This is a genomic window from Streptomyces sp. NPDC003943, assembly GCF_053605265.1.
The window spans coordinates 1-53,601 of record NZ_JBSGIW010000036.1 but is presented as its reverse complement, the minus strand read 5'-3'; the positions used below and the strand labels follow the sequence as shown (position 1 = coordinate 53,601).

Genomic DNA, 53,601 nt, shown 5'->3' with positions numbered 1-53,601 from the left:
CTCAAGGCTCGATCAGGGCCTGCTCAGGACCTCATCAGGCAGAAGGGGTGACCGGCCGGGTCGGCGTAGATCCGCCAGGGCCGGTCCTCCCCGGCCGCCTCGTCGAGCCGCCAGGCGCCGAGCGCGAGCACCGCCTCGTGCGCGGCGTCCAGGTCGTCGACGCGCACGTCGATGTGGAACTGCTGCTCGGGCGCACCCCACACCGCCGGCCGGTGGTCGGCCACGCCCTGGAAGGCGATCACCGGAGCGGCTCCGGACGCGTCGTGCAGAGTGGCCCAGGCGTCGCCGACGGCCCACCGGGGATCGGGGCGGTTGATCTCGCCGCCCAGCAACCGCTGGTAGAAGCTGGCCAGTTCCCAGACGTCGGGGCAGTCCAGGACGACACACTGCAGGGTGCCGATCGGGGTGGGACTAGTGGTGCCGGGGGATGTCATGCCCCCACTTTGCCGCTCCTTGGTAACGGCTCGGTATCCGTACGGGTACTCAGCCGTCCCAGCCGTCTCAGCTTTCCCGGCCTTCCCCGCCGTCCCGGACGTCACCCGGCCCGCGCGCTCATTCCGCCGCGAGTGCCTCGGCGAGCGCCCGGCGGCAGAGCGCGTCCGCGTGCCGGGTGGTCTCCGGCAGGCGGAAGCGGGGACTCAGGTGCAGGGTGTGCGCGCAGGCCCGGTCGAGGGACACCCGGTGCCCGACGGACACGAAGACCGGCTTGACGCCGGCCCGGGTGCGCAGGGCCCGCCCGACGGTCTCGCCCTCGGCGACGAGCTCGCTGAACTCGCCTCGCTCCGGCCCGGGTTGTCCGTACGTGAAGGTGAACGGGTTCTTGGCGACCCCGGTCGACGGCAGCCCGGTGAGCACCCCGAGGTGGCTCGCGAGCCCGAAGCGCCGCGGATGCGCGACCCCGTACCCGTCGCACACGAGCAGCCCCGGATCGGCGCCGAGCCGCCCGAGCGCGGCCAGCACCGTGGGAATCTCCCGGAACGCCAACAGCCCCGGCACATAAGGAAACGACACCCGACCCACGGCCGTCGCCTCCTCCACGACCTCCAGGGTCCGCCCGTCGAGCACGACGGCCGCGGCGGCGACGAGATCCCGCTCGTCGTCGTACGCGACGTCGACCCCGGTCACGTTCCCCTCACCGACCCGGGGCCCCTCCTCGTCCAGGACGAGCCGCTGCCGCAGCTCCTCCTGCACGGCAAGGGCCGTGTCCTCGTCGGTGGGCCACCCGTCGGGAATCTCGATGATCGTCATGGTGGGGACCCTATGCCGGACGCGGCGGACGCCCGCCGATAGCCTGGCACTCATGTTCGTACTGGAGTTGTCCTACACCGCGCCCCTCGACCGAGTCGACGCCCTGCTCCCGGCGCACGTCGAGTGGCTGAACGCGCAGTACGCCGCCGGGGTGTTCCTGGCGTCAGGCCGGAAGGAGCCCCGGGAGGGCGGCGTGATCCTGGCCGGCGGGGTCGGTCGCGCGGAGATCGAGGGGATCGTGGCGACCGACCCGTTCGTCGTGGCGGGGGTGTGCGCGTACCGGATCGTGGAGTTCTACGGGACGAAGACCGTGGACGGACTCGCGGCGTTCCGGGACGAGTTGCCCGCCTGACGCCTCAGCCCAGATCCATCCGGGCGACACGGCCCTTCTCGCCGGAGGCCCAGCAGGCGCCGTCGGCGGTGCAGGTGACCGTGTCGTACGAGCCGGGGTCCACCGTGCGCCAGGTGCGGCCGCCGTCCGTCGTGAGGTCGGTGCCGGTGGGGCCGACGGCCAGGGCGGCGGACCTGGTGTGCGGGAGCCAGGCGACGCCCGAGCGGTAGGCGGGCGGCGGGGTGGCGGACGCGGTCCAGGTGCGGCCGGCGTCGCCGGTGACGGCGGCGGCCCGGGGCGAGGGCTGGTCCTTGCGGTAGTCGCCGCCGACCGCGATGCCGTGCCGGCGGTCACGGAAGGCGAGGCCGAAGACGCCCTTGGCGCCCTCGCCCGCCGGGACCGTGGTCTCGGTCGCGGTCCAGGTCAGCCCCCGGTCCGCCGAGTGCAGCACCCTCCCGGTCGCCCCGCCGCCCGTCGCCAGCCACACGTCGCGCGGCCCGGCCGACACCAGGCACTGGCCGCTCGCCGCGAAGCCGGCCTCGCCGGGCTGCGCGGCCGGCATGCCGTCGCTCGGCAGGACCTGCCAGGAGCGGCCGCCGTCCCGCGTGGACAGGATGCGGTACCTGCCGTCCACCGGGTCGCTCATCGCGAGCCCGTGCCGCCGGTCGAAGAAGGTCATGCAGTCGTAGAAGGCCCGCGGGTCGGTGTTGCGGAAGGACTCCGTCCAGGTCTTCCCGCCGTCCTCCGTCCGGAAGACCCGCGACGCCTCGCCCTCTCCGATCGCGAGGACCACGGCCCGCCGGGCGTCGAACGCCTCCACGTCGCGGAACTCCAGCTCGCCGGCCCCGGCCGGAGAGACGTTTCGCCAGCTCTTCCCGCCGTCGGTGGTCCGCAGCACCGTCCCCTTGGACCCGGCGGCCCAGGCGACCGACCGGTTCACCGCGGCCAGGCCCCGGAAGCGCGCGTCCGTCCCGGTCTCGGTCAGCCGCCACTCCCCCGGCGTCCCCTTCGCCCGCGTCTGCTCCCCCGGCGTCCGCTCGTGCGCGGCGGCCGGGCCGGTCAGGGTCATGGCGAGCGCCGCCCCCACCAGTCCCGCGGCCACTCCCGCGGACATCACTCGTCTCGTCTTCCCCATGGACGTCATGGCGCCGGAAGCTAGCCCACGAGGGTGATCCCGTCCAGAGTGCGTACCGGCCCCGCCCTTCCTAGGCTGTTCCCATGACGGACCGCACGACCGAGCCCGTCCCGGGTGAGAAGCCGAAGCTCAAGGAGTACAACGGCGAGGGCATCACCGTCACCTTCGAGCCGCGCCGCTGTCTGCACGCCGCCGAATGCGTCCGTGGCCTGCCGGGCGTCTTCGACCTCGAGCAGCGCCCCTGGGTGCGGCCCGACCAGGCCGACCCCGCACTGGTCGCCGAGGTGATCCGGCGCTGCCCGTCCGGCGCGCTCCAGTACCGTCCGGCCGAGTCCTCCACCGAGCCGGACGAGACCGGGGACGTGCCCACCACCGTGCTCCGGATGCCCGACGGCCGGCTCGTGATGCGCGGCGACCTCCTCGTACGGAGGGAGGCGGGCGAGCGGCACGAGACGCGGGCGGTGCTGTGCGGCTGCGGGTCCTCCGGCAACCAGCCGTACTGCGACCACTCGGGGCCCTGCGCGGGCGGAGACTTCGACCGGGCCGAGACCCGCTGAACCGGGTTCGACCCGCGCCGACCGGGATTCGACCGCCGCTGCTCGGCGTTCGCGCCCCCGCTGACCAGCCTCGACGGGCTCCGGCGCCGCGCGGTGACACAGCTCACGTACCCCTCCGGTGCACGAACCGGCCCCGCGGTTCGTCTCTCCCTGTGTCAGGGAGACGCAGGAGAACGCAGCCGCGCGACAGGAGGACGCCCCCATGCCCACCGTGATCGAACAGGCCGTGCAGGCCCGTCTGGTGGCGTCCGCGCCCCGCATGGAGTCGGTCGCCGCCACCCTTCGGTACGACCGCGAGGACCCGTACGCCGTGAGCATGGCGTTCCCGCCCCCGGCCACCCTGGAGGGCGTCGAGGTGTCCTGGGCCTTCGCGCGCGAGCTGCTCGCGGAGGGCGTCGAGGGCCCGGCGGGCGTCGGGGACGTGCGGCTGCGGCCGTACGGGTACGACCGCACGGTGGTCGAGTTCCACGCGCCCGAGGGCGTGGCCATGGTGCACGTCCGGACCTCCGAGCTGCGCAGTTTCCTGGAGCGCTCGCAGCATCTGGTGCCGCGCGGCCGTGAGCACCAGTACCTGGACTGGGACGGGAACCTGGCGCAGCTGCTCGAAGAGCACCCGTAGTCCGCGTAGTCCCCGCGGCCCCTGGAGCCCCGGAGCCCCTGGAGCCCCCGAAGCCCCGCAGCCTCGAAACCCCAGAGCCCCCTGAAGGCCCTGGAGCGGGTCTCGCCCAAAATCGTTTGCGGCCCCCGTCCCCCGCTCCGTAACGTTCTCCGTGGCCCTGTTGTCGCCCGATCGGAGAAGGCCGTTGCTCGTCTGAGGTTCGAGACACCGTGCCGCGCGTGCCGCCCCGCCGCCGCGTGTGCCGTCCTCGACCTCGGCGTACGAGCGCCGCTCCGATCCGCAGCCGCCCCGGGTTGATCCCCTCGGCCGCTCCGCTTCAGGATTGCCGCCCGCGTCCCGGTGTCTCACGCGTTGCCCTGTTCCACGCTTCGCAACCGGGAGGCCCCTTATGGCGACTCGCCCCACTTTCATCACCTGCACGAACCTGTCCTTCTCCTGGCCGGACGGCACCGCCGTGTTCGACGACTTCCGGCTGGCCGTCGGCCCCGGCCGGACCGGTCTGGTCGGCCTGAACGGCTCCGGGAAGTCGACCCTGCTCAAGCTGATCGCCGGCGAGCTCACCCCGGCCGAGGGCTCGGTCCGCGTCGCCGGTGAACTCGGCCATCTCCCGCAGAACCTGGTGCTGCGCACCGGCCTGCCGGTCGACCGGGTCCTCGGCATCGAGGCGACGCGGGCGGCGCTGCACGCCATCGAGTCCGGCGACGCCTCGGAGGAGCACTTCGCGGCCGTCGGCGACGACTGGGACGTGGAGGAGCGGGCGCTCGCCGTGCTCGACCAGCTCGGGCTCGGGCACATCGGCCTGGACCGCACGATCGGCGAGATCTCCGGCGGCGAGTCCGTGCTGCTGCGGCTCGCCGCGCTGCTGCTCGCCCGGCCGGACGTGCTGCTGCTCGACGAACCGACGAACAACCTCGACCTGGTCGCGCGGCGACGGCTGTACGAGGCGGTGGACGCCTGGTCCGGAGTGCTCGTCGTGGTCAGCCACGACCGCGAACTCCTGGAGCGGGTCGACCAGATCGCCGATCTGCGGGACGGCGAGGTCGCCTGGTACGGCGGCGCCTGGTCGGACTACCAGGAGGCGCTCGCGGCCGAACAGGAGGCCGCCGAGCGGATGGTGCGGGTCGCCGAGGCCGACGTACAGCGCCAGAAGCGCGAACTCGTCGACGCCCAGGTGAAGTTGGCCCGGCGCAAGCGCTACGGGCAGAAGAGCTACGAGAACAAGGTCGTGCCGAAGATCGTGGCCAACAACCGCAAGGCCGCCGCCGAGGTGTCCTCGGCCAAGCACCGCGCGCTGCACGTCGACCGGCTGGCCGACGCGCGGTCGCGGCTCGACGCGGCGGTGGAGGCGGTGCGGGACGACGACGAGATCCGCATCGAGCTCCCGCGCACGGTGGTCCATCCGGGGCGGGGCGTGCTGCTCCTCCGTGACCTGGAGCTGCCCTACGGGGCGCGGGTCGACGGGGAGTTCGAGCTGCGGGGTCCGGAGCGGGTGGCGCTGGTCGGCCGGAACGGGGCCGGCAAGACGACGCTGCTGCGGACGATCGCGGGCGAACTGGCCCCGGTGGCGGGCGAGGCGTCGGTGCGGGTTCCGCTGCGCTTCCTGCCGCAGCGGCTCGACGTCCTCGACGACGAGCTGAGCGTGGTGCAGAACGTGGCGCGGTTCGCGCCGGCGGCGACGGCCAACGAGATCCGGGCGCGCCTCGCCCGGTTCCTGTTCCGGGGCGCCCGGGCCGACCGGCCGGCGGGGACGCTGTCGGGCGGTGAGCGGTTCCGGGCGACGCTCGCCGCGCTGCTGCTCGCCGAGCCGGCTCCGCAGCTGCTGATGCTCGACGAGCCGACCAACAACCTGGACATGGCCTCGGTACGGAGCCTGACGGCCGCGCTCGACGCGTTCGAGGGCGCGCTGGTCGTGGCGAGCCACGACGTGCCGTTCCTGGAGTCGCTCGGCATCACCCGCTGGGTGCGGCTGGACGGGGAGCTGCGGCCGACGACGGCCGAGGCGGTACGGACGGGGGACTTCACGACCGACGGGACGAGGGCCGAGACGGCGGAGGAGGCGGCGGAGGAGACGACGTCGGAGACGACGGAGGAGGCGTCAACGGTGAACTGACGCACGGGACCCAGAGTCGTCACAGCAGGTCAACCGGGGGGTGACAGGGGGTGAGCCAGGTCTCTCCCAGCGGGATGGGCTTGGCCACCCCCTTATCCGGCCCTTAACCTACGGTCTCGTAACCTACGTAGACGTAGGTAGTTCCGTATGCCCTTCTCCGTCCCCAGGAGTTCCCGTGACGCTCACCTCCCCCCACCTCTCCAGTTCCGCCGGGTGGACCGACGCACGACTCCTGTACGCCCTGGAGGAGGTCGTCGAGAAGGAGCTCAACCGGCACCTGAAGGTCACCAAGGACTGGATGCCGCACGAGTACGTGCCGTGGTCGGACGCCCGGAACTTCCCGGGGTTCTTCGAGGACGGCGAGGCGTGGGACCGCTCCCAGTCCAAGGTCACCGACATCGGCCGGGTCGCGCTCGTGGTGAACCTGCTCACCGAGGACAACCTGCCCAGCTACCACCACGAGATCGCCAGCCTCTTCGGCCGCGACGGCGCCTGGGGCACCTGGGTGCACCGCTGGACCGCCGAGGAGGGCCGCCACGGCATCGTGATGCGCGACTACCTGCTGGCCTCGCGCGCGGTCGACCCGGACGAGCTGGAACGTTTCCGCATGGCACACATGAGCGAGGGGTTCGAGTCGGACAACCGGCACTCGATGCTTCACTCGGTCGCGTACGTCGCCTTCCAGGAGCTCGCCACCCGCATCTCGCACCGCAACACCGGACACCAGTCCGGCGACCCGGTCTGTGACCGCATGCTCGCCCGCATCGCGCTCGACGAGAACCTGCACATGATCTTCTACCGCAACCTGCTGGGCGCGGCCTTCGAGATCGCCCCCGACCTCACGATGCAGGCCGTGCGGGACGTCGTCGTCAACTTCCGGATGCCCGGCCACGGCATGCCCGGCTTCGAGCGCGCGGCGGCCCAGATGGCGATCGGCGAGATCTACAACCTGCGCATCCACCACGACGACGTGCTCCAGCCGGTGCTGCGCTTCCTCAAGGTCCTCCAGATCGACGGGCTCGGCCCGGAGGGCCTGCAGGCCCAGGAGGAGCTGGGGCTGTACATGAACGGCCTGGACAGCGAGGCGAGCAAGTTCGACGAGCGGCTCGCGGCGCGCAAGGCCCGGATGGCGGCCCGGGCGGCGGGCTGACCGCACGCGAAAAGCGGCCCCCAGGCGGCGGGCCGACCGCACGCAGAGCGACGGGCCCGGACGACGGGCCGAACCGCGAAGCGGCGAGCCCTGGCGAAGGGCCGAACCGCAGAGGCGCGAGCCCGGACGACGGGCCGACCGCACGCAGAGCGGCGAGCCCTGACGAGGGGCTGACCCGCAGAGCGACAGGCCCGGATGACGGGCTGACCCGCAGAGCGACGGGCCCGCGGGCCGGGCCCGTCAGCCGCGGCGGCGCTTGAGCCGGATCCGCTCCTTCTCGGAGAGGCCGCCCCAGACCCCGAACCGCTCGTCGTGCGCGAGCGCGTACTCCAGGCACGCCACCCGGCCCTCGCAGGCCCCGCACAGCAGCTTCGCCTCGCGGGTAGAGGAGCCGGGCGCCGGGAAGAAGAACTCCGGCCCTGCCTGGGCGCACAGCGCGTTCTCCTGCCAGGAGAGGTCGGGGGCCACGAGGGTCGTCGGGGCGGAGGGCATCGTGTCGGTCTGCATGGCGGCAGCCTGTCGCAGCGTCCTAAACGCGCCATCAACGTCCGATCAACGCGGCGCGCCGAGCACCGACCGTGGTGTTTCGGCCACCGTCGGTCCTCCTCCACCCCTCCCCGGGAACGCATGAACGTCGTGTTGCCGGTCCCGCTTACGGGCCTGTCCGGCTCCCGTCATATGGGAGCGTGGTGGCCGATCGCCGAGACCGCGGCGATCAGCGAGGGGGAGCCACGCGCATGACCACCGAAGTCGACGTCGACACCGGAGCGGGCACCGGGACCCGCGCCACGGCCGCGCCGGCGGGGGCCCAGGCCGTCCGCCGGGCGCTCGACGTCCTGCACTGTTTCCACGACAACGGGCCTGACCTGAGCGCCTCGGACCTCGCCCGTCGGCTCGGCCTGTCCACGTCCACCGCGCACCGCCTGGCCCGGACGCTGCTCTCGGCCGGCTTCCTGGAGCAGGACGCGCGCACCGCCCGCTACCGGCTCGGTCCGGCCGTGACCGAGCTCGGCCGGCTCTCGTACCACCAGCGCGGACTGCACCTGGCCGCGCCCGAGCTGGGCGAGCTGGCCGCGCGGACCGGCGCCGACGTCGATCTGGCGCTGCGCAGCGGCCCGTACGCCGTGATCGTGGCGGGCGGTCCGGTCACCCCGAGGGCGGGGCTGCGGCGGCCGCTGCGCTCCACGGCCCCGGGCAGGGTGCTGCTCGCCTGGCCGGGCGGCACGGAACCGGACGAGGAGTCGGTACGGGTACGGGAGCGGGGCTACGTCCTGGACGGCGGCGGGACGGGGCCCGGCATCCGTACGGTCGCGGTGCCGGTCCTGGACCGGGCCGGGCACGCGCGGTTCGCGCTCGCGGTGCGGGCGGCGCCGTCGGTGCTCACCGACGCCCGGCTCGACTGGTTTCTGGCCCAGGCCCGGAGCTGCGCGCGGGCCCTGGAGGTGCTGCTGCTCCCGCCCGGCGAGCGGCGGACCCCGGAGGCGTGAGCGTCCGCTACTCCTTCTTCGCCCGGCTCGGCTGCACCCGCTTCGGCTCGCCCGGCATCTTCGGGTACTCCGGCGGATAGGGCAGGTCGCCGAGGCCGTGCTCGGCCTCGTCCCGCCGCGCCAGCTCCAGCAGGGACTCCAGGCTGAACCGTTCGTCGTCCATGTCCGCGTGCACGTCGCCGAGTTCGGCGTACCGTGCCGGCATCGTGCGGATGTCGAAGTCGCGCGGGACGGCGTCGTCGATCTCCTCCCAGCGCAGCGGCGCGGAGACCGGGGCGTGCGGGCGGGGGCGCACGGAGTAGGCGGAGGCGATGGTGCGGTCGCGGGCGGTCTGGTTGTAGTCGAGGAAGATCCGCTCGCCGCGCTCCTCCTTCCACCACCTGATGGTGACCCGCTCCGGCATCCGCCGCTCCAGCTCCCGGCCGCAGGCGATGGCGGCCCGTCTGACCTGCGTGAACGTCCAGTTGGGCAGGATCGGGACGAAGACGTGCAGGCCGCGCCCGCCGGAGGTCTTGGGCCAGCCGCGCAGCCCGTGCTCGTCGAGGACCGCGCGCAGCTCGTGGGCGGCGCGGACGGCGTCGGCGTAGTCGGTGCCGGGCTGGGGGTCGAGGTCGAGGCGCAGCTCGTCGGGGTGGTCGGTGTCCTCGCGCCGGACCGGCCAGGGATGGAAGGTGACCGCGCCCAGATTGGCCGCCCACAGCACCGCGGCGGGCTCGGTGGGGCACATCTCGTCGGCGGACCGGCCGCTGGGGAAGGTGATGTGGGCCGTCGGGATCCAGGCGGGCAGGTACTTGGGGGCGCGCTTCTGGAAGAAGGACTCGCCCGTCACTCCGTCGGGGTAGCGCTCCAGGGTGGTGGGCCGGTCGCGCAGCGCGCGGGTGATGCCGTCGCCGACGGCCAGGTAGTAGCCGACCATGTCGAGCTTGGTGTAGCCGGGCTCCGGGAAGTACACCTTGTCCGGATTGGACACCCGTACGGTCCGGTCGCCGACCTCTAGCTCCACCGCTGCCGCCTTGCCTGCCATGGCGGCCAGCCTAGGCCGACCACCCATACCCCGCATATCGGGGCACGGTCGGTGAATCCTTCCTGGAATCGCCGCATGGACCTGCCGGTGATGCCACCCGTCAAGCCGATGCTGGCGAAGGCCGTCAAGAAGATCCCGCCGGGGGCCCTGGAACGGGAGAGCGCCGCAGCTCGGCACGGGAAGCGGTTGAGGCGCGCATCGCACGCTTGGGCCTGGATGGCGCCACCGCGATCCCCTCCCAGCAGGAAGGGCAGCACTGGAGCGGCAGGAACAGGAGATCATCAAGATCCCCAAGGAGTCAGCGGTCCTGGTATGTCCGAGCGCGGCCGCTGATACTCCAGCCGTAGTCCGTGATCTCGATGGTGAGGGGTGCCGAGGAGACAGGCCAGCGTCGATCGTCTGGACGAGATCGACCACGCCTTCGGGGGCTTCGGTTCCTTCTCCGCCTACCCGAGGACGCCGAGACGGAGAGCGTCCCTTATCTCGTTGAGCTTCGCGGTTGTCGCCGGGGTCCACTCCTTCGTTTGTCCGCCAAGACGGAGGGCATCCTCAATCTCGCTGAGCTTCGCGGAGGGCAGGACGCCTGCCCGCTCGATCAGGTCGTCCCGGGCCACGGTGGTCAGCCACGTGCAAGGGGTGAAGCCTGGACGCGTGAACGCGAACCGCAGCACGCCTTCAATGGGCAGCCCTTCAATGGCACCAACTCGCACTTCGACGCCCAGCCCGCCGATGTCGACGCCCGCCGGCGCGACGACCTGCATCGCCCGGATCCCGGACGCGTCGTCTGCCGACAGCAGTACGAACAGTCGCCGCTCGTCTAACTCCACCCACCAGACTTCGCCACGTTGCACATGTCCTCCTGACACGGGACAGCAGGCGAACCTGCGCGACCCTGACGCGCTGCGGAGACAGGTGCGGCCACCGTTGATCACCGGTGTGTGAAGACAAACGATCACGCGGTGGCCGCAGGTCACAGCGTAGACCCTGCCCGCTGACAGGAGGCGTTCGAGGGCCTGATGAGCCGGATCGCAGACCGGTTCAACGCGGGTCGAACCACGGCGTCCTGTCCGGCAGTTGGTACTGGTCCTGCTGTCGGACCTGCCGCGCAAGAACTGCTGGACCATCGCCGAGTGGGCCGGAGAGAGGACCCCGGACGGCATGCAGCACCCCATAGGGTGCCCGAGCGAGCCTGGTAGAAGCTGTCCGCAGGGGCCGGAGCCAAGGGCCACCCGCCTCTACGGCTGGGCCGTCATCGACCTCGTCGACCCCCGGCCCGGGAGTCGCGGGTTACTCATCCGCCGAAACCGCAGCACCGGCGAACTCGCCTTCTACCGCCGCCATTCGCCCGCACCGGTGCCGCTGACCACCCCTGGTGCGCGTTGCTGGATCGAGATGGCGGGTGGAGGAGTTCTTTCAGTCCGGGAGGGGCCTGGCCGCCCTGGACGAGCACCAGGTCCGCCGCTACCCGCCTGGTCCCGCCGGGTCACCCTGGCCATGCTCGCGCACGCCTTCCTGGCCGTCGTCCGCGCGGACGAACACGACCGCCACCCCGCACCCGAGCGCGCGCCACCTTTCGAGCTGGCCCCCAACCATGACGGCGGTTCCGGCCATGCCGCGGATGGTTTCGACGCCGGGTGAGGTGGTCGTGGCCGCATCTGGGGCTGCGAGGGCATCCGGCACCGGCGCTACCCGGCCGTCCGCCCCTGCGATTCTCACGACGCCCCCTATCAGACGCCCTAGAGATGCCCTCACCTCAGCGCCCGGCGCTTTGAGGGCGCGCCGGGGGCGGAGGAATCGGTTCCGCCAAGCCGAGCGATTGCAGCTCATGCAATGGCACAAGTGAGCTGCTCACGAGGCCTGTTGACCCAAAACCTGTGCGATCATGATCATCAGTTTCCGGCCGGGCGCCGGATTTCCCTTCTTGATTGCAGAGGACCATGAAACTCACCGCGTTTACCCGTGCCAGGCACGGGCTGCTTGTTCTTGCCGCCTCCCTGGGGCTCGTCTTCGGCCTCTCGGCCGCTCCGGCCCAGGCCTCGACCTTCATCTATCTGGGCACCGTCCAGATCCAGGCGAAGCACTCTGGGAAGTGTCTTGAGGTGGCGGACTGGAGCAAGGTGGACGGTGCGGCCGTCCGACAGTGGGACTGCCACGGCGGCGACAACCAGAAGTGGTACCGCTACGGCCTCTCGGACGACACCACCGCGTTCTTCTACATCAACGTCAACAGCGGTAAGTGCCTGGAGATTGGCGGCTGGGGCCGCAACAACGGTGCGACCGCCAACCAGTGGGGCTGCCACTACGGCCTCAACCAGATGTTCCGCGGTGATTACGGTTTCCAAATGGACAGCACGTATGCCTACCGGAAGTGCCTGGAGATAGCTGACTGGCGCACGGACAACGGCGCCCCCGCGCGGCTGTGGGACTGCCACGGCGGCGACAACCAGTACTTCTACATCTACGTCCCGTAACCCCTGGGCGGGTGTCGGGGGCATGACCCCGACACCCTGCTGGTTGGACCGCTCTTCATCGCGCCCTCCTGAGCAGGTGTGGGAGACGGCGACGGTGACGAGGTCGCCCGCAGCCGGTCCCGTTTCGACCCGCGCCACCGACAGGTGTCCGGGAACGCCATCGCAGCGGCGTACTCCTTCACCTAGGGCATGCGAAAGCCACAGTCCTCGACGCGCGTGGCGGGCTCGACCAGGCCGTGGTGATTGCCTGACGCGCACACCGTGGCGAGGGGCTCGGCGATCGGGCGGTGCTTGCTGCCGCCACCGCGGAGTTCGGCGATGAACGGGGGCACGACGATGCCGGTGGTCTCCCGAGTGGTCACGATTCGGGCCGGCTGGTCCGCCTGGTGGGCGGCGTCGTTCCAGGTGCCGCCGGCGGGGACAAGGAGGCCGGCCTCGTTCCTGCCGGTACAGGTACGCATCGGACGGTCCACGCCGAACGGCTGCTTCCCGTCCCGTCCCTCCCCCGGCACCTGCGCCGTCCCGCCCTTCTCCGGGCCGGACCGCATGCGCGCCGTCGTCTTCTCGGCGAGCGGATGGACGCGGTCGCCGATCCAGGGAGCTCGCTCGACCAGTCGATGATGTTCGAGGCCGTGCCGACAGGCGGCTTCATTTCGACGCCGCAACGCGGGCAGCAGTACACGTACCGGCGGCCGCACTTCCCGCGGTGTTTCCGTTCTTCGACTCGCCAATACCACTCAGACGGCGCCAGCGGGGCTGCGGTCGTCTCGGTCGACGGCGCGCGAATCCAATCACGCTTCCACGTCGCGGGTGCACCGGACGTGCTTGTCAAAGCGGCAGTGCTCGGTCCGAACCCTGAATTCTTCCATCCCTGAACCATCCAGGGCGGGACGCCGATGTCATGCTTCCGAGCCCCTCGGATAGATCGTTTTCGGCATGTACTACGGCCCTTCAGTTTCACCTACGGGTTGTTCCGGTCGGCCTGCCCCTCATCATCACCCACGATTCTTGCCTTCAATTGGTTACACCACATCCCCCCAAGGCGGCAGGGCTCCGACTTGCACGCCGCCTCCTAGCACCGCTCGGGGATTTCATGGAATTGACCACCGGAACCTACTGACAGCCTCGCCACTTCCTTGATCAAGGCGAAATCCCAGGGCTCGACTCACCCGGATGACCTTCGAACCCACATCACCGCATTTCAAACCGTGCGCATGTCACGCTCGACGTAGCCACCGTGCGCCCCGAAGTGAGAGGGAAACAGGTGAGCAGTGCAGTGCAGAAAGCCGACCGATGGCACCGCCGGACGCCAACGGCGGCGAGCCGTCCAGGCGCGGCACCCAGGACCAGCCGCCAGGTGGTACCGGTGCCGACGGGTGTCACCGACACCCGACCGCCCACCCGGAGGAGTTCCCGGCACGTTGCGAACCATGGCCGACACGACCTTCGGCAACCAACAGGAGCGCAAGGTGCGGCTGATCTTCACGACGGCATCAGGTGAACCGGTCCAGCGCTCGCCGTGGTCGCGCACGTGGCGGAAGATGGTGACCGACGCAAACTAGATCCTCGCCGCCCAGGGCGAGGTCGTCGGCAGCGATCACCCTCGGCACGTACAGCCACCTGTGGCCCGACCTTGCCAGTACCACCCGGCCGGCCGTTGAGCAGGGGCTGAGCAGACTCCTGGGGGAGAGACGAGATCAAGGCACAATCCAGGGCACAAGCCAAGGAGAATTCACCGGAACGGACGGGAACTGACGAGAGCGGAATTCCGAGTTACTCGCAGTAGTAGGAACAGGTCAAGCCATGGATCTACCGGTCATGCCCCCTGTCCTGCCCATGCTCGCCAAGGCTGTCAAGAAGATCCCGCCGGGGATGCAGTACGAGGCCAAGTGGGACGGCTTCCGCGCGATCGTGCACCGCGACGGCCCGGAACTCTTCATCGGCAGCCGCACCGGCAAGCCGCTGACCCGCTACTTCCCCGAGCTCGCCGAGGCGCTGCTCGCGCGGCTGCCCGAACGCTGTGTCGTCGACGGCGAGATCGTCATCGAGCACGGCGGCCGGCTCGACTTCGACCGGCTCACCGAGCGGATCCACCCGGCCGAGTCGCGGGTGCGGATGCTGGCGGAGACGACACCGGCCCGGTTCATCGCCTTCGACCTGCTCGCCCTCGACGACGAGGCCCTCCTCGACACCCCGCTCACCGAGCGACGGGCCGCCCTGGAGCGCGCGCTGGCCGGCGTCGACGCCCCCGTCCACCTCGCGCCCGCCACCACCGACGCGGCGCTCGCCGCGCGCTGGTTCGAGCAGTACGAGGGCGCGGGCCTGGACGGCGTGATCGCCAAGCCGCTCGATCTGCCGTACCGGCCGGACGAACGCCTGATGTACAAGATCAAGCACGAGCGCACGGCCGATGTCGTCGTGGCCGGATACCGCTTCCACAAGAGCGGGCCGGTGGTCGGCTCGCTGCTGCTCGGCCTCTACGACGACGGGGGCACCCTCCAGCACGTCGGCGTGTGCGCGGCGTTCACCGCGAAGCGGCGGGCCGAGCTGATCGAGGAGCTGGAGCCGCTGCGCATGGACCCGCCGGACGGGCACCCGTGGGCGGCCTGGACCGACGAGTCCGCGCACGAGTCGTCCCGGCTTCCGGGGGCGCCGAGCCGCTGGTCGGGGAAGAAGGACCTGTCGTGGGTGGCGCTGCGTCCGGAGCGGGTCTGCGAGGTCGGGTACGACCACATGGAGGGCGACCGCTTCCGGCACACGGCCCAGTTCAAGCGCTGGCGCCCGGACCGCACGCCGGAGTCGTGCGGCTACGGGCAGTTGGCGGAGCCCGTCTCGTACGACCTCGGCGAGGTCCTCTCGTAGCGCCGCTCGTAGATCCACTTCGGGACGAGGGGGCGGGCGGCGGGCGTGAGATGCCCCACACCCGATGTGGCGGCAACGACCTTTTCTCGCCTTGCTGTTCGACGAACTGACGAGCGATCCGACAGGCGTACCCGTGCGCACCTGCGGGAACGCGCGGCGCGTCCGCGATGCGGTCCGTACGGCTCGCCGAAGGCGGCACGCGGCTGTTGCCCGGCGGTGACAGGGGCGTCGTCGAACCGGCACCGGGATCCGGTACGTATGGATGGAGCATGGCAGGGAGAAACCCTCTCGCCGCCCCACGACCCCCACAAGGACCGACCGTGATCGCCTCGCCCTCGCCCCTCGTCCCCGTGCCGATCCCCGACCGTGTCGCCGCGCTGATCGGGGCCTGCCTGCCGCTGCACGTGCTCCAGGCCGAGGTCGACGCCGACTGCGCGGCGCGCGAGGTGTACCGCTTCCGCGGACCGCTGTGCGCGGAGGACCGGGCCGACCGCGAGCACGCGCTCGCCGCGCTCGCCCGCGCCAACAAGATCCTCGCCAAGCACCACCCGAAGCTGCCGGTGCGCCCGGGGATGTGACCCTTCGGCGGGCGGTCGGCAGTCGTTTCCGGCCAGGGTACGTATCGTCCGCACCGGTTCGGGTGTACTCCGCATGCGGGACACGGCGGCCGGTGTGACTCTGCCAGAGTGACGACCACCAGCGAAGCAGCGCCCGCACCCCCGGCCGCCGAGCCCCCGGTGCTCGACAGCCGCCGCCGCAACATCGTCTTCGGCACGATCATGCTCGGCGTGCTCCTGGCCGCGCTCGACCAGACCATCGTGGGCACCGCCCTTCCGACGATCGTCTCGGACCTGGGCGGTGCCGCGCACATGTCGTGGGTGGTCACCGCGTATCTGCTCGCGGAGACGGTCGCGACCGTCCTGGTCGGCAAGTTCGGCGACCTGTTCGGGCGCAAGGTGATCTTCCAGATCTCGGCGATCGTCTTCATCACCGGCTCGTTCCTGTGCGGTCTCGCCACCAACATGACGCTGCTGATCATCTGGCGCGGCCTCCAGGGCATCGGCGCCGGCGGTCTCATGGTCACCTCGATGGCGCTGATCGCGGACGTCATCCCGCTGCGCGAACGCGGCAAGTACCAGGGCGCGATCGGCGCCGTGTTCGGCGTCTCCACGGTCATCGGACCGCTGCTCGGCGGCCTGTTCACCGACCATCTGACCTGGCGCTGGGCGTTCTACGTGAACGTCCCCATCGCGATCCTCGTCGTCATCGCCGCCGCCCGCTCCATCCCCTCCGTGCGCTCCGCCAGCCGTCCCGTCATCGACTACCTGGGCATCGCGCTCGTCGCGGTCGGCTCCAGCGCCCTGATCCTGGCGACGAGTTGGGGCGGCAACGAGTACGCGTGGAGCTCGGGCGTCATCATCGGCCTCTTCGCCGGCGGGCTCGTCGCCCTCGGGCTGTTCTGCTGGGTGGAGACCCGGGCGGTCGAACCGATGCTCCCGATGCGGCTGTTCCGCAACCCGGTCTTCACCGTCTGCTCGGTGCTCAGCTTCATCGTCGGCTTCGCGATGCTCGGCGCGATGACCTTCCTGCCGACCTACCTCCAGTACGTCGACGGGGACTCGGCCACCATCTCCGGCATCCGCACCCTGCCGATGGTCATCGGCCTGCTCATCGCCTCCGTCTTCAGCGGCAACGTGGTCAGCAAGACCGGCCAGTACCGGATCTTCCCGATCGTCGGCACTCTGGTGATGGGGCTCGGGCTCTATCTGCTCTCGCTGCTCGAACCGAGCACCAGCACCTGGCTGGCGTCGCTCTACATGTTCGTGCTCGGCGTCGGCATCGGCCTGTGCATGCAGGTCCTCACCATCGCCGTGCAGAACACCGTCGACTACGCGGACCTGGGCACCGCCACCTCCGGCGTCACCTTCTTCCGCACGCTCGGCAGCTCCTTCGGAACCGCCGTCTTCGGCACCATCTACACGAACTCCCTCAAGCCCAACCTGACCGAGGGCATCGCCCGCGCCTCCGCGATCGCCGCCCGCCTCGGCCTGCCGCCGGCGGGCGTGGCGCGGGCCGCACAGAGCCCGGCGGGCCTGCACCGGCTGCCCGACCCGGTGGCGGCGCCGATCGTGCAGGCGTACTCGGACACCCTGCAGACCGTCTTCCTGTGGACCGTGCCCGTGGCCGGCGTCGGCTTCGTGGTGTCGCTCTTCCTCAAGCAGGTCGCGCTCCGCGACACCGTCCGTTCCTCCTCCACCGACATGGGCGAGGGCTTCGCGTCCCCCACCACCACCGGCGACTCGGCCAAGCTGCTCGAACTGGCGGTCGGCCGGATCATCCGGCGCACCGACTACGACACCGCGCGGCGCATCGTCGACGCCTCCGACACCCGGCTCGACATCGCCGGCGCGTGGGCCGTCATGCAGGTCGAGCTGTTCACCCGCACCGTCGGCCACGCCAGCCTGGGCCTGATCTCGACCGGCCGCCGGGTGCCGCCCGAGGTGCTGCTGCCGGTCTTCGACCGGATGGTCGACGAGGGCTTCCTGACCCGGCACGGCAATCTGCTGTCCCACACCCCGGCGGGCAAGCGCGAGGCCGACGTGATCACCAAGGCGTGGGGCGACTGGCTCTCCGACCGCATCGAGCAGGAGCGCGGCCGCCCGAGCGGCCCGGAGCTGCGGGCGGCGACGGACGCCATCGCGAAGAAGCTGATCGCGGAGGACCTGGCGCAGGGCCTGCCGCGGGAGGGACGGGAGGTGGTGGGAGCGGCGGCGCGGTGACCTCTCAGTCCAGGAAGTCCCCGTCCACGTACACCCACGCCCCCTCGTGCCGCGCGAACCGGCTCCGCTCGTGCAGCTCGCCCGGCTTCCCGCCGTGGGTGAAGCGCGCCCGGAAGGTCACCGTCCCGTGCTGGTGGAAGGCCGTGCCGTCGCCGGTCTCCTCGATCTCCAGGCCGGTCCACCGCATCGCCGGGTCGAAGTCGACGTCCCCGGGCCGCGTCTCCGGCGCCCAGGTGCGCAGCAGGTACGCCTCGTCGCGGACGACGAAGGCGCTGTAGCGCGAGCGCATCAGCAGCTCGGCCGTCGGGGCGGTGGCGGGGCCGCCGTGGAAGCGGCCGCAGCACGCGCCGTAGGCGGCGTCGAGTCCGCAGGGGCACGGGGACTCGGCGGTCACGGCCGGGGCGGCTGCGGGGCGGACCGTACGGTCGGGGCGGGTCTTGCGTCGGGACATGCGCTCATTGTCGCGTGCCGACGACCACCCGCCCCGCCGAGGTGCCGCGTCAGCGCGGGTCGCGCCACATCGACCGGAGGACGGGGCCGCCGCCCGGAAGCTCGAACTCCTCGCGGACGGTGAAGCCGAAGTGCTCGTAGACCGGGAGGTTGGCGGCCTTCGAGGACTCCAGGTAGACCGGCAGGCCCGCCGCGTCGGCCTGGGCGAGGCCCGAGCGCAGCAGCGCGGCGCCCTGGCCCGTGCCCTGGGCGACGGGGTCGGCGCCGATGAGGGCCAGCGACCAGTGCGGTTCCCGCGGGGTGTGCCGGGCGGCCGTCTCGACGGCCTCGCGGAACAGTCCGGCGCGGTCGCCCAGGATGTCGAGCAGCTCCCGGATGGTCCCGGCGTCGGGCACGGCCTTCTCCTGGGCGTCGGCCGGCACCCAGAAGGCGGCCGCGTCCGCCGTGCGCTCGCAGACGCCGTTGACGGCGTACTGCCGGGTGAAGATCGTGGAGAAGTAACGCCCGAGGGTCGCCTCGCGGGTGGCGTCCTCGGGGAAGAACCAGCGCATCATCGGGTCGTCGTCGAAGGACCGGGCCAGCGCGCCGCTGATCGCCGGGGCATCGTCGATCACTGCCGTTCTGGGCATGTTCGTTGTCGCCATACGGGCATTCTGCCCACAAACGATCTTGAAGGGCCGACCGGGTCCCTGCGCGGGAGCACGGCGGCGTTGTCAGTCCGCTGACGTATTCTTCCCGCCTCCACACCGACCGCGAGGACCAAGACAATTGACTGAGCTGTCCGCCTTCCCGCTGCCCTTCGAGTCGACCCGCTCCATACGGCTCGCGCCGCCCCGGACACTGCGGGAACTCGAGATGATGCAGTGCAGCGCGCACATCCGGGAGAAGTCCGGGTGGTACGACAAGATGAACGACCCCGAGATCGTCGCCCGGTGGACGCGCGAAGCGGTGGCCCAGGGCCTCACCGAGGCTCAGGTCCGTTACGTGCTCGACGAACTGCGGCACTATGCCGCGCTCCGGGACGAGCGCACCGGCATCGAGGTGTCCGGCGTCGACGGGGTGTGGCAGTCGGACACCCTGGTGGACGACGGCCTCAGGTCGCGGCTGCGCGAGGCGGTCCGGGTCCTGGAAGAGGTCCCGGAGGAGGACAAGGACTGGCACCCCGGATCCGACGGCCAGGTCCTCGACCTGGTCCACCCCTCGCTGTTCTGCCTGGTGCGGGACGTCAGCGGAGCGCCCGAGCGGGCCTGGGAGAACCCGACGAACCACTACGCGAAGTACGAGTTCTCGGAGAGGTTCCAGTGGCTTCCCACGGACGTCGACGTCACCGACGACGGCGAGGTCGCCTTGCGTTCCTACGTCAACAACGTCCACCCCGAGACCCACCGGGACCTGGGCGCCGTCCTGCCGGACCTGTTGGCCCGCTTCCGCCCTCTGTGGGAGAACGTGCTGACGGATCTGCGCCATCCGCGCCCGCCGCGGATCGACGTCGACCCCTACGGCTGGTACGAGGACGAGCCGGAGTACCCGAAGAAGTCCGACTACGACGACCCGACGGCGTACCAGGAGGCGTACGAGGCGTGGTCGGAGGCCCACGACACCTGGTACGACAACCGCACCCCGACCGTCCCGGACGCCCCGGACTTCGTCCCGCCCGCGTCGCCCGACGCGGCCGACCGGGTCGACCTGCGCGGCCGCCGTCTCCAGGTCATCGTGAAGCTCGCCACCATCCATCTCACTCCGGAGAAGCCGGAGTACGGGGGCGGTTCCTGGCACGTCGAGGGGATGCTGAACGAGCGGATCGTCTCGACCGGCATCTACTACTGGGACAGCGAGAACATCACCGAGAGCCGGCTGGGCTTCCGGACGGCACTCGACGACCCGGAGTACGAGCAGAGCGACGACGACGGCGTGCGGGAGGTGTACGGCCTGGAGAGCGAGGACGCGCTGAACCAGGTGCTGGGCTCGGTGCCGACCCCCGCGGGCCGCTGTCTGGCGTTCCCGAACGTCCTCCAGCACCGCGTCGGCTCGTTCCGCCTCATGGACCCCACCCGCCCCGGGCATCGCAAGATCCTGGCGTTCTTCCTGGTCGACCCGTCGGAGAGGATCGTCTCGACGTCCGACGTGCCACCGCAGCAGCCGTGGTCCGAAACCTCCACCATGACCCTGGAACAGGCCGAGGACTACCGCGAGCAGCTCATGCGGGAGCGCAAGTTCTTCGTCGACGAGCACAACGAGCAGCTCTACGAGCGGGAGTTCTCGCTGTGTGAGCACTGAGCCCCGTCCCTCGCCGGCTCAGATGGCCGGGCGGCTCCGCAGCGGATGCCCGGCGGGCACCTCCACGACGGCGATCTCGTGTCCGTCCGGGTCCGTGAGCCACATCTCGACCAGGCCCCACGGTTCCAGGACCGGCTCGCGCAGCACCCGGGCGTCGGGCCGGCCGCGCAGCTCCTCGCGGGCGGCCCGGACGTCGGCGACCTGGAGCCAGAGCCGGACGGACCGGTCGGCGGGCGCCGCGGTGGCGCGGCCGGAGAGTTCGAGGAAGCCGCCGCCGAGGAAGTAGACGGTGCCGCGCTCCGGTCCGGTGCCGAACTCGCGGTAGACCGCGAGGCCGAGCGTCTCGCCGTAGAAGCGGCGGGACCGCTCGGGATCGGTGGGGCGGAGCAGAATCCTGCTGCTCAGTACGTGCATCCCGGTAGCGTACGACCATGAAACTGACGATTCTCGGAGGCGGCGGATTCCGGGTGCCGCTCGTGTACGGCGCCCTGCTAGGCGACCACGCCGAGGGGCGGGTCACCCATGTCACCCTGTTCGACCTGGACTCCGGGCGCCTGTCGGCGATCGCCCGGGTGCTCGCCGAGCAGGCCCGAGGGGTCCCGGACGCGCCGGTGGTGAGCGCGACGACGGATCTGGACGAGGCGCTGCGCGGCGCGGACTTCGTGTTCTCGGCGATCCGGGTGGGCGGGCTCGCGGGCCGCGCCACGGACGAGCGGATCGCGCTGGCCGAGGGCGTGCTGGGCCAGGAGACGGTCGGCGCCGGCGGCATCGCGTACGGACTGCGGACGCTGCCGGTCGTGACGCACATCGCGCGGCGGATCGCCGAACTCGCCCCGGACGCCTGGGTCATCAACTTCACCAACCCCGCCGGCATGGTCACGGAGGCCATGTCGCGGATCCTCGCCGACCGGGTGGTCGGCATCTGCGACTCGCCGGTGGGGCTCGGCCGCCGGGTGGCGCGGGTGCTGGGCGCCGACCCGCGCGAGGCGTGGATCGACTACGTGGGCCTCAACCACCTCGGCTGGCTGCGGGGGTTGAAGGTCGGCGGACATGACATACTGCCGCGGCTCTTCGAGGACGAGCGGCTGCTCGGCTCGTTCGAGGAGGGGAAGCTCTTCGGGACGGAGTGGCTGCGCTCGCTCGGCGCGATCCCCAACGAGTACCTGCACTACTACTACTTCAACCGCGAGGCGGTCCGCGCCTACCGGGAGGCGGAGAAGACCCGGGGCGCCTATCTCCTGGACCAGCAGGCCGGTTTCTACGAGGAGATGGAGAAGCCGGACACCGCGGCCCTCTCCGCCTGGCAGCGCACGCTCGCCGACCGGGAGGCGACCTACATGGCGCACAACCGTGAGGCGGCCGGGGTCGGCGACCGGGCCGAGGAGGACCTGGAGTCGGGCGGCTACGAGAAGGTGGCGCTCGCCCTGATGCGGGCCATCGCGCGCAACGAGCGGGCCACGCTGATCCTCAACGTCCGTAACCGGCACACCCTTTCGGTGCTCGACGCGGACGCCGTCATCGAGGTGCCGTGCTTCGTCGACGCGGCCGGTGCCCACCCGGTGTCGGTGGACCCGCTGCCGTACCACGCGGTGGGTCTGGTGACGGCGGTCAAGGCGGTGGAGCGCGAGGTGCTCGCGGCGGCGGAGAGCGGTTCGCGGGCGACGGCGGTGAAGGCCTTCGCGCTGCATCCGCTCGTCGACTCGGTGGCGGTGGCCCGCAAGCTCGTCGACGGCTACACCGCCGAGCACGAGGGCCTGGCCTATCTGCGTCGCTGAGATGGACGACTGACGAACATCTTTACGACACCGGGGGCGCGGCCTAGGCTCGCGCCCCATGACTCACCGGCGACGCGCGCACGTTCGAAGCGGAGTGGCCCGGCTGGCCGCGGGCTGTCTGCTGGCCGCGGGACTCGTGACCACGGGGACCGCGGCCGTCGGCACTCCGGCCCGCGCCGAGGCCGGCGGGGCCACCGTCGTGCCCGTCCAGACCACGGGGCCGGCGGAGAAGCGGTTCAACCTGGTGCTGCTCGGCGACGGATACACGGCCGCGGAGCTGCCGAAGTTCCGGGCGGACGTGGAGCGGCATCTGAGCATGCTGTGGAGCGTCGAGCCGTTCGCGTCCTACCGCTCGTACATCAACGTGTGGGCGGTGGAGGTGCCGTCGAAGGACTCGGGCGTGGACTGCGACCCGGGGCTCGGCGCACCGGCCCGGGACACCGCGCTCGACATGGGGTTCTGGGGCGGCTGCAATCCGGGCAGCGTGCAGCGGCTGCTCACGGTCGACAGCGGCAAGGCCGCCGGGTACGCCGACCTGGTGCCCGGCACCGGCCGCGCCAACCGGCAGATCGTCGCGCTCGCCAACAGCTCCACCTACGGTGGCGCGGGCGGGAGTTACGCGACCGCGTCCGGCGGCAACGCCCTGTCGGCGCTGATCACCCCGCACGAGATCGGCCATTCGCTGGGCGGTCTCCAGGACGAGTACGACTACTACGGCCGCGGGACCCCCGGCGGCACGTACGAGGGCGGCGAGCCGTCCTCCGTCCACCACACGCTCCTGACGGAGAAGCAGATGCGCGAGCGGCGGGCCAAGTGGTGGCGCTGGCTGGGCGAGCGGAGCGAGTCCGGTGGGATCATCGGCCGCTACGAGGGCGGTCTCTACACCACCAGGGGCGTCTGGCGGCCCAGCCGGCACTCCATGATGAAGACCCTGGGCTACGCCTTCGACCAGGTGGAGCGCGAGGTCATGGTGCGGGCGATCTCGGCCAAGGTGGACCTGGTCCAGGACCACACCCCGAACACGGCGCCGATCGGGGCCGACCGCACGGTGTGGGTGGACACGCTGCATCCGCTGGGCGGCGAACTCGCCGTGGAGTGGCGCCTCGACGGGCGCGTGCTGCGCACCGGCGGCGCCCGCACGGTCGACCTCCGCCGTCTGGACCTGCGCGCCCCGGACCCCGGGGACCCGGCCCCGGGGCGTACGCACACGCTGACGGCGACCGTCACCGACCCGACCCCGTTCGTCCGCGACCCCGCCGTACGCGCCTCGGCGGCCCTGACCCGTACCGTGACCTGGACCGTGGACCCGACGCTGACCACGCCCGAAACACCCGCCGTCCGACCGGAGTTCACCGGGCAAACGGCGACCGCCGTCCCGGTCGGCGCCCGGTCCGTGGTCCACGCCGACACCACCCACCCGGTACGCCGGACCATCGCCGTGCGCTGGAACGTCGACGGGCGCACGGTGCCGAACCCGGGCAACGACCGTGATCTGGACCTGGGTTCGCTGCACCTATCCCCCGGGTCGCACACCCTGACCGCCCGGATCCCGGGCACGGAGCAGGAGTTGGGGTGGACGGTGGACGCGACTCCGGCACCGGTCTCGTACGAGCTGTCGCAGCCGCTGCGGACGGTGCGCCGGCCGGGCGGGCCCGTCGAGTACGTCTACGACGGCGCGTTCACGATGCGGCTCACCGCACGGGACGACCGGAAGGGCGCCGTGGTGAGCCAGTTCCGGGTGGACGGCGACGGCTGGTACACGTACTACGGCTGGCCCACGGACGCGACGGCGCCGTTCCTCTTCTCGCCCTCGGGCACGGTGATCGACGACCTCGTCTACGGCAAGCTGGGCCGCAGCCGGGCGGTGCCGTGGGACGACGCGACGCCCGACTACGGCACCCACACGGTCGAGTACCGCACGGTGGACGCGGCGGGGAACGTCGGCCCGGCGCACGGCTTCCTGGTGACGCTGGAAAGGCCGTAGGCACGCCGAAGGGGCCCCGCCGGCGCAACGGCGGGGCCCCTTCGGCGTACGGGGAACGGGCTCAGCGCTTGCGGCCGACCGCCGCCCAGCCCGGGATCGGGTCGTCGCCCTGGACCGGGACGGGCTCGCCCAGCTCCGGGTGCCATTCGGCGGTGAGCGAGACGCCCGGCTCGACCAGGTCGAGGCCGTCGAAGAACGCGGCCAGCTCGTCCCGGGAGCGGGGCCGCAGGGTCAGGCCCCGCGCCTTGTACATGGCGGCCGCCTTCGCCGCGCCCTCGGGGTCGAAGTCCCCGGTGACGTGCGAGAGGACCAGGTAGCTGCCCGGGGCGAGCTTGTCGACGAGCTTGGCGACCAGTTCCTCCGCCCCGTCCTCGTCGCCGATGAAGTGCAGCAGCGCGAGCATCGACAGGGCGATGGGCTGGTCGAAGTCAAGGACCTTTCCGGCCCTTTCAAGGATGAGCTCCGGGTCGCGGGCGTCCGCCTGGATGTACTCGGTGGCCCCTTCGGGGGTCGAGCGCAGCAGCGCGGCCGCGTGCGCGAGCACGATCGGGTCGTTGTCGCAGTAGACGATCCGGGCCTCCGGCGCGGCCTGCTGCGCGATCTGGTGCAGGTTGGGCTCGGTCGGGATGCCGGTGCCGACGTCCAGGTACTGGCGGACGCCGTTGGCGCTGAGCCAGCGGATGGCGCGGTGCATGAAGGCCCGGTTGACGCGGGCCATGTCCCGGCCGCGGGCGTCGACGGTGAGGAGCTGGCGGGCCATCTCCTCGTCGACGGGGTAGTTGTCCTTGCCGCCCAGGAACCAGTCGTACATCCGCGCGGGATGCGGCTTGCTGGTGTCGATGTGCACGGGGTCCTGGGGGGTCATCGGCTCTCCTCGGCGGGTCGAACGTGGCGCTTGCTGCAAGTGTTACGCGATGTGAGAGGCGGGACGGAAGGGTTCAGGTGAGCAGGAAGTCAGCCTGACCGGATTTCGCCCCCTGGATGAACGCGGCGATCTCTCCGTGGGTGTAGATGAGCGCGGGTCCCTCGGGGTCTGCGGACTGTCGCACGGCGACCCGGCCGTCGGCCAGCTTCATGGCCTCGACGCAGTTGCCCCCGTTCCCGCCGCTCCACGGCTTGTGCCAGCCCTCGGCACCGAGCTCAGCGGCGGGCATGCCGTTGTATATGCGATTCATTCACAGCTCCTTGCGGAGATTCCGGAGAATCTCCTTCGTGCGTTGTGCAGTCGCGGCCTGGGCCGCCATCCGGTCCATGACCTCCAGGTGGGAGGCCACCTCGGGGCGCCCGTCGAGATAGACGGCGCCGGTCAGGTACTCGCTGTAGACCATGTCCGGGAGTTCGGGCATGGCGAACCGGAAGAGGACGAACGGTCCGTAGGTGCCGGGGTGGTGGCCGGACGCGAACTCCGCGATCTGCAGGGTGACGTTCGGCAGCTCCGACGCTTCGAGCAGCCGGTCGAGCTGAGCGCGCATCACTTCGGGCCCGTCGCCGACCGGTCGGCGGAAGACCGTCTCGTCCATGATCACCCAGAACTTGGGCGCGTCCTCCCTGGTCAGCAGGGACTGGCGCTCCATGCGGAGGGCTACATGGCGTTCGATCTCCTCGGCATCGCTGCCGCCGACGGCCCCGCTGCGCAGAATGGCGCGGGCGTAGTCCGCGGTCTGCAGCAGACCGGGGACGAACTGGGGTTCATAGGCCCGGATGAGGCTCGCGGCCCCTTCCAGGCTGACGTACATCGAGAACCAGCCGGGCAGCACGTCGTGGAACCGCTGCCACCAGCCGGGGAGGTTGGCCTCCTCCGCGAGGGCGACGAAGCCCTCGGCCTCGGAGTCCGGGATGCCGTACGCCTTCAGCAGCAGCTGTACGTACGGGATCTTCAGCGCGACCTCGGCCGTCTCCATGCGCCGGATCGTGGCCGGAGCCACCCGCAGGATCTTCGCGGCCTCTTCCCGCTTGAGGCCGGCCCGCTCGCGCAGATCCTGCAGCCGCTTGCCGAGGACGACCTGTCCCACCGTGGGGGCGGACCGCGGCTCGCTCACTCTGAAGACCTCCCGGACGCGCTGATTTCGAGGAGAGTGTGCCACGACCCCGCCAGAGAGAACACAGCACTCTGCAATTTTCAGAGTGCCACTTGCCAAGTGTCGGAGTCGGGAGCACAGTATTCCGGTGAACCAGTACGCATGCCGACGTGCGATTCGCCGCCTCGGCATGTGTACGGCACTCCTGCCCACAGTTGTGAGGATCCGGTCGTGGCTTCTGGTAACGCGCACGCTTCAGGTCTCATGAGCCCTCGCGTCATGAACCAGCGCACACGGCCCCGGATCCCGCACGTCGACGAACGCCGCTTCGCCTTCGAGTTGCCCGCGCGCACCGAGTCGGTCGCCCGGTCCCGGCGGCTCGCCGAGGAACGGCTCATCCTGTGGGGCTGCGGCGCGGACATACGCGACACCGTCGCGCTCGTCGTCTCCGAACTCGTCACCAACGCCGTCGTGCACACCGCGAGCAGCCGCGTCGTGTGCGAACTGCGCGAGGGCGAGGACCGGTTGCGGATATCCGTGCGCGACGAGGGCGGCCCCGCCGGGCCGCGGATGCGCGACTGCGGCGAGGAGGAGCGCGGCCGCGGGCTCATCCTGGTCGACGCGCTGTGCAGCGCGTGGGGCGCGGACCGCACCGGCCACGGCACGGCGCAGGTCGTCTGGGCGGAGCTCGCGCACGGCATGGGAGAGCCGTGCTGAGGTCCATGGCGGCGCTGCTGCTCCCGCGCGCCCGCAGGAGCCCCGGTCCCGAGCACGGCTCCGGGTCCGGGTCCGGCAGCCCCCTCTCCCTCGCGCCCGTCGGCGAGACCCGGCTGCGCGTCCCCGTCGACCTCCCGGCCACGCTGGGCTGCGACGCCGTCGGCGTCCCCGCCCGCTACGGCTTCCGCATCCTGTCCCGGCTGCCCGCCAAAGGCTGCGTCTACGCGGACAGCGACTGGTGGTGGTGGCTGGTCCCGGGCGGCTCCGACGCCGACCTGACCTGGCCGCTGCCCTCCTGTTACGCCCCCGGCGCCGGCATCCCCGACCGCGGGCCGCGGCTGATCCACCACCCCGACGGCGGCTCTCCCTACACCCCGCCCATCCCGCTCTATCTGCTGATCTGCCAGCTGACGGGGATCGCGCCGTCGTGGAGCGTGCCGCCGCCGCAGGTGCGCAGCGCGCTCTGAGCACGGAGGCTCCCGCAAGCCGTAGGGTCAGGCCCATGTTCTCCCCCGAGGGACCCACGCTCCGCGAGCTGACCCGTCAGGCGCTGTCCTCGGTCGAGCACGGCTACGACCTGCTCGCGGCCAAGTTCGACGCCACTCCGTTCCGCACCTCGGACCGGCTGCTCTCCGCGGTCGCCGAGACGCTGGAGCCCCTCGGGCCCTTCGGCTCGGGCCTCGACGTCTGCTGCGGCACGGGCGCCGGGTTCGCGGTGCTGCGCTCGTTGTGCACGGGCCGGATCGCCGGAGTCGACTTCAGCTCCGGCATGCTCGCCGAGGCCCGCCGCGCCCACCCCGCCGCGACCCTCGTCCGCGCCGACGCGCTGGCCCTGCCCTTCGCCCCGGTCTTCGACCTCGCGGTCAGCTTCGGCGCCTTCGGCCATTTCCGCCCCGCCGAGCAGCGCGCCCTCTTCGCCCAGGTCCACGCCTCCCTGCGCCCCGGCGGCACCTTCGCCTTCCCCCTCCCGGCTCCGCCGCGCGTGGGCTCGGCCCCGTACTGGACGCTCTGGGGCTTCGACGCGGCGATGCGCCTGCGCAACGCCGTGTGGCGGCCCCCGTTCGTCATGTACTACCGCACCTTCCGCCTCGCCGACGTGCGCGCCCGCCTGGAGGACGCGGGCTTCGGCGTGGAGCTGCTGCCGGTCGGTCCGCTGGGAAGCCGGGACGACGGGAGCCCGCGGTGCCGGCTGGTGGTGGCACGCAAGCCCTGAGGCAAGGGGATGGACGGGCGGGCGGGCGTCCATGAGGATGCTCGCGTGACGCCATCCGATACGAGATCCGCCCGGCGCCGACCCGTCGTCCGGCTGGTGCTGGCCCTCGTGCTCCTGCTGCCGCCGGTCTTCGTGCTCTGGTCGTCCGCCCAAGAGGCGCTCGCGCACCCCAGCTCCGACTGGATGGTGAACCACCGGACCAGGCAGTCGTTCGAACGGGCGGCGCTGACCGTCGCCGGGCTGCCACTGGCCGGCGCCGCCTGCGGGTGGATCCGGGCGCGGCTGAAGGGGCGGAGCTCCCGGCTGCCGGCGGCGACCGGGCTGCTGACCGGCGTGCTCGCCCTGTGGGGTCTCGGGATCGTCGGCTTCTACCTCGCCCTCAGCCGGATGCACATCCCGTGGTGATCCCGGAGTGGGAAACGCGGAAGGCCCCTGACTTTCGTCAGGGGCCTTCCGGCTGGTGTCCGAGGGGGGACTTGAACCCCCACGCCCGATAAAGGGCACTAGCACCTCAAGCTAGCGCGTCTGCCATTCCGCCACCCGGACCGGGTGTTTGCCGTCCCGGGGTGTTCCCCGCGGCGACATGGATAACTCTACCAGGGGTTCGAGGTGGCTTTCACCAGCGTTTTCCGTGGTCAGTGGGGTGAGGCCGCCTTGTTGTCCTTGATCCAGTCCCGGTCGTCCCGCCAGGCGTACGGCGTGTGGCCGTCCGAGTACGCGTGGTGGAGGCCGCGACGGCGCTAGGCGAGCACCGAGGTCAGCCGGGCCGAGACGACCACGTTGCCCGTGTAGCCGCCGTCCTCCGCGTACGGGCCGCCGCAGGTGATCAGGCGCAGTTCGGGGCTGCCCGTGGAGCCGTAGACCCGCTTGGCGGGGAAGCCCTCCTTGGGGACGACCTCGATGCCGTACACCGTGAAGACCGCCGTCCGCCCGTCGGCGCGCGCGACCTCCACGCGCTGTCCGCGGGCGAGCGCGCCGAGGTCGTAGAAGACGGCACGGCCGCCGGGGGTGTCGACGTGGCCGACGACGACCGCGGTGCCGCGTTCGCCGGGGGTGACGGCGCCGGTGAACCAGCCGGCGAGACTGCGGTCGTACGGGGACGGGGCCTCGATCCAGCCGTCGGCGTCCAGGCCCACCCGGACCACGGGTGCGTCGACGCGGAGGGCCGGCACCCTGACCCGTACGGGGCGGGACGCGGGCAACGGCCCGGGGGCGGCCGGCGCGGCGGCCGGGGCGTGGCCCGGCGCGGCGGCGGCCGGCGGCTGCGGGGGCGCGTCGGCGTGCCACTCCCCCGCGCCGCCGCGGACGAGGTGGACGCCCACCAGGAGGACGACGGCGACGACGCCCCACGCGCCGCGCCGCCCCGGCCCGTTCGTCCCCTGCACGTGCGTCCCGCCCTCTCCTCGTGAACGGCGCTCCTCCGCCCGGTCCTCGTCACACCGGGGCGGAGGAGCTGTCTGGTCGGCGCGTCGCCTAGGCCCCGCTGTTCTCGCGGCGGCGCATGAGGACCACCGCGGCGCCGAGCGCGCCGACGATGAGCACGCCGCCGGTGACCATCTCGGTGGTGCCGACGCCGGCGGCGCCGAAGCCGGCCTTCACACCCTTGTGGGCGCCCGTCTCGTGAGCGCCGGTCTCATGGGTGCCGGTCTCATGGGTGCCGGTGCGGCCGCCGTCCTGGTGGCCGTCGGCGGCGATGGTGAGGGTGGTGGTGCCGCGCTCGCCCTTGCAGTCGAAGGTGATCTCGTACTGGGCGCCGGCCTTGGCGTCGAAGTCGACGGTGGCGGTGCCCTCGTGCCCCTCGTTGAGGGTGACCGTGTCGAAGACCCCGGAGGTGACGGTGACCGTGGGCACCTCGCAGCCGTCGGACTTGAGCGTGACGGTGCCGCCGGGGGCGACGGTCTGGGGCGTGACGGAGAAGCCGAAGGAGGTGATGTCGTGCCCCGAGCCGCCGTCGTTCAGCGGAAAGCCGCCGTCGTTCTGCGGGAGGCCGCCGCCGGGCCCGCCCACCGGGCCGAGGCCGGGACCGCCGTCCTCCGCCAGGGCGGCGGGCGCCGCCAGGGCGACGAGGACCACGGGGGCGAGCAGGGCTGCGGCAGCGGCGGCACGTATCGCGCGCATGGCGGTCCTCCAGATCACGCGAGGGCGGGCGCGGAGCGTTTCCGCAGAGGGGCCGGGACACGACCCTCGCCGCGATCGAAGCTAGGCGCGCCCGGGTCGCCCCGCCACCGCTCTCCGCCGAACGGGGCACGGCGCGCCGGAGGACCCGCGGTGCCTACGGAACGCGGACGACCTGCCCCGCGTAGGAGAGGTTGCCGCCGAAGCCGAAGAGGAGGACCGGGCCGCCGGAGGGGAGTTCGCCGCGCTCGACCAGCTTGGCCAGGGCGAGCGGCACGGAGGCGGCGGAGGTGTTGCCGGACTCGACGACGTCGCGGGCCACGACCGCGTTGACCGCGCCGATCTTCGCGGCGAGCGGCTCGACGATCCGCAGGTTGGCCTGGTGGAGCACGACGCCGGCCAGCTCCTCGGGCGCGATGCCGGAGCGCTCGCAGACCTGGCGGGCGAGGGCGGGGAGCCGGTGGGTGGCCCAGCGGTAGACGGCCTGGCCTTCCTGGGCGAAGCGCGGCGGGGTGCCCTCGATGCGCACGGCGTGGCCCATCTCGGGGACCGAGCCCCACAGGACGGGGCCGATCGCGCCGGTGTCGGTCTCCGTGGCCTCGACGATCGCCGCGCCGGCGCCGTCGCCGGTGAGCACACAGGTGGTGCGGTCGGTCCAGTCGGTGACCTCGGTCATCTTGTCGGCGCCGATGACGAGGGCGCGGCGGGCGGCGCCGGCGCGGACCGCGTGGTCGGCGGTGGCGAGGGCGTGGGTGAAGCCGGCGCAGACCACGTTGAGGTCCATGGTCGCGGGCGAGGCCATGCCGAGGCGGGCGGCGACGCGGGCGGCGGTGTTCGGCGAGCGGTCGATCGCGGTGGAGGTGGCGACGAGCACCAGGTCGATGTCGGCGGCGCCGAGCCCGGCGGCGGCGAGGGCCTTGCCGGCGGCGTGCGCGGCGAGCTCGTCGACGGGCTCCTCGGGCCCGGCGACGTGCCGGGTGCGGATGCCGACCCGGCTGGTGATCCACTCGTCGCTGGTGTCGACGAGGGCGGCCAGGTCTTCGTTGGTGAGTACCTTCGCGGGCTGGTAGTGCCCGAGCGCGGCGATTCGTGTGCCCGTCATGCCCGGGGCCCCCTTGCTGGTTCGTTTCTTCGTTCCCCACCGGCTGACGCCTGGCAGGACCACCCAGTCTTGCCAGCGACTGATGGGTAACAGGTGACGTAAACCACCAAGATTCGCCCGGACTGCCTGTCCGACCGTGACAAGAGGAGAATGGGCCGGTCAGACCATCGGCGAGAGAAACGGGTGCGGTCACATGGGACGGGTCACCGAGCGACGGCGTGTCGTGCGCATCCGCGGCGGGGCGGTGAGCTCCCGGCCGGACACGCTGGTGGCGGAGGAGCCGCTGGAGATCCGGCTGAACGGCAGGCCGATCGCCATCACCATGCGCACGCCCGGCGACGACTTCGCGCTCGCGGCCGGGTTCCTGGTGAGCGAGGGTGTGCTCGCGGCGGCCTCGGACGTGCGGAACATCGTGTACTGCGCGGGCGCGAAGGACGACGGCACGAACACGTACAACGTGGTGGACGTGAAGCTGGCGCCGGAGGTCGTCGTCCCCGACATCACGCTGGAGCGGAACGTCTACACGACGTCCTCCTGCGGCCTGTGCGGCAAGGCGAGCCTGGACGCGGTGCGCACGACGGCCCGCTTCCCGATCGCCGACACTCCCCCGCTGCGGCTGACGCCCGGGCTGCTCGCCGCGCTGCCGGACCGGCTGCGGGCGGCGCAGCGGGTGTTCGACCGGACCGGCGGACTGCACGCGGCGGCGCTGTTCTCGGAGGACGGCGAACTGCTCGACGTACGCGAGGACGTGGGCCGGCACAACGCCGTCGACAAGCTGGTCGGACGGGCGCTGCGGGAGGGGCTGCTGCCGCTGGAGCGGGCGGTGCTGCTCGTGTCGGGGCGGGCCTCGTTCGAGCTGGCGCAGAAGGCGGTGATGGCGGGCGTTCCGGTGCTCGCCGCGGTGTCGGCGCCGTCCTCGCTGGCGGTGGACCTGGCGGCGGAGACGGGTCTGACGCTGGTCGGTTTCCTGCGCGGGCACGACATGAACGTATACGCGGGCGAGCACCGGATCGATCTGGAGTCCGGCGACGCCGGCTAGACACCCCTAGTTCTTGGGCGGGTCGATCATCTGGAGTTCGAGGGTGGCCGGGGGCGGGGCGATGCCCGGGCCGCCGGCCTCGGTCCAGGCGAGGACGTCGTCGAGGCAGTCGGCGTCGGCGCTCCAGCCTATCCAGGCGGCCCGGCCGCCCCTGCGCCGTCCTTCGGTGGACGGCTGCACGACGAGGACGTTGGCCTGGGCACAGGGTCCGAGGCAGTCGCTGGTACGGACGATCAGCCGGCCACTGGAGGCCGCGGCGGCGGCGCGGAGCCTGGCCAGCTGACCGTCGTGGTCCTGACCGGGGTTCTTGCTGGCGTCGCCGCAGCAGCAGCCGCGGCAGACGACCAGGGAGCAGGGGCGGGCCCCGTACCGTATCGGCACCCGGGTCACGCGGCGCCGTCCGGAGCGTCGTCCGGGGTGCCGCCCAGGGTGATCGCGTCGGCGGTGGTGACGGTGCCGAGGCGCGGGAAGTCGAGCTGGACGGACGCCTGGTGCTCGTCGGCGGTGAGGGCCGTCATGGCGTCCTCCGCGAAGACCAGGTCGTAACCGTGGTCGGCGGCGGCGCGGGCGGTGGACTCGACGCCGAGGTTGGTGGCGATGCCGCCGAACACGACGGTCGAGGCCCCGTGCTTCTGGAGCAGCTCGTGGAGTCCGGTGCCCTGGAAGCCGCCGATGGTGCGCTTGACGACGACGTCGTCGCCGTCGCGGAGGAGCTCGGCGACGAGGTCGCTGCCGGGCGGCTGGGTGTCGACGCCCGGCCGTTCGACCCGGATGTGGACGACGGGCGCGCCGGCGGCGCGGAAGGTGCCGGCGAGCCGGCCGGCGGCGGCGAGGACGTCGGTGCCGGGGCGGGGGGCGAGGGGCAGCGCGACGATGCGTTCCATCAGGTCGACGAGGACGAGCGCGGTGCGGCCGGGATCGAGTGAGGGCATGGGAGCACCGTATCGGCCCGGATGATCATCGCGGTCGGGGCGGGGATGTGATCCCGCCAACGGAGTCGGCGCCGGGGGCGGGGTCAGGGTGGGGTGCCGGGGTCGGCGTCAGGGCTTGGTGCCGGGGTCGGCTTCGGGGTCCTTGCCCGCTTCTTCCGGCTCGAAGGCGATACGGCGGAGCAGCGCGAGGAAGTGGGTGCGCTCGTCGGCCGCGAGCGGGGCGAGGAGTTCCTCGTTGGCACGGGCGGCGAGGCGCCGGCAGCGGTCGAGGAGGACGAGGCCGTCGGGGGTGACGGTGATGGCGTTCTTGCGCCGGTCGTTGGGGTCGGGGGCGCGGCTGACCAGCTCGTCGGCCTGGAGGTCGTTGAGGATGCCGACCATGTCCTTGGGGTCGATGGCGAGGCTGCGGCCGAGGGCGGCCTGGGCGATCGGACCGCGTTCGGCGACGGCGGCGAGCACGGCGTGGTGCCACATGCGCAGACCCTCGTCGGCGAGTGCGGCGGCGACCAGGCCGCGGCCGCGGGCGGCGGCGCGGCCGAGCAGCCAGCTGGGGAGGTCGGCGATGGCGCGGGGGGCGGGAGGGGTGTCGGCGGCCATGGCCGGAAGTCTACGCCGGATCGGACACAACCATTGGACCCTCCAACGATCCATGCCCTAGAGTAGCGATCGTTGGGAGCCCCAATGAATCCATGTCTCGTCTCGTCCGGAGGTGTCGCCGTGCGGCGTGTCGTTCATTCCGTCAACGCTGGTCCCGAGGTCCTGTCCGTCGAGGAGGCGCCCGCCCCTCGGCCCGGCAGCGGTGAACTCCTCGTCCGGGTCGAGGCGATCGGGGTGAGCCTGGCCGGCGTGCGCCGGGTCCGCGCCGGCGGCGAGCCCCAGCCGCTCGGCGGCGAGGTGGCCGGCACGATCGAGGAGCTCGGTCCGGACACCGCCGGGTCCGGCTTCGCCGTCGGCGACCGGATCACCGGCATCTGCTTCGGCCACGGCTACGCGGACCTCGCCCTCGTCCACACCGCGATGGCCTCCCGCGTCCCGACCGGGGCGAGCGCCGTCGACGCCGTCTCCCTGGTGCGCAGCGGCCTCGTCGCCCGTGGCGCCCTGGACGCGGCCCGCATCGCGCCCGGCGAGTCCGTCCTCGTCACCGCCGCGGCCAGCGGCGTCGGCCAGCTCGCCGTCCCGCTCGCCCGGCTGCTCGGCGCGGGCCGGGTCGTCGCGGCGGCCGGCTCGCCGGAGAAGGCCGCGTTCCTGCGCGGACTCGGCGCCGACGAGGTCGTCGACTACGAGCAGGAGTCCTGGGACGAGCCGGTGGACGTCGTCCTCGACGCCGTCGGCGGCGACCTCCTCCCGCGCGCCGTCGCCGCGCTCGCGCCGGGCGGCCGGCTCGTCGCGTACAGCTCGGGCGGCGGCACGGTCCAGGCGTACGACCTGCTCGCCGGCGCCAAGTCGGTCATCGGCTTCCAGATGGCCCACCTGGTCCGCAGCCGCCCGGCGGACTACGCCGCCTGGCGCGACGAACTGTGGGCGCTGCGCGCCGCCGGACGCCTGAAGCCCGCCGTCCACGCGACGGTGCCGCTGGAACGGGCGGCGGAGGCGCACGCGATCATCGAGCGCCGCGAGAACAGGGGCAAGGTCGTCCTGGTGCCGTGACGGCGCGCGCCGGGGGTTCGGGCGCGCTCATGCCCCGTACGCCCGCACATGCACATGCCCGTCCAGGGGATACGCGGGCGGGGACGCGGGCAGGACCGCGCTCAGCTCGTATCCGCTCTTCTGCGCCACGCGGCAGGAGGCCGTGTTGTCCACCTGGTGCAGGAGCTCCAGGCGGGCCAGTCCGTCATCGGCGAAGGTCGCGAAGGCCCAGTCGGTCAGGGCCCGCAAAGCCCGGGGCGCCACGCCCCGGCCGCGCGCGTGGGCGGCGGTCCAGTAGCCGACCGTCGCCGACGAGGCGCCGGGGGCGACGCCGCTGAGGACCGCGTGCCCCACCACACGTGCCGCCCCGTCCGGTCCCTGCGGTTCCAGGACGGCGAAGGCGAAGCGGTCGCCCGCCGCCCAGCCCCGCCGCTGCTCGCGAACCCAGTCGGCGGCCCCGGCCTCGTCGTCCACGGCCATGCTCGTCCAGCGCCGCAGGTCCGCGTCCCGGCCCAGCTCGACGAGGCCGGCGGCGTCCGCCTGTTCCCAGGGACGCAGGGAGAGAGCGGGGGACGAGGGCAGGGCGTCCGTCTTCAGGAATGCGGTGATCTTGTCCATCGGGCGAGCCTACGCAGCCGACGTCGCCCCCGCCGCCCGTTCGCCCGCGACCGGCCCCGCCGGCGCCTGCACCGTCTCCTCTGTCTCCTCCGTCTCCTTCACCGTCTCCTTGGCCGTCTCGTCCGTCGCCGTCGCCTCCGTCGCCTCGGGGTCGCGCGCCCGGCGCCGCGCGATCACCGCGCAGACCATCAGCTGCATCTGGTGGAAGAGCATCAGCGGGAGCACGGCCAGCGAGGCCTGGGGGCCGAAGAGGATGCTGGCCATGGGGAGTCCGGCGCCCAGGCTCTTCTTGGAGCCGGCGAACTGGATGGCGATCCGGTCCCCGCGGCCGAAGCCGAGGCGACGGGCGCCGTACCAGGTCAGGGCCAGCATCACGGCGAGCAGCACCGCCTCGGCGACGAGCAGCAGCCCGAGCCGGGCCGGGGTCACCAGGTGCCAGACGCCGCGGGTCATGCCCTCGCTGAAGGCGGTGTAGACGACGAGCAGGATCGACCCCCGGTCGACGTGACCGAGGGCCTTCTTGTGCCGCGTGACGAATCCCCCCACCCAGCGCCGGGTGAACTGCCCGGCCAGGAACGGCGCGAGCAGCTGGAGCACGATCTTCAGCATCGAGTCGGCCGAGAAGCCGCCCGCGCCGTGCCCGAGGAGCAGGCCGGCGAGCAGCGGCGTCAGGACGATGCCGGCCAGGGAGGAGAAGGAGCCGGCGCAGATCGCGGCGGGCACGTTGCCACGGGCGATCGAGGTGAAGGCGATCGAGGACTGGATGGTCGACGGCACCAGGCAGAGGAAGAGGAAGCCGTTGTAGAGGTCCGGGGTCAGGACCGTCGGCACCAGGCCGCGCGCCGCGAGCCCGAGCACCGGGAAGAGCAGGAAGGTGCAGGCCAGGACGGTGACGTGGAGCCGCCAGTGCCTCAGGCCGTCGAGCGCCTCGCGGGTCGAGAGCCGCACCCCGTAGAGGTAGAAGAGCAGCGCGACCGCGCCCGACGAGGCGCCGCTCGCGACCGTCGCCGCCGTCCCGGAGGCCGGCAGGAGCGCCGCGACACCGACCGTGGCGAGCAGCGCCAGGATGTACGGGTCGACCGGCAGCCAGGACGGCAGCAGGGACCGGCGCGGGCGGGCGGACGTACGGGAGCTCATGCGCCCATCGTGGTGGACCGCCGGGCGATCGGGAATCCCGTACAGCGCACTGACTGTCATCACGAACTGCGATAACAGCCTTCTCCGGCGTTATCGTCGGGGTGTGTACGAGCCGACCCAGCTGCGCACCTTCCTGGCGGTCGCCCAGACCCTGAGCTTCACGCAGGCCGCCCGGCGGCTCGGCCTGCGCCAGTCGACCGTCAGCCAGCACGTGCGGCGCCTGGAGGAGGCGACCGGCCGGCCCCTCTTCGTCCGCGACACGCACGGAGTGGAGCTGACCGAGGACGGCGAGGCGATGCTCGGCTTCGCCCGCTCGATCCTGGAGGCGCACGAGCGGGCGGCGGCCTTCTTCACCGGGACGCGGCTGCGCGGCCGGCTGCGGTTCGGCGCGTCGGAGGACTTCGTGGCGACCCGGCTGCCGGAGATCCTGGAGGGCTTCCGGCGCGAGCACCCCGAGGTCGACCTGGAGCTGACGGTCGAGCTGTCGGGCACGCTCCAGGCCCGGCTCGAAGCGGGCCGGCTCGACCTCATCCTGGCCAAGCGGCGCGGCGACCAGCCGGAGCTGGGCGGCGAGGAGCTGGTCTGGCAGGACACGCTGGTGTGGATCGGCGCGCCCCGGCTGCGGCTCGACCCGGACCGCCCGGTGCCGCTGATCGTCTTCCCGCCGCCCGGCATCAGCCGGGCCCGCGCCTTCGAGGCGTTGCAGGCGCAGGGCCGGCCGTGGCGGATCGCGTGTACGAGCACGAGCCTGAGCGCCAACGTGGCGGCGGCCCGGGCCGGGCTCGGCGTGATGGCCCACACCCGGGGCCTGATGCCGCCCGGCCTGGTCGAACTGCCGGCCCGGGCGGGCCTGCCCGAGCTCGGCGCCGTCGACTTCGTGCTGCGCAAGGGACGGCGGCGCGGGACGACCCAGGACGCGGCGGACGCGCTGGCCGCGGCGATCCTGGCGGGCGGCGACCGCCTCCAGCGCCCGCGCGGCGGACCTCGGCACGACGCGTAGGCGCGCCGAGCCCCCGGCGACTGCGGGCCCCTGTTCCCGGGGCGCCCCCGTCGGCCTGCCCGCGCCGCCCCAGCCCGCGTGCCCGCGCCGTCCCCGCCCGGGTACCCGCGCCGCCCCCGTCGGCCTCCTCGTGCCGTCCCCGCCCGCGTCCGCGTCGTCCCCGTGATCAGCCCGTACAGATTCCGTGGAGATTCCCTCCCACCAGGGCTTACCGGCGGTCACACAACGGGCCCCGGGAGCCCCTCTCTTGCCCGATCTTCCCGCCCTGACCTGCCGAGACGCGGATTGTCGCGGCTTGGTGAAGCCCCTCCCGCCCGGCCGCGGCGTGGGGTAGGTTCACCCGCGCCGTACGGAGCGCGAGATCGAGCGGGGCGAGGGAGCAGGCCAGTGCGCGAGTTCACCGTGCCGCCCGTCGAGGCGGCGCCTCAGGTCGGCGGTCTTGCGGACGTGGTGTTCGACCGCGCCGAGCTCGAGCCGGATCGGGCCGTGCTCGGACGCAAGGACGCCGAGGGGCAGTGGCGGGACGTGACGGCGGCCGGGTTCCGCGACGAGGTCCTGGCGCTGGCGAAGGGGCTGATCGCGCAGGGAGTGCGGTTCGGCGACCGGGTCGCGATCATGTCGCGCACCCGCTACGAGTGGACGCTGTTCGACTTCGCACTGTGGACTCTCGGCGCCCAGCCGGTGCCGGTCTACCCGACGTCGTCCGCCGACCAGGTGCTGTGGATGCTGCACGACGCCGAGGTCACGGCCTGCGTGGTGGAGCACGAGGACCACGCCATGACGATCGGTTCGGTGATCGACCGCCTGCCCCGGCTGCAGCGGCTGTGGCAGCTGGACTCGGGCGACGGCGCGGTGGCGGAGCTGACCGCGGCGGGCGCGGACATCGACGAGGACGTGGTGCACCGGCACCGGCGGGCGGTGACGCCCGAGTCGGTGGCGACGATCATCTACACCTCGGGGACCACGGGCCGCCCCAAGGGCTGTGTGATCACGCACGCGAACCTGATGTTCGAGTGCGACATGGTGATCGGCCGCTGGGAGCCGGTCTTCCGCTCCAAGCCGGGCGACGAGGCGTCCACGCTGCTGTTCCTGCCGCTCGCCCACGTCTTCGGGCGGATGGTGGAGGTGGCGGCGATCCGGGGCGGGGTGAAGCTGGGGCACCAGCCGGTGCTCGCCGCGGCCGCGCTGCTGCCGGACCTGCAGGCGTTCCGCCCGAGCTTCGTGCTCGCCGTGCCGTACATCTTCGAGAAGGTCTTCCACGCCGCCCGCCGCAAGGCCGAGGGCGAGGGCAAGCGGGGTCCGTTCGACAAGGCCGTGGACGTGGCGGTGCGCTACGCGGAGGCGATGGAGCACAAGGCCTTCGGGATCGGCCCGGGGCCGTCGGCCGGGCTGCGGATGCAGCACCAGTTCTTCGAGAAGACCGTGTACGTGAAGGTGCGCGAGGCGCTCGGCGGCCGGGTGCGGCACGCGATGTCGGGCGGCTCGGGGATGGACCGGCGGCTCGGTCTGTTCTTCGAGGGCGCGGGCGTCACGATCTACGAGGGGTACGGCCTGACCGAGTCGTCGGCGGCGGCGACGGCGAACCCGCCGGAGCGCACCAAGTACGGGACCGTCGGGCAGCCCGTGCCGGGCACGACCGTGCACATCGCGGAGGACGGCGAGGTGTGGCTGCACGGCGGCCACGTCTTCTCCAACTACCTGAACAACGCCCAGGCCACCCAGGCCGTCCTGAACGACGGCTGGCTGGCGACCGGCGACCTGGGCGTGCTCGACGAGGACGGATATCTGACGATCACCGGGCGGAAGAAGGAGATCCTGGTGACCTCGGGCGGCAAGAGCGTCTCGCCGGCCGGCCTGGAGGAACGGGTGCGCGCGCATCCGCTGGTGGCGCAGTGCATCGTGGTCGGCAACGACCGTCCCTACGTGGCCGCGCTGGTGACGCTCGATCAGGAGGCCGTGGACCACTGGCTGTCGATGCAGAACCGGCCGCCGCTGCCGGCGGCGGACCTGGTGCACGACGCGGCCCTGGAGACGGAGATCCGGCGGGCGGTGGTGGCGGCGAACACCCGGGTGTCGCAGGCGGAGTCGATCCGCACCTTCCGGATCCTGGCGCATCCGTTCAGCGAGGAGCACGGGCTGCTCACGCCCTCCCTGAAGCTGAAGCGGAAGGCGATCGAGCAGGCGTACGCGGCGGAGGTCGAGGCGCTGTACCGCTGATCCGTCCCCTTCGTCGCCGCTGCGGAATGCGATCACCCCGTTGATCGTTGACGCTGGCAGGAGTACCCCTGACCACCCCGACGACGTAAGGATCCGCTTCTCGTGAGCACGGACAACAAGGTGCCCTTCCTCAAGCTCAACAACGGCGTGGAGATGCCGCAGCTCGGCTTCGGCGTGTGGCAGGTCGCGGACGACGAGGCCGAGCGGGCCGTCGCCACGGCCCTGGAGGCCGGCTACCGCTCCATCGACACGGCAGCGGCGTACGAGAACGAGACGGGCACCGGCAAGGCGCTGGCCGCCTCGGGGCTGCCCCGGGAGGAGCTGTTCGTCACCACCAAGCTGTGGAACGACCAGCACGGCTACGACTCGGCACTGCGCTCCTTCGACGCCTCCCTCGCCCGGCTCGGCCTCGAGTACGTGGACCTGTACCTGATCCACTGGCCGGTGCCGGCGAAGGACGCGTACGTCGACACGTACAAGGCGTTCGAGAGGATCCTGGCCGACGGCCGGGCCAAGACCATCGGCGTGTCGAACTTCCTGCCCGAGCACCTGGAGCGGCTGATCGGCGAGACCGAGGTCGTGCCCGCCGTCAACCAGATCGAGCTGCACCCGCAGCTCCAGCAGGCCGAGTCCCGAGCGGTGCACGCCCGGCTGGGCATCGCGACCGAGGCGTGGTCGCCGCTCGGCCAGGGCCGGGGCCTGCTGGAGGTGCCGGCGATCGTGGCGATCGCGCAGAAGCACGACCGCACCCCGGCGCAGGTGGTGCTGCGCTGGCACCTCCAGACCGGGAACGTGGTGATCCCGAAGTCGGTGACGCCGTCCCGGATCCGGGAGAACATCGACGTCTTCGACTTCGAGCTCGACGCCGAGGACCTGGCCGGGATCGCCGCGCTCGACGAGGGCCGCCGCCTCGGCCCGAACCCGGCCGAGTTCAACAGGGGTGCCTGAGCGGGCGCCTGAGCGCCCTAGCCGGCCCGTCGCGCCGTGTGGACCGTACGGGCCGTCAGCAGGAAGACGTCCGGGCGGCGGTGCAGGGAGAGCGGGTCGGCCGGGTCGAGCAGCCGGTCGAGGGCGGCGCGGTCGTCGTCCGCCACGCGCTCGGCCAGGCCCTCCCGCAGACGCGTGTAGTGGGCGACGACCTGGGCGCGCACGGCGTCCGGCAGCGGCGCGGGCACGTCGGCGAGGAAGCTGCGGGTGCCGCTGGGCGTCAGTCCGGCGGCGGTGAGCAGGGCGGCCCAGTCGTCGATCTCCTCCTTGCTGTCGGGCAGCGCGGCCCGCATCTCGCCGAACCAGTCGGCGTGCGCGGCGTCGATCCGCGCCTCCAGGCCGGGGCGGCCGACGCCCGCGTTCCACGGCAGGTGGCGGGCGGGCAGGCCGCCCTCGGCGAGGGCGATGACGCCGCCGGGGTTCAGCACCTCGGCGAAGGAGACGAGGGCCGCCCGCTGGTCGCCGAGGTGGTGCAGGGAGTGGCTGGCCCAGATCAGGTCGGCGGTGCCGAGTGTGCCGAAGTCCCCGGGGAGTTCGGCGCGCAGGGTGGCGACCCGGCCGCCGAGTCCGCGGGCGTCGGCACGCTCGCGGGCGAGGGCGAGGAGTTCCGGAGTGGCGTCGACGGCGACCACCTCGGCCTCGGGGAACGCCTCGGCGAGCAGCGCGGTGACGACACCGGGGCCGCTGCCGACGTCGAGGACCCGGCGGACCGCGCCGGCCGGGGCGAGGGAGGCGAGCCAGGCGGCGGCCTCCGTGTAGAGGGGGCTCTGGGTCTCGGCCTGCTGGGTGAGCAGCGGGGCCAGCTCGGCCCAGTCGAGGTCGGTGTGGTCGTGGCCCTGGCCGGGGCCGTGTCCGTGGCCCTGCTGGTGGCCCTGTCCGTGCTTGTGCCCGTCGTGGGCCCCGTGGTGTGCGCTCATGGGGACAGCGTGCGCCGCCCGTGCCGGGAACGCGAGGAAACTTGCCGTTCCGGCAAACACACCGGCCGGCCGTCCCGTCTCCACAGCCGGGCCCGCGGTGCTCCCGCGGGCTGATCCGTGCACCCGGCGCGAGCCGCGCGGCTGATCCGGCTACGGGGCCCCGGGTTCGGTCAGGAGTAGCGGGCGGCCAGGGTCCGCACGGTGGCGGCGATCCGTTCGCGCAGGTCCCCGGGTGCGAGGACCTCCACCTCCGTGCCGAGCGCGAGCAGGCTGTCATGGGCGTGTTCGGGGCCCTCGACGGGCAGGGTGCACCGGGTCCAGCCGTCGGGCTCCGGGGTGCCGTTCTCGGCGAGCGCGCGAGCGGCGGCGCCGGTGAGGCGTGCCGCGCCGCGCGGGGAGATCCGGACGACGGCCTCGCCCCGGTGGAGCCGGGCGTGGAAGTCGGCCTGGCTGTCCCGCCAGTGCGCGGCCAGGTCGAAGTCCTCGGGGACGACGGCCGGTTCGTCGGTGACGGTGAGGTCGAGGATCTGGTCGACCCGGTAGGTGCGCGGCCCCGACGCGCTCCCCGGCCCCGTCCCGGGCCTGGCGACCAGGTACCAGCGGCCGGCCTTGAGCACCAGGCCGTACGGGGCGAGCCGCCGGTCGACGTCGGTGGGCTCCTTCCAGCGCCGGTAGCGCACGGCGAGCACCTGCCCGGCGCGGACGGCGTCGGCGAGCTGGGGCAGGAACGGCGTCTCGCTCTCCTCCTCGTACCAGCCTGGCGCGTCGATGTGGAAGCGGGTGCGCAGCCGGTCCACGTGCTCGCGCAACGGCGCCGGCAGGGCGGCCCGCAGCTTCAGCTGGGCGTCGGCGAAGTGCCCACCGAGACCGAGCGCCTGGGCGGCGACCGGCAGTCCGGCGAGCACGAGCGCCTCGGCCTCTCCCGTGCACAGGTCGGTGAGCAGCGAGCGGCGGCCGGCGAGCAGCTGGTAGCCGCCGCGGTGCCCGGCGTCCCCGTACAGCGGCACTCCGGCGGTGTGCAGCGCCTCCACGTCCCGGTAGACGGTGCGGACGGAGACCTCCAGCTCCGCGGCGAGCTGGGCGGCGGTCATCCGGCCCCGGATCTGGAGCAGCATCAGGATCGTCAGAAGACGGCTGGACTTCACTGACACAAGATGTCAGTGAAGGCTTCCTACAGTCCAGGCATGGCTTTCCAGGAGAAGAACCTCATCGTCCTGCCGCCCGTCGAGATCGCCGGCAGGCACGTCAAGCGCTACCACGTCCCGGCTCTCGGCTCGTCGGAGATCGAGCCCGAGGTGGAGAAGGCGGCATACGCCGTGCTGCCCGAGCTGTTCCCGGAGCCGGACGGCACCCCGCCGGCGAGCTTCGTGGTGCTGCACCGGGGCGGCGACACCGGAGCGTACCTGAACGTCTACAGCTGGACCTGGGACAACGTGCTGCACTTCGCGGGCGCCGCCGCGGGCCAACCGGCCCTGGACTGCCCGGACCTGGATCCGACCCACTTCGTCCGCAGCGACCCCGCGGTCCGCAACTGGATCGGCTGCGTGTGGGAGTTGGGCCCGCTCGGGCACGAACGGGACGCCTGGGTACGGCACCTGCTGGCACCGGAGACGCCCGACCTGGCCGGCTACCTCGGCGACGCCCTGACCACCGGCACGACGGGGGCGGGCGCGTGAGCGGAGGCGGCTTCGACTTCCTCGACGGCGCGTGGGCCGTGCGCAACCGCCGGCTCGCCGACTTCCTCGATCCGGACAGCGGCTGGGAGGTTTTCGACGGACACACCACCGGGCGCCTGTTCCGGGACGGGCGGGCGCACGTCGACGAGATCGTCTTCCCGGCGAAGGGCTTCAGCGGTCTGACCCTGCGCCTGTACGAGCCCGAGACCGACGAGTGGACGCTCAACTGGTCCAACAGCCGCACCGGGCGCCTGGAGCCGCCGGTGCGCGGGCAGTTCGGCGCGGACGGCACGGGCGAGTTCTTCGGCGACGACCTCTACGAGGGGCAGCCGGTGCGGGTGCGGTTCCGGTGGTCGGGGATCAGCGCGGAGACGGCCCGCTGGGAGCAGGCGTTCGCGCCGGCAGGGAGCGAGGAGTGGGTGGTGAACTGGGTTATGGAGTTCAGCCGCGCCTGACGTAGCAGGCGAGCCGGTATTCGGGGTCGGCGCGGGGGCGGTCCTGGTCCGGGAGGCCGGCGAGGGCGGCGCACAGCGCGTCGACGTCGTCCGGGGTGCCACGGAACCAGGAGGCGTAGTAGCCGCCGCGCAGCTTCTCGGCGGTGCGGCGCGGGGTGGTTCCCTGGCCGTGGCCGGTGAAGGTGGTGCCGGACGCCGGTCCCGGCACGGGGGCGAGGCCGTGGGCGGCGGCGTACGCGGTGACGCGGTCGGCGCGGTCCGAGCCCGCGTCGGGCGCGCGGTGCGGGCGGAGCACGGCGTCGATGTCGCTGCCGACGTCGTGGGCGGCGTCCTTGTCGACGGTGGTGACGAACACGCCGCCGGGGCGCAGCACCCGGGCCGCCTCGGCGACGATCTCCGCCGCGAAGGGCACGAGGTGGAGCAGCCAGACGGCGCTGACGGCGTCGAGCGCCCCGTCCGGCAGCGGCAGCCTGCGGGCGTCGGCGCGCACCGCACGGCCGGGGAGGCGCCCCGTGGCGGTGCGCAGCATCGCGTGGGCGGCGTCGGCGCCGTACACGGCGAGTCCGGGCCGGGCGAGGCGCTCGGTGACGAGGCCGGTGCCGCAGGCGAGGTCGAGCAGGGTGCGGGTGCCGGGCGGCAGCAGCCGCAGCACGGCGTCGGCCGCGGCGGCGGCCCGCGGCACCCCGCCGCGGGTCTCGTCGTAGTGCGCGGCCTCGGCCTCGTAGTCGAGAATGGTTGTTTCCCCCATGCGGGGATCGTACGTCGGGCCGGTCAGCTCGCGCCGTGGCCTGGCGCCACCGCCTCGATGCGCTCGGCGAGTTCGAAGTCCTTCTCGGTGACCCCGCCGGCCGTGTGGGTGTTCACGGACACGGAGACCGTGTTGTAACCGAGCGTCAGATCGCTGTGGTGGTCGAGCTCCTGCTGGATCTGGGCGACGTGCACGACGAGCGCGGTCGCGGCGAAGTGGTCGGCGAGCTCGTAGCGCCGGGTGATCCGGTCGCCGTCGAGGGACCAGCCGGGGAGCTCCCGCAGGCGGTCCTCGATCTCCTTCTGCGACAGGGGCTGAGTGGGCACGTGTGCTCCCTCCGTGAGGTGCGCCGACAGGCGCGCTGGGCGTTGCGGGGCGTGCTGGACGGTGTCGGAGCGGTCCCCGGGGAGAACGTACCCGGGTCCCCCTCTGGGATACCGTCTGTCCATGACGACTGTCGCGACCGACACGGGTGTGGGCCCCCTGCTGCGCGGCTGGCGGGAGCAGCGCCGGCTCAGCCAGTTGGAGCTGGCGCTGCGCGCGGACTCCTCCGCACGGCACATCTCCTTCATCGAGACCGGCCGCTCGCGGCCGAGCGAGGAGATGATCCTCAAGCTGGCCGAGCACCTGGACGTGCCGGTGCGGGACCGCAACGCCCTTCTCCTGGCAGCCGGTTACGCCCCGCGCTACTCCGAGTCGCCGCTCGACGCCCCGCAGCTGGAGACGCTGCGCGAGGGCATCGAGCAGCTGCTGCAGGGCTACGAGCCGTATCCGGCGCTCGTCGTGGACGGCTCGTACACGGTGGTGGCCGCCAACCGGGGCATCCAGCTGCTGCTCGCGGGCCTGCCGGAGCACCTGCTGACGCCGCCGCTGAACGCCATGCGGATAACCCTGCATCCGGAGGGTCTCGCGCCGCGCATCCGGAACCTGCGCGAGTGGCGCGGGCATCTGCTCGCCCAGATGGAGCGTCAGATCGGGCTGGCCCGTTCGGAGGCGCTGCGCGCGCTGTACGAGGAGGTGGCGGCTTATCCGCTGCCGGAGGGGACCACGGACCCGGACGACCGGGAGGACCCGGAGCCGTACCCGTACTTCGCGCTGCCGCTGCGGATCGAGCACGACGGGCACGTGCTGTCGTTCGTGTCGTCGATCTCGACGTTCAACACGCCGATGGACGTGACGGTCGCCGAGCTGGCCATCGAGACGATGCTCCCGGCCGACCCGGCGACGGTCGCGTACCTGCAGTCGCTCGCTCAGGTCACCGAGTAGTCGCCGCCCGCAGCGCGGACCACTGGAGCCCGGCGAAGCCGGCGACGGTGACCGCCTGGAGGAGCGTCCACACGGTGCCGGCCGTGGTGGGCGCCAGCCAGTCGACGAGCGCGACGACGCTGAGCAGCGCCCACAGCAGGTTGGCGTCGACGACGACCTTGACGCCCAGGGCCGGCGGCTGCGGGCGGCTCGCGAGCCAGGCCACGCCGGCCGCGAACGCGGTGAGGAAGACGCCCAGTTCGAGCAGGAGTCCGCGGTCGACGCCGAGGAGTTCGCCGAGCGGGCCGGAGGCGGCGAGGTAGGCGAGGCCGTTGCCGCCGGTGACGACGGCGTCGAGGGCGAGGAAGCGGCGCACCATGGACCGCGGCTGGGTGGTGCGGGAGAGACCGGCGAGCAGGGCCTGGGACATGGCGGATCACCCTCCTGGGAGGCGCTGTGGTGACGGGTTCGGGGCCGGGGCCCGGACGGAGTGCGCCGCCCGGGACCCGGTGTTCATGAGCATGCCGGGGGGCTGCCGCACCGGTCGATTACGTTGGAGGTAATGGCCGGGCCCGGGCGGCCCGGGCGGCGGTAGGGTTCGCGCCTGGCCGGCCGGATCACCCCGGCTCCGGTACACAGTCGCATTCAGGGGGAATCACCGTGGCGGGCAAGGCAAGATCGCATCGGTCGCACATGGTCGCGACGGAGGAGAAACACAAGGTCACCCCGGCCGAGCTGTTCTTCGACCTCGTCTTCGTGTACGCGATCACGCAGGTCACGGCGCTGATGGCGAGCTCGCCGTCGCCGGTGCGGGTGGTCGGCGGCATGACGGTGCTCGCGCTGCTGTGGTGGTGCTGGTGCTGCTTCTCCTGGCTGGGCAACGTGGTGCGGGCCGACTCGGGCGGACTGCTGACGGTGCTCGTCACGGTGATGGCCGTGGTGTTCGTGGTGTCGCTCGCGGTGCCCGAGGTCTTCGCGGACGCGACGGGCGGACTGCCGGCGCCGCTGGTGTTCGTGTTCAGCTACGGCGCCGTACGGGTGCTGCACCTCGTCTCGTACTGGATCTCCAGCCCCGGCGACACGGCCCTGCACCGCACCCTGCGGCGGACGGCGCTGCTGTCCGTGGCGCCGCCGTTCGCGCTGCTGCTCCTGGGCTGCACGTACCAGGGGACGCCCCGGCTGCTGCTGTGGCTCGGCGCGGTCGTCATCGACTACGGCGGGATCTACGTGACCGGCTCGTCCGGCTGGCGCATCAACGCCCCCGGTCACTTCTCCGAGCGCTACGGCCTGATCGTGATCATCGCGCTCGGCGAGTCGATCGTGGCCATGGGAGTGGGCATGGCCGGTTTCCCGCTGACCGTGGCGGTGCTCGGGGCGTGCACGGCGGGGCTGCTGCTGTCGGCCGGACTGTGGGCGCTGTACTTCCGGCGGTTCGGGGAGCCCGCCGAGCACCGGCTCGCGGCCCTGGACGGCGACGCGCGGACCCGGTTCGGCCGGGACGTGTACACCTACCTCCACCTGCCGCTCGTCGCGGGCGTGGTGCTGGTCGCCCTCGGCATGAAGAAGGTGCTCACGCAGGTCGCGGACACCGCCGACTACGGGCTCGCCGAGCCGCTGCACGGCACGGTGGCCTGGTCGCTGACGGGCGGCGTCGGGGTGTTCCTGCTGGGCGCGGCGGCGATCGTGCTGCGCTCGTCGGGACCGCGGCCGACCGCGCTGCTCGTGGCCGGGGTGGGCTGTCTGTTCGCCGGGCCGCTGGTCGCCCGCGTCCCGGCGCTCCTCGCGCTCGGGCTGCTCGCGCTGGCGGTGCTCGGTCTCGTCGTGTTGCACGGCCGCCGGATGCGTACGGCCGCCGTGGCCGGCACCTGACGGCCTGACGCTGAGGGCCTGACGCTGACGGCTGACGGCTGACGGCTGACGGCTGACGGCTGACGGGAAAGTCGCCAGGAGCCGGTCCCGGAGCCGCGGGCGGGCGCGAGGACACCCGCCGGGTCCGGGCCGGGTCCGTCCGATCAGTGTGTGCGGCCGTCCGGTTCGGTGCCGGTGGACCGTGCCGAGGTGACGGTTTCGGTCGTGCGCTTCGGTTCCGGTTCCGTACGGGTCTCCGTACGCGTCTCCGTACGGCGGTCCTGGCGCGCGGCCTCCGCGCGCAGCAGGGCGTTGAGCACGGCGAAGGGGTCAACGGGCATGGCGAAGCTCCTTGCGGTGGAGGGGTGAAGGGGGTGCTGGGAGGCCGGGGCCTCTCAGCACCGCATCACCGTCGACCGGGGAGCTGCGGCTCGCGGGCCGTGCGGGGACGCCACGGGAAGGGGTACGGGAGACGTGCCGGGCGTCGCGCTGCCGGTCCGCCGGGGCGGCGCGGGACGCCGTACCCCTCGTACGGGGGCGGCCGCCTCGTGCTGTTCGGCGGCGTCGTGGGTCTCCGCGCCCGGGTCGGCGGCCGCGCCGACGCCGCGCGTCTCGGCCTCGGCGGGCGTGGTCACCGCGCCGGCGCCGGTGCCCGCGCCGAGCAGCGCGGCGAGCACGAGCAGCACCGCGAGCGCGCACCGGACGAGGGGCCTCACGGTGATCCGTACTGCCCCGCGCGACGGCCGGGCCTACCTCGCCGGCCCGGTTTTCACCCCATCCGGGGTCACCCCTCCGGGATCTCCTGGATCTCCTGGATCTCCTGGATCGCCGGGGTCTCGGCGGTCTCGGGCGTCTCCCCCGTCTCCGCCGCCCGGCCCGCGCGGGCCTTGCGGGCGGCCATCACCGCGTACACGAGGACGCCGACGAAGAGGAAGAGCACGCCCTGGTAGACGGCCGCGTAGCCGGATCCCGCGACCAGCCACAGCGAGAAGCCGAAGGCGGCGAGGGCGAGGACGCCGTCGCGGGTGAGGCGGGCGCGGGAGACCTTCTCGCGCTGGCCGGAGAGCAGGAAGTAGATCTGCGCGGCCGTGGAGAGCAGGTAGGGCACGGTGGCGGTGAAGGTGGTGACGAGGACCAGGATCTCGAAGACGCCCTTGGTGCCGGCCGTGTAGTTGTAGACCGTCAGGAGCGAGGCGAGGACGACGGTGACGACGACGCCGACCGTGGGGACGCCGCGCCGCTTCACGGTGAAGACCTTCGGGAACAGGCCGTCGCGGGCGGCCGCGTAGGGCGCCTGGGCGCTGAGCAGGGTCCAGCCGTTGAGTGCGCCGAGGATGCTGACCATGGCCATGCAGGCGACGGCGGCGCCGCCCCAGGAGCCGCCGAACATGATGTTCGTGGCGTCGGAGAACGGCGCGGTGGAGTGGACCAGCTTGTCGTGGGCGACGGTGCCGAAGACGGAGAGCGTGCCGAGCAGGTAGACGGCGGCGGCGCCGAGGGTGCCGAGGACGGTGGCGCGGCCGACGTTGCGGCGCGGGTCGCGGACCTCGCCGGCGCTGACGGCGGCGGACTCGACGCCCAGGTAGCTGAAGAGCAGGATCGCGGCGGAGGCGGAGACCGCGCCGAGCGCGCTGCCGCCGCTCGCCTGGAACGGGCCGAGATTGGCCGGATCGAAGAAGAAGAACCCGCCGACGGCGACCAGGAGCAGCGGCACGAACTTCAGCACGGTCGCGACGACCTGCACCGCGCCCACGTACCGGGTGCCGGCCAGGTTGGCGAGGCCGGGCAGCCACTGGAAGGCGAGCGCGGCGGCGATGGTGGCGAGCTTGGACTCGTGGACGGGCACGATCACGTCGAGGTAGCCGACGGCGGCGACTGCGAGGGCCGCGTTGGAGACCCAGGCCGTGATCCAGTACGACCAGGCCGCCAGGAAGCCGGCGAAGTCGCCGAAGGCGGCGCGGGCGTAGACGTAGGGGCCGCCGGTCTGCGGGAGCCGGCGGGCGAGCCGGCCGAAGACGAGCGCGAGGGCGATCGCGCCGAGGGTGAGCACGCCGAAGGCGACCAGGCTGATGGTGCCGAAGGGGGCGACGGAGGCGGGGAGCAGGAAGATGCCGCCGCCGATGATGTTGCCCATGACCAGGGCGGTCGCGACGGGGAGCCCGAAGCGGCGGGCGTGCTTGCCGGCCTGTGGGTCCTTCTCCCGGGTGGGGGTCTCGGTGGGGGGTGCGGTCGTGGCCGTGCTCATGGGGGGTGGTGCGCCTCTCGTCGTACAAACGCCACCATGGTCCGGATGGCGGGACGACGTTCCAAATCACCCGTTTTTGTCCCGCACGGCGGGCCCATCCGCCGGAAGAAATGCTTCCGCATCCTCGCTCGACGGGGAAATCTCCAGCGGCACCTGGGGACCCTGACTCTCCCGCAGCCAGCCCCGCAGCACCTGGTGCACCTGCTCCGCGCCCACCAGATCCGCCGGCGGCGGCGTCAGCTCGCGCGGCCAGAGCAGGAACGGCTGCGTCTGCTCGCCGCCCAGGCCGCCGTGCGAGCCGATCTGCTCCTCGAAGGCGTGCACCGTGCCCGCCTCGGGGTCGTACATCGAGTTGACCATGATGTCCGCGACGTGCGGGAAACCGTCGGTGCGCCGCACCGCGTCCGCCGCGCCCGGGCCGAAGCCGGCGAGCGGTCCCTCGTCGTCGGCGAGGCGCGAAAGCGGCACCTCGACCAGACCACTGCCGTCGCGGGCCAGTACCACCGAGCCGTGCGCCTCGCTCGCCACCAGCAGGAAACCGATCCCCGGGTGCTGGGCGAGGGTGCGGAGCAGCGCCGGGTGGAGCCGGTCGATCTCCTCGCGGGTCATCCGGTGGGGCACGCCGGGGAAGGAGACCAGGCCGAGGTTGCCGGAGGCGAGGACGACCGGTGCGGGCGCCCGGGCCGCGGCCACCGCCGCCGCCTCCTGCCCTTCCGCGCCGGCCTCGTCCGCCTCGTCGACGGGCCGGTGCAGGGCGCTGCGCAGCGCGTCGCGGGCCGCGTCCCGGGCCTCCGAGCCGCCCCCGGACTCCGCCCGCGGCTGCCCCCAGCGCGTGCGGCGCACCCGACGCGACACGGGCAGCCCGCAGCCGGCCCGGACGAGGTCCTTCAGCGTCAGCCCGTACGCGGCCTCGAAGGTCTCCCCCGGGCTCTGCCCGTGGTCGGAGAGGAGCACGATCCGGTACGGGCGGGGCGCGTGCTCGGCGACCTTGGCGATCAGCGCGAGCGCCCGGTCGAGCCGGGTCAGGACCTGGTCGGTGTCACGGCCGCGCGGCCCGGAGTGGTGGGCGACCTCGTCGTAGGCGACCAGGTCGGCGTAGACGGCGGTGCGCCCGGCGAGCATGTCGCCCATCACGGCCGCGACCACGACGTCCCGCTCGACGACGGTGGCGAAGGCCCGTACGAAGGGGTAGAGCCCACCGCGCGAGACCCGCGGCGACTCGCGGCGCAGCCGGGCGCGGACCGCCTGGCCCATCTCCCGGACGGCCTCGGCGACGAAGGAGCCGGCGGTGCGGACGGCGTTGGCGGCGTCGGAGAAGTACGCGAAGTAGCCGGCGCGCGAGCGGTTGCGGCGGCCCCGGCGGGCGGCCATCGACAGGACGAGCGCGAGCTGGTCGGCGCCGCCGCTGAAGAGGTTGCCGCGGGAGGCGCCGTCGTAGGTGAGCAGCCCACCGTCGCCGGTGCGCCCGACGGCGCGGCGCTGGAGCTCGACGGCGCTCGCGGGCCGGTTGGAGACCATGAGCCGGCCGGTGTCCTTCTCGTACCAGCGGAAGGCGGGCACGTCCTCGTTGGAGCCGTGCAGGATGCCGAGCTGGCTGGCGCCGGTCTGGCTGGACCAGTCGGTGCGCCACGGGGTGAGGGTGTGGCTGCCGGCGAGCCAGTCGGCGACCGTGGGCATCCGGCCGGCGGCGACGGCGTCGGTGAGCACCCGGTGGCCGACGCCGTCGAGTTGGACGAAGACGGTGCCGGGCACGGTCTCGGCGCCCTCGCCGGCGATCCGGGGGCGTTTGCGGTCGGTGAGCCGGTAGAGCCGGCGCCGGTAGGCCTCGTCGTCGCGGACGGCGAGCGCGGTGGAGGTCGCCGAGGCGACGGCGGACATCACGGCGGCGACCACGACGGCGGTCTCGGGGGTGGCGGCGCCGCCCCCTTCGGGGACCAGACGGAGCGCGAGGAGCAGCAGCGAGCCGTTGAGGAAGAACGCCAACAGGCCGAGCAACAGGGCCGGTACGAGCAGCAGGGCGCGCACGATCAGCGGCCAGACGAGCGCGGAGAGCAGACCGAAGGCGCCGGCGCCCCAGGCGGCGGTGAGCGCGATCCGGGTGACGCTGTCACCGTCGGCGGACTGCAGCTGGAAGTCGGGCAGCAGTCCGGCGAGGACGAGCATCGTGAGGGTGGACACCGCCCACACCGTGACGACCCGCAGCAGGGCGCTGCCCGCGCTCCGCCACCGGCCGGGACCCCCGCGCCGCTCACCCACGCCGCTCACCCACGCCGCTCACCCACGCCCGGTTCGCCTTTCGCCCGTTTCCTGCCTCAAGCGTGGCACAACGGGCGGGGACTTCCGGCGTCATGGCGGCAGCCGGCGGCGGTCCTCAGGAGCCGTCGTACCCGGCGGTGGGCATCGACAACCTGCGGTGCACCCCCGCCTTCATCGGCGCGTCGTACGCGGGTTCGTCGAAGCCCGCGGTCTCCAGGCGCACCCCGCGCCGCGCGCACTCGTCGAAGAAGCGCGGCACGTCCGTCAACGCGCGGGCGAGCACCCGCTCGTTCGGCGCGACGAAGAGGTTCACGGCACCCTCGTCGACGTCCGACCACAGTGCCTCGTGGTCGGGCCTGATGCCGTAGCAGAACAGCTTTCTCGTCACGGTGTAGCCCTTGTCGCCGGCCCAGCGGTCGCACATGGCGTGCTGGGTGCGGGTGTCGACCAGAAAGGGGTCGTCGTCGAGCTCTTCGAGCGGGGTGAGGCTGGCGATCGCCGCCACCCGAACGTCGTCCATGGACCGACCCTACTGCGTTACCGACCCCCCGAGGAGGGGTCCGGTATACCAACTGGGGTCGGTCCGGTGAAGACCGGCCACACCGGCGGCCCCGGACATTTACCCTCGTTACGGAAGGGTCCTGGCCGGGAAGCCCCGGCCGGGGCCGGCGGGCGGCGACGGGAGAGGGTGGCGTGCCGGTGGAGGTCACCTGGTGGGGTCATGCCACGTGCACGGTCGAGGACTCCGGGGTCCGCTTCCTCACCGACCCGCTCTTCGCGCGCCGCCTCGCCCATCTGCGCCGCCGGCGCGGCGCGCCGCCCCCGCCCGAGGCCGCCCGCGCGGAGGCCGTGCTCGTCTCCCATCTGCACGCCGACCACCTGCATCTGCCCTCCCTGGCCCGGCTCGCCCCGGGCACCCGGCTGATCGTGCCGGGCGGCGCCCCGCGTGCCGTGCCGGCGCTGCGCCGGCTGCTGCGCGAGCGGGGCCTGCGGATGACCGAGATCGTGCCGGGCGAGCAGGTGACCGTCGAGGGCGTGACCGTACGGGCCGTGCCCGCGCGGCACGACGGGCGGCGGCTCCCGGTCGGCCCGCACCGCTCGCCCGCGCTCGGGTACGTGGTGGAGGGCGAGGCCCGCACCTCCTGCTCGACCTGCAGCCCAGCCAGCCCGCCTATCTCACCGACAACACATGGGACGTCCTCGCCCACAACGAGGCCATGGCCGAGTGGT

The 53,601-nt window shown here is 72.7% G+C and carries 60 protein-coding genes, 1 tRNA gene and 1 pseudogene; 30 read left to right on the top strand and 32 right to left on the bottom strand.

Going from position 1 to position 53,601, the window contains the following annotated elements:
- Positions 1-23 precede the first annotated feature (23 nt).
- Complete coding sequence (locus ACWEV0_RS17265) at positions 24-434, bottom strand: VOC family protein (protein WP_453150124.1); 411 nt, start codon at positions 432-434, stop codon at positions 24-26.
- A 118-nt stretch (positions 435-552) separates the two neighbouring features.
- Positions 553-1,248 (bottom strand): endonuclease V, encoded by a 696-nt coding sequence (locus tag ACWEV0_RS17260; protein WP_453150123.1) that lies wholly within the window; start codon positions 1,246-1,248, stop codon positions 553-555.
- 52 nt (positions 1,249-1,300) lie between these two features.
- On the opposite strand from ACWEV0_RS17260, the gene ACWEV0_RS17255 reads away from it, so the two are divergent.
- The gene (locus ACWEV0_RS17255; protein ID WP_453150122.1) at positions 1,301-1,600 is read left to right on the top strand and encodes a YciI family protein; all 300 of its coding nucleotides are present in this window, start codon (positions 1,301-1,303) and stop codon (positions 1,598-1,600) included.
- 4 nt (positions 1,601-1,604) lie between these two features.
- Here the strand turns inward: ACWEV0_RS17255 and ACWEV0_RS17250 are convergent, their stop codons facing one another.
- Positions 1,605-2,723 (bottom strand): WD40/YVTN/BNR-like repeat-containing protein, encoded by a 1,119-nt coding sequence (locus tag ACWEV0_RS17250; protein WP_453150121.1) that lies wholly within the window; start codon positions 2,721-2,723, stop codon positions 1,605-1,607.
- Positions 2,724-2,797: 74 nt separating this feature from the next.
- On the opposite strand from ACWEV0_RS17250, the gene ACWEV0_RS17245 reads away from it, so the two are divergent.
- The 4 genes from ACWEV0_RS17245 (at position 2,798) to ACWEV0_RS17230 (ending at position 7,150) form a co-directional block, all read left to right on the top strand.
- Positions 2,798-3,271, top strand: coding sequence for a (4Fe-4S)-binding protein (locus ACWEV0_RS17245; RefSeq protein ID WP_453150120.1), 474 nt, complete (start codon positions 2,798-2,800; stop codon positions 3,269-3,271).
- Between the two features lie 202 nt (positions 3,272-3,473).
- On the top strand, positions 3,474-3,890 hold the full coding sequence (locus ACWEV0_RS17240) for an SsgA family sporulation/cell division regulator (RefSeq protein WP_453150119.1): 417 nt from the start codon (positions 3,474-3,476) through the stop codon (positions 3,888-3,890).
- A 388-nt stretch (positions 3,891-4,278) separates the two neighbouring features.
- Complete coding sequence (locus ACWEV0_RS17235; RefSeq protein WP_453150118.1) at positions 4,279-6,000, top strand: ABC-F family ATP-binding cassette domain-containing protein; 1,722 nt, start codon at positions 4,279-4,281, stop codon at positions 5,998-6,000.
- A 175-nt stretch (positions 6,001-6,175) separates the two neighbouring features.
- Positions 6,176-7,150 (top strand): acyl-ACP desaturase, encoded by a 975-nt coding sequence (locus ACWEV0_RS17230; protein ID WP_453150117.1) that lies wholly within the window; start codon positions 6,176-6,178, stop codon positions 7,148-7,150.
- A 240-nt stretch (positions 7,151-7,390) separates the two neighbouring features.
- On the opposite strand, the gene ACWEV0_RS17225 is transcribed toward ACWEV0_RS17230, so the two are convergent.
- A complete protein-coding gene (locus tag ACWEV0_RS17225; RefSeq protein WP_453150116.1) occupies positions 7,391-7,657 on the bottom strand; it encodes a WhiB family transcriptional regulator in 267 nt (88 codons plus the stop codon).
- A 230-nt stretch (positions 7,658-7,887) separates the two neighbouring features.
- Here ACWEV0_RS17225 and ACWEV0_RS17220 point away from each other — a divergent pair, with 230 nt between their 5' ends.
- Positions 7,888-8,637, top strand: a complete 750-nt coding sequence (locus ACWEV0_RS17220) for an IclR family transcriptional regulator (protein ID WP_453150115.1) — start codon at positions 7,888-7,890, stop codon at positions 8,635-8,637.
- 7 nt (positions 8,638-8,644) lie between these two features.
- Here ACWEV0_RS17220 and ligD read toward each other — a convergent pair whose 3' ends face one another.
- The gene (ligD, locus tag ACWEV0_RS17215; RefSeq protein ID WP_453150114.1) at positions 8,645-9,661 is read right to left on the bottom strand and encodes a non-homologous end-joining DNA ligase; all 1,017 of its coding nucleotides are present in this window, start codon (positions 9,659-9,661) and stop codon (positions 8,645-8,647) included.
- A 446-nt stretch (positions 9,662-10,107) separates the two neighbouring features.
- Positions 10,108-10,512, bottom strand: a complete 405-nt coding sequence (locus tag ACWEV0_RS17210; protein WP_453150113.1) for a type II toxin-antitoxin system PemK/MazF family toxin — start codon at positions 10,510-10,512, stop codon at positions 10,108-10,110.
- 321 nt (positions 10,513-10,833) lie between these two features.
- Between ACWEV0_RS17210 and ACWEV0_RS17205 the strand changes: the two are divergent.
- Together ACWEV0_RS17205 and ACWEV0_RS17200 are read left to right on the top strand one after the other, a co-directional pair.
- A pseudogene (locus ACWEV0_RS17205) lies at positions 10,834-11,233 on the top strand (IS701 family transposase); the annotation flags it as partial.
- 365 nt (positions 11,234-11,598) lie between these two features.
- Positions 11,599-12,132, top strand: a complete 534-nt coding sequence (locus tag ACWEV0_RS17200; RefSeq protein ID WP_453150112.1) for an RICIN domain-containing protein — start codon at positions 11,599-11,601, stop codon at positions 12,130-12,132.
- 182 nt (positions 12,133-12,314) lie between these two features.
- Here the strand turns inward: ACWEV0_RS17200 and ACWEV0_RS17195 are convergent, their stop codons facing one another.
- Complete coding sequence (locus ACWEV0_RS17195) at positions 12,315-12,593, bottom strand: hypothetical protein (protein WP_453150111.1); 279 nt, start codon at positions 12,591-12,593, stop codon at positions 12,315-12,317.
- A gap of 114 nt (positions 12,594-12,707) precedes the next feature.
- Here ACWEV0_RS17195 and ACWEV0_RS17190 point away from each other — a divergent pair, with 114 nt between their 5' ends.
- The 5 genes from ACWEV0_RS17190 (at position 12,708) to ACWEV0_RS17170 (ending at position 17,774) form a co-directional block, all read left to right on the top strand.
- The gene (locus ACWEV0_RS17190; protein ID WP_453150110.1) at positions 12,708-13,007 is read left to right on the top strand and encodes a hypothetical protein; all 300 of its coding nucleotides are present in this window, start codon (positions 12,708-12,710) and stop codon (positions 13,005-13,007) included.
- A 555-nt stretch (positions 13,008-13,562) separates the two neighbouring features.
- Positions 13,563-13,694 carry a hypothetical protein gene (locus tag ACWEV0_RS17185; protein ID WP_453150109.1) on the top strand — a complete coding sequence of 44 codons (132 nt, stop codon included), beginning with the start codon at positions 13,563-13,565 and terminating at the stop codon, positions 13,692-13,694.
- A gap of 241 nt (positions 13,695-13,935) precedes the next feature.
- A complete protein-coding gene (locus ACWEV0_RS17180) occupies positions 13,936-14,994 on the top strand; it encodes an ATP-dependent DNA ligase (RefSeq protein WP_453150108.1) in 1,059 nt (352 codons plus the stop codon).
- A gap of 320 nt (positions 14,995-15,314) precedes the next feature.
- On the top strand, positions 15,315-15,572 hold the full coding sequence (locus ACWEV0_RS17175; RefSeq protein WP_403789683.1) for a hypothetical protein: 258 nt from the start codon (positions 15,315-15,317) through the stop codon (positions 15,570-15,572).
- 108 nt (positions 15,573-15,680) lie between these two features.
- Entirely contained in the window at positions 15,681-17,774 is a 2,094-nt protein-coding gene (locus ACWEV0_RS17170; protein ID WP_453150107.1) for an MDR family MFS transporter, read from the top strand.
- A gap of 4 nt (positions 17,775-17,778) precedes the next feature.
- On the opposite strand, the gene ACWEV0_RS17165 is transcribed toward ACWEV0_RS17170, so the two are convergent.
- Both ACWEV0_RS17165 and ACWEV0_RS17160 read right to left on the bottom strand, forming a co-directional pair.
- Positions 17,779-18,225 carry a YchJ family protein gene (locus ACWEV0_RS17165; protein WP_453150106.1) on the bottom strand — a complete coding sequence of 149 codons (447 nt, stop codon included), beginning with the start codon at positions 18,223-18,225 and terminating at the stop codon, positions 17,779-17,781.
- Positions 18,226-18,274: 49 nt separating this feature from the next.
- Positions 18,275-18,868: a GNAT family N-acetyltransferase gene (locus tag ACWEV0_RS17160; protein ID WP_453150105.1), complete on the bottom strand. Its 594-nt coding sequence runs from the start codon at positions 18,866-18,868 to the stop codon at positions 18,275-18,277.
- A 124-nt stretch (positions 18,869-18,992) separates the two neighbouring features.
- Here ACWEV0_RS17160 and ACWEV0_RS17155 point away from each other — a divergent pair, with 124 nt between their 5' ends.
- Positions 18,993-20,501 carry a DUF4246 domain-containing protein gene (locus tag ACWEV0_RS17155; RefSeq protein WP_453150104.1) on the top strand — a complete coding sequence of 503 codons (1,509 nt, stop codon included), beginning with the start codon at positions 18,993-18,995 and terminating at the stop codon, positions 20,499-20,501.
- An 18-nt stretch (positions 20,502-20,519) separates the two neighbouring features.
- Here ACWEV0_RS17155 and ACWEV0_RS17150 read toward each other — a convergent pair whose 3' ends face one another.
- A complete protein-coding gene (locus ACWEV0_RS17150; protein WP_453150103.1) occupies positions 20,520-20,915 on the bottom strand; it encodes a VOC family protein in 396 nt (131 codons plus the stop codon).
- A gap of 17 nt (positions 20,916-20,932) precedes the next feature.
- On the opposite strand from ACWEV0_RS17150, the gene ACWEV0_RS17145 reads away from it, so the two are divergent.
- A complete protein-coding gene (locus ACWEV0_RS17145; RefSeq protein ID WP_453150102.1) occupies positions 20,933-22,276 on the top strand; it encodes a 6-phospho-beta-glucosidase in 1,344 nt (447 codons plus the stop codon).
- Positions 22,277-22,334: 58 nt separating this feature from the next.
- Complete coding sequence (locus tag ACWEV0_RS17140; protein ID WP_453150101.1) at positions 22,335-24,260, top strand: M64 family metallopeptidase; 1,926 nt, start codon at positions 22,335-22,337, stop codon at positions 24,258-24,260.
- Between the two features lie 61 nt (positions 24,261-24,321).
- On the opposite strand, the gene ACWEV0_RS17135 is transcribed toward ACWEV0_RS17140, so the two are convergent.
- The 3 genes from ACWEV0_RS17135 to ACWEV0_RS17125 form a co-directional block, all read right to left on the bottom strand.
- Positions 24,322-25,125: an SAM-dependent methyltransferase gene (locus ACWEV0_RS17135; protein WP_453150100.1), complete on the bottom strand. Its 804-nt coding sequence runs from the start codon at positions 25,123-25,125 to the stop codon at positions 24,322-24,324.
- Between the two features lie 73 nt (positions 25,126-25,198).
- Positions 25,199-25,435, bottom strand: a complete 237-nt coding sequence (locus tag ACWEV0_RS17130) for a DUF397 domain-containing protein (RefSeq protein WP_399726047.1) — start codon at positions 25,433-25,435, stop codon at positions 25,199-25,201.
- Entirely contained in the window at positions 25,436-26,299 is an 864-nt protein-coding gene (locus ACWEV0_RS17125; protein WP_453150099.1) for a helix-turn-helix domain-containing protein, read from the bottom strand.
- Positions 26,300-26,557: 258 nt separating this feature from the next.
- Between ACWEV0_RS17125 and ACWEV0_RS17120 the strand changes: the two genes are divergently transcribed.
- The 4 genes from ACWEV0_RS17120 to ACWEV0_RS17105 are packed head-to-tail and all read left to right on the top strand — an operon-like array spanning position 26,558 to position 28,613.
- Positions 26,558-26,995 carry an ATP-binding protein gene (locus ACWEV0_RS17120; protein WP_453150098.1) on the top strand — a complete coding sequence of 146 codons (438 nt, stop codon included), beginning with the start codon at positions 26,558-26,560 and terminating at the stop codon, positions 26,993-26,995.
- Positions 26,989-27,462 carry a hypothetical protein gene (locus ACWEV0_RS17115; RefSeq protein WP_453150097.1) on the top strand — a complete coding sequence of 158 codons (474 nt, stop codon included), beginning with the start codon at positions 26,989-26,991 and terminating at the stop codon, positions 27,460-27,462. Before ACWEV0_RS17120 ends, ACWEV0_RS17115 begins: the two co-directional genes overlap by 7 nt.
- Before the next feature lie 35 nt (positions 27,463-27,497).
- Positions 27,498-28,208 (top strand): class I SAM-dependent methyltransferase, encoded by a 711-nt coding sequence (locus ACWEV0_RS17110; RefSeq protein WP_453150096.1) that lies wholly within the window; start codon positions 27,498-27,500, stop codon positions 28,206-28,208.
- Positions 28,209-28,253: 45 nt separating this feature from the next.
- Positions 28,254-28,613 carry a hypothetical protein gene (locus tag ACWEV0_RS17105; protein ID WP_453150095.1) on the top strand — a complete coding sequence of 120 codons (360 nt, stop codon included), beginning with the start codon at positions 28,254-28,256 and terminating at the stop codon, positions 28,611-28,613.
- A gap of 53 nt (positions 28,614-28,666) precedes the next feature.
- Here the strand turns inward: ACWEV0_RS17105 and ACWEV0_RS17100 are convergent.
- The 4 genes from ACWEV0_RS17100 to ACWEV0_RS17085 form a co-directional block, all read right to left on the bottom strand.
- A tRNA-Leu gene (locus tag ACWEV0_RS17100) sits at positions 28,667-28,754 on the bottom strand.
- 194 nt (positions 28,755-28,948) lie between these two features.
- Positions 28,949-29,593: a class F sortase gene (locus tag ACWEV0_RS17095; protein WP_453150094.1), complete on the bottom strand. Its 645-nt coding sequence runs from the start codon at positions 29,591-29,593 to the stop codon at positions 28,949-28,951.
- An 88-nt stretch (positions 29,594-29,681) separates the two neighbouring features.
- Positions 29,682-30,326 (bottom strand): hypothetical protein, encoded by a 645-nt coding sequence (locus tag ACWEV0_RS17090; protein ID WP_453150093.1) that lies wholly within the window; start codon positions 30,324-30,326, stop codon positions 29,682-29,684.
- A gap of 154 nt (positions 30,327-30,480) precedes the next feature.
- Positions 30,481-31,425 (bottom strand): beta-ketoacyl-ACP synthase III, encoded by a 945-nt coding sequence (locus ACWEV0_RS17085; RefSeq protein WP_453150092.1) that lies wholly within the window; start codon positions 31,423-31,425, stop codon positions 30,481-30,483.
- 193 nt (positions 31,426-31,618) lie between these two features.
- Between ACWEV0_RS17085 and fdhD the strand changes: the two genes are divergently transcribed.
- Positions 31,619-32,464, top strand: a complete 846-nt coding sequence (gene fdhD, locus ACWEV0_RS17080) for a formate dehydrogenase accessory sulfurtransferase FdhD (protein WP_453150091.1) — start codon at positions 31,619-31,621, stop codon at positions 32,462-32,464.
- Positions 32,465-32,470: 6 nt separating this feature from the next.
- Here fdhD and ACWEV0_RS17075 read toward each other — a convergent pair whose 3' ends face one another.
- The 3 genes from ACWEV0_RS17075 to ACWEV0_RS17065 all read right to left on the bottom strand — a co-directional run bounded on the left by ACWEV0_RS17075 (position 32,471) and on the right by ACWEV0_RS17065 (position 33,993).
- Positions 32,471-32,854 (bottom strand): (2Fe-2S) ferredoxin domain-containing protein, encoded by a 384-nt coding sequence (locus tag ACWEV0_RS17075; protein ID WP_453150090.1) that lies wholly within the window; start codon positions 32,852-32,854, stop codon positions 32,471-32,473.
- Positions 32,851-33,396, bottom strand: coding sequence for an isochorismatase family protein (locus ACWEV0_RS17070; protein ID WP_453150089.1), 546 nt, complete (start codon positions 33,394-33,396; stop codon positions 32,851-32,853). Before ACWEV0_RS17070 ends, ACWEV0_RS17075 begins: the two co-directional genes overlap by 4 nt.
- Before the next feature lie 108 nt (positions 33,397-33,504).
- A complete protein-coding gene (locus ACWEV0_RS17065) occupies positions 33,505-33,993 on the bottom strand; it encodes a MarR family winged helix-turn-helix transcriptional regulator (RefSeq protein ID WP_453150088.1) in 489 nt (162 codons plus the stop codon).
- A 120-nt stretch (positions 33,994-34,113) separates the two neighbouring features.
- Between ACWEV0_RS17065 and ACWEV0_RS17060 the strand changes: the two genes are divergently transcribed.
- Complete coding sequence (locus ACWEV0_RS17060; RefSeq protein WP_453150087.1) at positions 34,114-35,043, top strand: quinone oxidoreductase family protein; 930 nt, start codon at positions 34,114-34,116, stop codon at positions 35,041-35,043.
- Positions 35,044-35,070: 27 nt separating this feature from the next.
- Here ACWEV0_RS17060 and ACWEV0_RS17055 read toward each other — a convergent pair whose 3' ends face one another.
- Both ACWEV0_RS17055 and ACWEV0_RS17050 read right to left on the bottom strand, forming a co-directional pair.
- A complete protein-coding gene (locus tag ACWEV0_RS17055) occupies positions 35,071-35,640 on the bottom strand; it encodes a GNAT family N-acetyltransferase (RefSeq protein ID WP_453150086.1) in 570 nt (189 codons plus the stop codon).
- Between the two features lie 9 nt (positions 35,641-35,649).
- Positions 35,650-36,777: a bile acid:sodium symporter family protein gene (locus tag ACWEV0_RS17050; protein ID WP_453150085.1), complete on the bottom strand. Its 1,128-nt coding sequence runs from the start codon at positions 36,775-36,777 to the stop codon at positions 35,650-35,652.
- Positions 36,778-36,880: 103 nt separating this feature from the next.
- Between ACWEV0_RS17050 and ACWEV0_RS17045 the strand changes: the two genes are divergently transcribed.
- From ACWEV0_RS17045 to ACWEV0_RS17035, 3 genes are all read left to right on the top strand, one after another.
- Positions 36,881-37,777 (top strand): LysR substrate-binding domain-containing protein, encoded by an 897-nt coding sequence (locus tag ACWEV0_RS17045; protein ID WP_453150084.1) that lies wholly within the window; start codon positions 36,881-36,883, stop codon positions 37,775-37,777.
- Between the two features lie 387 nt (positions 37,778-38,164).
- Complete coding sequence (locus ACWEV0_RS17040) at positions 38,165-39,994, top strand: AMP-dependent synthetase/ligase (RefSeq protein ID WP_453150083.1); 1,830 nt, start codon at positions 38,165-38,167, stop codon at positions 39,992-39,994.
- A 153-nt stretch (positions 39,995-40,147) separates the two neighbouring features.
- Positions 40,148-40,942 carry an aldo/keto reductase gene (locus tag ACWEV0_RS17035; RefSeq protein ID WP_453150138.1) on the top strand — a complete coding sequence of 265 codons (795 nt, stop codon included), beginning with the start codon at positions 40,148-40,150 and terminating at the stop codon, positions 40,940-40,942.
- A 17-nt stretch (positions 40,943-40,959) separates the two neighbouring features.
- Here the strand turns inward: ACWEV0_RS17035 and ACWEV0_RS17030 are convergent, their stop codons facing one another.
- Positions 40,960-41,898, bottom strand: a complete 939-nt coding sequence (locus ACWEV0_RS17030; RefSeq protein WP_453150082.1) for a class I SAM-dependent methyltransferase — start codon at positions 41,896-41,898, stop codon at positions 40,960-40,962.
- A 170-nt stretch (positions 41,899-42,068) separates the two neighbouring features.
- The gene (locus ACWEV0_RS17025) at positions 42,069-43,043 is read right to left on the bottom strand and encodes a helix-turn-helix transcriptional regulator (protein WP_453150081.1); all 975 of its coding nucleotides are present in this window, start codon (positions 43,041-43,043) and stop codon (positions 42,069-42,071) included.
- A gap of 39 nt (positions 43,044-43,082) precedes the next feature.
- Here ACWEV0_RS17025 and ACWEV0_RS17020 point away from each other — a divergent pair, with 39 nt between their 5' ends.
- Both ACWEV0_RS17020 and ACWEV0_RS17015 read left to right on the top strand, forming a co-directional pair.
- Positions 43,083-43,574: a hypothetical protein gene (locus ACWEV0_RS17020; RefSeq protein WP_453150080.1), complete on the top strand. Its 492-nt coding sequence runs from the start codon at positions 43,083-43,085 to the stop codon at positions 43,572-43,574.
- Positions 43,571-44,029, top strand: coding sequence for a hypothetical protein (locus ACWEV0_RS17015; protein WP_453150079.1), 459 nt, complete (start codon positions 43,571-43,573; stop codon positions 44,027-44,029). The genes ACWEV0_RS17020 and ACWEV0_RS17015 overlap by 4 nt, the downstream gene beginning before the upstream one ends.
- On the opposite strand, the gene ACWEV0_RS17010 is transcribed toward ACWEV0_RS17015, so the two are convergent.
- Positions 44,016-44,777: a class I SAM-dependent methyltransferase gene (locus tag ACWEV0_RS17010; RefSeq protein WP_453150078.1), complete on the bottom strand. Its 762-nt coding sequence runs from the start codon at positions 44,775-44,777 to the stop codon at positions 44,016-44,018. The two genes, ACWEV0_RS17015 and ACWEV0_RS17010, sit on opposite strands and share 14 nt — an antisense overlap.
- A 23-nt stretch (positions 44,778-44,800) precedes the next feature.
- Positions 44,801-45,103 carry a 4a-hydroxytetrahydrobiopterin dehydratase gene (locus tag ACWEV0_RS17005; RefSeq protein WP_453150077.1) on the bottom strand — a complete coding sequence of 101 codons (303 nt, stop codon included), beginning with the start codon at positions 45,101-45,103 and terminating at the stop codon, positions 44,801-44,803.
- A gap of 121 nt (positions 45,104-45,224) precedes the next feature.
- Here ACWEV0_RS17005 and ACWEV0_RS17000 point away from each other — a divergent pair, with 121 nt between their 5' ends.
- Positions 45,225-46,043, top strand: a complete 819-nt coding sequence (locus ACWEV0_RS17000; RefSeq protein ID WP_453150076.1) for a helix-turn-helix domain-containing protein — start codon at positions 45,225-45,227, stop codon at positions 46,041-46,043.
- Here ACWEV0_RS17000 and ACWEV0_RS16995 read toward each other — a convergent pair.
- Positions 46,033-46,452, bottom strand: a complete 420-nt coding sequence (locus ACWEV0_RS16995; RefSeq protein ID WP_453150075.1) for a hypothetical protein — start codon at positions 46,450-46,452, stop codon at positions 46,033-46,035. The genes ACWEV0_RS17000 and ACWEV0_RS16995 overlap by 11 nt on opposite strands.
- 263 nt (positions 46,453-46,715) lie before the next feature.
- On the opposite strand from ACWEV0_RS16995, the gene ACWEV0_RS16990 reads away from it, so the two are divergent.
- Positions 46,716-47,891 carry a low temperature requirement protein A gene (locus ACWEV0_RS16990; protein WP_453150074.1) on the top strand — a complete coding sequence of 392 codons (1,176 nt, stop codon included), beginning with the start codon at positions 46,716-46,718 and terminating at the stop codon, positions 47,889-47,891.
- A gap of 143 nt (positions 47,892-48,034) precedes the next feature.
- On the opposite strand, the gene ACWEV0_RS16985 is transcribed toward ACWEV0_RS16990, so the two are convergent.
- The 5 genes from ACWEV0_RS16985 to ACWEV0_RS16965 all read right to left on the bottom strand — a co-directional run bounded on the left by ACWEV0_RS16985 (position 48,035) and on the right by ACWEV0_RS16965 (position 52,891).
- Entirely contained in the window at positions 48,035-48,211 is a 177-nt protein-coding gene (locus ACWEV0_RS16985) for a hypothetical protein (RefSeq protein WP_453150073.1), read from the bottom strand.
- 54 nt (positions 48,212-48,265) lie between these two features.
- Positions 48,266-48,586, bottom strand: a complete 321-nt coding sequence (locus tag ACWEV0_RS16980; protein WP_453150072.1) for a hypothetical protein — start codon at positions 48,584-48,586, stop codon at positions 48,266-48,268.
- Between the two features lie 68 nt (positions 48,587-48,654).
- Complete coding sequence (locus tag ACWEV0_RS16975) at positions 48,655-50,115, bottom strand: amino acid permease (RefSeq protein WP_453150071.1); 1,461 nt, start codon at positions 50,113-50,115, stop codon at positions 48,655-48,657.
- 66 nt (positions 50,116-50,181) lie between these two features.
- On the bottom strand, positions 50,182-52,371 hold the full coding sequence (locus tag ACWEV0_RS16970; protein ID WP_453150137.1) for a phage holin family protein: 2,190 nt from the start codon (positions 52,369-52,371) through the stop codon (positions 50,182-50,184).
- 115 nt (positions 52,372-52,486) lie between these two features.
- On the bottom strand, positions 52,487-52,891 hold the full coding sequence (locus tag ACWEV0_RS16965) for a serine integrase family protein (protein WP_403789644.1): 405 nt from the start codon (positions 52,889-52,891) through the stop codon (positions 52,487-52,489).
- 173 nt (positions 52,892-53,064) lie between these two features.
- Here ACWEV0_RS16965 and ACWEV0_RS16960 point away from each other — a divergent pair.
- The coding region (locus tag ACWEV0_RS16960) for an MBL fold metallo-hydrolase (RefSeq protein ID WP_453150070.1) at positions 53,065-53,601 on the top strand (537 nt) is incomplete at its 3' end.

Bases quoted from the DNA above. Each gene is read 5' to 3' on its own strand.
- ACWEV0_RS17265 (WP_453150124.1), bottom strand. From the start codon at position 434: ATGACATCCCCCGGCACCACTAGTCCCACCCCGATCGGCACCCTGCAG.
- ACWEV0_RS17070 (WP_453150089.1), bottom strand. From the start codon at position 33,396: ATGCCCTCACTCGATCCCGGCCGCACCGCGCTCGTCCTCGTCGACCTG.
- ACWEV0_RS16990 (WP_453150074.1), top strand. From the start codon at position 46,716: ATGGTCGCGACGGAGGAGAAACACAAGGTCACCCCGGCCGAGCTGTTC.
- ACWEV0_RS17260 (WP_453150123.1), bottom strand. From the start codon at position 1,248: ATGACGATCATCGAGATTCCCGACGGGTGGCCCACCGACGAGGACACG.
- ACWEV0_RS17000 (WP_453150076.1), top strand. From the start codon at position 45,225: ATGACGACTGTCGCGACCGACACGGGTGTGGGCCCCCTGCTGCGCGGC.
- ACWEV0_RS17030 (WP_453150082.1), bottom strand. From the start codon at position 41,898: ATGAGCGCACACCACGGGGCCCACGACGGGCACAAGCACGGACAGGGC.
- ACWEV0_RS17180 (WP_453150108.1), top strand. From the start codon at position 13,936: ATGGATCTACCGGTCATGCCCCCTGTCCTGCCCATGCTCGCCAAGGCT.
- ACWEV0_RS17085 (WP_453150092.1), bottom strand. From the start codon at position 31,425: ATGACGGGCACACGAATCGCCGCGCTCGGGCACTACCAGCCCGCGAAG.
- fdhD (WP_453150091.1), top strand. From the start codon at position 31,619: ATGGGACGGGTCACCGAGCGACGGCGTGTCGTGCGCATCCGCGGCGGG.
- ACWEV0_RS17150 (WP_453150103.1), bottom strand. From the start codon at position 20,915: ATGCACGTACTGAGCAGCAGGATTCTGCTCCGCCCCACCGATCCCGAG.
- ACWEV0_RS17195 (WP_453150111.1), bottom strand. From the start codon at position 12,593: ATGCGTACCTGTACCGGCAGGAACGAGGCCGGCCTCCTTGTCCCCGCC.
- ACWEV0_RS17110 (WP_453150096.1), top strand. From the start codon at position 27,498: ATGTTCTCCCCCGAGGGACCCACGCTCCGCGAGCTGACCCGTCAGGCG.
- ACWEV0_RS16975 (WP_453150071.1), bottom strand. From the start codon at position 50,115: ATGAGCACGGCCACGACCGCACCCCCCACCGAGACCCCCACCCGGGAG.
- ACWEV0_RS17235 (WP_453150118.1), top strand. From the start codon at position 4,279: ATGGCGACTCGCCCCACTTTCATCACCTGCACGAACCTGTCCTTCTCC.
- ACWEV0_RS17130 (WP_399726047.1), bottom strand. From the start codon at position 25,435: ATGAATCGCATATACAACGGCATGCCCGCCGCTGAGCTCGGTGCCGAG.
- ligD (WP_453150114.1), bottom strand. From the start codon at position 9,661: ATGGCAGGCAAGGCGGCAGCGGTGGAGCTAGAGGTCGGCGACCGGACC.
- ACWEV0_RS17140 (WP_453150101.1), top strand. From the start codon at position 22,335: ATGACTCACCGGCGACGCGCGCACGTTCGAAGCGGAGTGGCCCGGCTG.
- ACWEV0_RS17225 (WP_453150116.1), bottom strand. From the start codon at position 7,657: ATGCAGACCGACACGATGCCCTCCGCCCCGACGACCCTCGTGGCCCCC.
- ACWEV0_RS16965 (WP_403789644.1), bottom strand. From the start codon at position 52,891: ATGGACGACGTTCGGGTGGCGGCGATCGCCAGCCTCACCCCGCTCGAA.
- ACWEV0_RS16985 (WP_453150073.1), bottom strand. From the start codon at position 48,211: ATGCCCGTTGACCCCTTCGCCGTGCTCAACGCCCTGCTGCGCGCGGAG.
- ACWEV0_RS16995 (WP_453150075.1), bottom strand. From the start codon at position 46,452: ATGTCCCAGGCCCTGCTCGCCGGTCTCTCCCGCACCACCCAGCCGCGG.
- ACWEV0_RS17050 (WP_453150085.1), bottom strand. From the start codon at position 36,777: ATGAGCTCCCGTACGTCCGCCCGCCCGCGCCGGTCCCTGCTGCCGTCC.
- ACWEV0_RS17160 (WP_453150105.1), bottom strand. From the start codon at position 18,868: ATGGCGACAACGAACATGCCCAGAACGGCAGTGATCGACGATGCCCCG.
- ACWEV0_RS17190 (WP_453150110.1), top strand. From the start codon at position 12,708: ATGGACGCGGTCGCCGATCCAGGGAGCTCGCTCGACCAGTCGATGATG.
- ACWEV0_RS17020 (WP_453150080.1), top strand. From the start codon at position 43,083: ATGGCTTTCCAGGAGAAGAACCTCATCGTCCTGCCGCCCGTCGAGATC.
- ACWEV0_RS17245 (WP_453150120.1), top strand. From the start codon at position 2,798: ATGACGGACCGCACGACCGAGCCCGTCCCGGGTGAGAAGCCGAAGCTC.
- ACWEV0_RS17220 (WP_453150115.1), top strand. From the start codon at position 7,888: ATGACCACCGAAGTCGACGTCGACACCGGAGCGGGCACCGGGACCCGC.
- ACWEV0_RS17120 (WP_453150098.1), top strand. From the start codon at position 26,558: ATGAACCAGCGCACACGGCCCCGGATCCCGCACGTCGACGAACGCCGC.
- ACWEV0_RS17035 (WP_453150138.1), top strand. From the start codon at position 40,148: ATGCCGCAGCTCGGCTTCGGCGTGTGGCAGGTCGCGGACGACGAGGCC.
- ACWEV0_RS17090 (WP_453150093.1), bottom strand. From the start codon at position 30,326: ATGCGCGCGATACGTGCCGCCGCTGCCGCAGCCCTGCTCGCCCCCGTG.
- ACWEV0_RS17200 (WP_453150112.1), top strand. From the start codon at position 11,599: ATGAAACTCACCGCGTTTACCCGTGCCAGGCACGGGCTGCTTGTTCTT.
- ACWEV0_RS17250 (WP_453150121.1), bottom strand. From the start codon at position 2,723: ATGACGTCCATGGGGAAGACGAGACGAGTGATGTCCGCGGGAGTGGCC.
- ACWEV0_RS17240 (WP_453150119.1), top strand. From the start codon at position 3,474: ATGCCCACCGTGATCGAACAGGCCGTGCAGGCCCGTCTGGTGGCGTCC.
- ACWEV0_RS17135 (WP_453150100.1), bottom strand. From the start codon at position 25,125: ATGACCCCCCAGGACCCCGTGCACATCGACACCAGCAAGCCGCATCCC.
- ACWEV0_RS17055 (WP_453150086.1), bottom strand. From the start codon at position 35,640: ATGGACAAGATCACCGCATTCCTGAAGACGGACGCCCTGCCCTCGTCC.
- ACWEV0_RS17065 (WP_453150088.1), bottom strand. From the start codon at position 33,993: ATGGCCGCCGACACCCCTCCCGCCCCCCGCGCCATCGCCGACCTCCCC.
- ACWEV0_RS17165 (WP_453150106.1), bottom strand. From the start codon at position 18,225: ATGTCCCGACGCAAGACCCGCCCCGACCGTACGGTCCGCCCCGCAGCC.
- ACWEV0_RS17145 (WP_453150102.1), top strand. From the start codon at position 20,933: ATGAAACTGACGATTCTCGGAGGCGGCGGATTCCGGGTGCCGCTCGTG.
- ACWEV0_RS17185 (WP_453150109.1), top strand. From the start codon at position 13,563: ATGGCCGACACGACCTTCGGCAACCAACAGGAGCGCAAGGTGCGGCTG.
- ACWEV0_RS17010 (WP_453150078.1), bottom strand. From the start codon at position 44,777: ATGGGGGAAACAACCATTCTCGACTACGAGGCCGAGGCCGCGCACTAC.
- ACWEV0_RS17255 (WP_453150122.1), top strand. From the start codon at position 1,301: ATGTTCGTACTGGAGTTGTCCTACACCGCGCCCCTCGACCGAGTCGAC.